Origin of the sequence: Acinetobacter sp. AL9, assembly GCF_041464035.1 — a bacterium.
GTDB lineage: Bacteria > Pseudomonadota > Gammaproteobacteria > Pseudomonadales > Moraxellaceae > Acinetobacter > Acinetobacter towneri.
The window spans coordinates 1-57,671 of sequence record NZ_JAYFSK010000007.1; the positions used below are offsets into that span (position 1 = coordinate 1).

A 57,671-nucleotide genomic window follows, 5' to 3' on the forward strand; every position below is an offset into this window, starting at 1 on the left:
TCAACAATACAAAAAATTTCTGTAAAATCGTACATGGTAGTTAGAGCCTTTGGGTTGTGTCGTAACTTTCTAAATGGCTCTAACTACCTTTTTTTCAAGGGCTTTTCTTATCCGTAATTCGGGTTAAATTAGCAGATTCAAACTTTTTACGATGAATTTTAAAAAATGGAAATCTTAAGATTCAGCTCATCTTGCTTTGTTTTAATCACCATAACGAAATGAGCAACACAAAAAGGGGAAGCAATGAAATTTACAATGAAAGCAATGTTGATGGCAGGTTTAATGGCAATGGCTTCAATCACCATGGCAAACGACAGCATTAACACCCAAGCACTACATCAAAATGTAACTGTAAAACAAGCTTTAAGCCTGAAAGATGACAGCAAAGTGCAGTTAAAAGGTTATGTGGTGAAATCTATTGGTGATGAAAAATATCAGTTCCGTGATAACACAGGCACTATTACGGTCGATATTGATGATGACTTATGGAATGGCAAAGCAGTTTCTGCCAAAACGCCTGTTACCTTAATTGGTGAAGTGGATATTGATCACAAGCCTGCAAAACGTATTGAAATAGATGTCGATCAGGTTCGTTTCTAACATTCAATGCGTGCGCATGATTTACTTCAAGCAGCATTCATCACTGAAAAACCACATACCTCACAGGAGGGATGTGGTTTTATAATTCTTAGATTCTTAATTGAAGTACATCAAAAATAACAGAGGATGGCATGCGACTACTCTTGGCTGAAGATGATGTATCACAAGCAGAAAGTATTAAAACCTGGCTGGAAATGGATGGTTATAATGTCGATTGGGTCGAGCGTGGCGATCACGCCATTTTAGCCATTCAGCAGCATCATTATGATTGTGTGTTGTTAGACCGTGGGTTGCCTAAAAATAGCGGTGATGAAATTCTGCACGCTTTACGACAGCAGCAACAGGATACTCCTGTTATTTTCATTACTGCGCGCGATAGTATTCAAGATCGGGTACAGGGACTTGATTTGGGCGCCAATGATTATTTGGTTAAACCGTTTAGCCTTGAAGAACTCTCGGCGCGGGTACGCAGTCAGTTACGCAATGCGCAAAGTCATCCGACACAGCAGCTTGAATTTGCCAACTTGGTTTTAGACACGCAAAGCAAACAAGTGAAAGTGGATGATCAACAGGTCAATTTAACGGCTAAGGAATTCCAGATTTTACATAAACTGATGCAAAACCCGCAGCATGTGGTGACTCGTGAACAGCTCGAAGAGTCTTTATATGCATGGGGCGATGAAATTGAAAGTAATGCGATTGAAGTATTTATTTATCAATTACGCAAAAAAATTGGCAGTAGCCGCATTAAAACCATCCGAGGTTTAGGCTATCGTATGCAGCAAGATAACTAATTCAGTTTGATCTCCGCATGTCTAAACAGGTCATTTCTTTACAATCCAAACTGGTTAAAAGCTCCGTTTTAAGCTCGGTCTTGGCGGGTGGACTCGCCCTGATTTTATTATTGGCGGTTGCCAGTTACCAAACCATGCAAGTCCATGACGAGATTATGGATGAAATAGCCGATATGTTGCTGCGAGCAGACTTGCGTGACCATGCAGGCAATCAGGTCGATGAGTTGAGCGAGCAATTTCATATTGCCTATCAATTGGGTTTGGATGATCTGATTCTGACCACCTCTGAAGATGAACATGACATTTCTCAGCTTCACTTGTCTCAGCTTGCCGTGGTATCTGAGCATGGTTTTTCATTTCACTGGCAAGATGGACAAATTTGGCGCAGCTATGTGGCAGAGGAAGATGGCTTGCATGTGATTGTCGCGCAGCCGCTTAAATATCGCTTCAAGGAAATTGCTGCAACCAGTTTAGGTTATGCCGCTATTTTATTGCTGTTGTGGTTGCTGCAATGGGCCATTGTGCATTTTATGATTGGTCGTCAATTTAAGCGGATTCAGCAACTCTCCCAACAAATTGCAGAAAAAAATCAACATGATTTGACGCCAATTATCCCCACACAACCTGAATTGAAAGAACTGCAACCCATGCTGCAGCAATTGAATAAATTGTTGGGGCGAGTAGAGCAGTCTTTAATTGCAGAACAGCGATTTACAGCAGATGCTTCGCATGAGTTACGCTCTCCTTTATCTGCCATTCAATTGCGTTTGCAGGTGCTAAAACGTAAATACCAACAACAACCTGAGTTGGCACAAGATTTAGAGCAAATTCAGCGTGATGTCAGTCGTGGTACACAAGTATTGGAAAATTTGCTGTTATTGGCACGTTTAGACCCGACAGATGCGGCATCGTTAAATAAAAGTGCGGTATCTATAGCAGACTTGGTGCAGGAAGTTTTACAAAGTCTGACGCCGTTTATTCAGGAAAAAGCCATTCAGATTCAGTCAGATATTCAACCGATACAAGTGCAAGGCAATCCTGAATTGCTATTTAGCTGCCTGCGCAACTTGATTGACAACGCAGTGCGTTATGCAGCACCTCAAGGACGTATTTGGATTGAAGCGAAACCGCATGAATTGATGCAGGAAATTTGCATCGCCGACAATGGTCATGCAGTGACTGATGACGTTTTGGCACGTTTGGGCGAACGCTTTTACCGTGCTTTAGGCAGTAAAACTCAAGGTTCTGGTTTAGGACTGTCGATTTGTAAGAAAATTATAGAGTTGCATGCAGGAAAAATTGAATTTTCACGTGCTGAACAAGGTGGTTTAAAAGTGCGTATTTTGTTGCCTAAAGCCCAGTTGTAAATATGATTGGTTTTAGGAAGCAAGTTAAAATTAGACAAGTCAGAACTTAAAAGCAGTATGCGCTGATTCATACTGCTGTTTCCACGTTTATTATTGTGTTGATTATTTTAATTATTTTGTGAGAATAAGACGATTGTTACGGGTTAAGCGTAAACGATATTCTTCGCCTGCATGCAAAATACGAATTTCGCGTCCTAGCGCAAACAAGTTATTTGAATGTAACATAGGTAGGGCATGCTGAGTGTCTGAATGACGTGAAAATAAATTAAATGGGGCGTTCATTTTGAGTTACTCCGTGGTGTGTAAGAATTGTTTTAAATGATAATCATTATCATATAAGCCTGTCAACGGATTATTTTTGATTTTATAAAAGTCTACAATTTGCAGTTAAACGTACATTGCAGAAAAGGAAACGGGTTCATGTCCAAGCCAAATATTCATGTGGCAATTGCGCTGTTATTTCATCAAAACAAAGTGTTAGTGGGTTGGCGCGAAGCCAAACAACATCAGGGCAATAAACACGAGTTTCCTGGTGGAAAAGTGGAAGCAGGCGAAACTCCTGTAGATGCTTGCCGCCGTGAAGTGTTTGAAGAAGTTGGTGTTGGCATACAGCATTGGCATGCTTTTGATATTATTTGCCATGAATATGATGATGTGATTGTCAATCTGCATATTTTTCAGGCTGCTGTACCCGCAGCTTTATTAAAAGATATTCAAGTGCCTTGGACATGGTTTAGCCGTCCGCAACTTTTAGAGCTGAATTTTCCACAAGCCAATCGTGCAATTGTGCAACGACTAGTGTGGCAACAGGCAATTAAAGTCAGTGAAGATTTAAAACATTTAGCAAATTTGCCTAAGCAAAAACTGCTGTATTGGCGGGTTGAACCCAATGCTGCATGCAAGGTCGAATTGTCAGAATATTGCATTGAGCAACTGGGGCAAGTGATTGTCAATTTGGAATTGTGGAAGCAATTAAATACGATTCAGCAACACGCCATTGCAGCAATTCATTTAAAACAATCGCAACTGATGCAATTACAAAAGGGCGATTTAAAAGTTGGGCAGCGTTATATTGCAGCGTGTCATGATATTGTTTCGGCACAACATGCACAGCAAATTGGTTGTGAAGCAATTTTACTCAGTCCTGTTTTAGTAACCACCACGCATCATGATGCCACACCTTTAGGATGGGAAAAATTCCAGCAGATCGCTGAATTTGTCGATATTCCTGTTTTTGCTTTGGGTGGCTTAACTCAAGATGATTTAACTACCGCAGAGCAGCATCATGCCTATGGCATTGCAGGTGTACGTTTTATTTGATTTTTTCTAGTTTGCGCAAATAAAAAAATCGCTGATGTAATCACACTCAGCGATTTTTAGTTTATTAAATTATCGTCCTTACAAATCTTTCAAAGCTTGTTGGGCTTGCGCAAGGCTTTTGGCATTATTTTGTTGCTGTGCTGCTTTTTGAATGACTAGCCATAATTGACGTTTCATAGCATCGCTTTGTGCATAGCTTAAACCACGACGTGCCAAGGCTTCTGCATTAGCGGGTTGCTTCTTTTGGTTGGCAATTAAAGCCAAATATAAATAGGTTTCAGCCGCTTGCGGGGCAAGTCGCTGCGCTTGCAAAGCTGCTGTTTCGGCCTGATTGAATTGACCTTGTTTATAAGCGGTCTGGGTTTGCTGCATCAACTTTTGAAAAGCAGGCAAACTACGACCATCCTCTAATTTTTGTTGCACGGTTTGTTGTGGCACCACCACTTGCAACGATTGACGCTTAATTTCTTCACGTTCATAAGGACGAATCACCACACCTTCTGGTGTCGTCACAGTTTTAGGTTTTTCAGGCACAGGCTGAGGAGCAGGCGGTTCAGGTAAACTCTGGCAAGCTACAATCGTTGCCATCGCACCCATAGCGAATGTGGTGAAAAAAACTTGTCTTAAACGTGATAATTTCATAAGCGTAACTGACCGATATCCTCAAGTTTAATTGATATAACTGCCACTTGAGATGACACGACCATCGGTATTGTCATCTGTTACGGGTTCAGTTTCACGGATATAATTTTCGATACTGTCACTGGTTTCAGGAGCTGTTTGCTGAGTTTCAGTATCGGGTTGGTAAACGGGTTCAACTTGATAGTGTGAAAAACCACATGCGGTTGCCTGACGCGGTACATTATTACGATTCACTGGAATATACATCGCACCTTCACAGCCTTGTGCAGATAAATGCCCAGAACTGCGGTCAATCCAATGCCATTGAATTTGTTCGGTCTGACGTAAGTTGACAGGTTTTTGACGCAATTGCTGCATCACATTACTCCAGACAGGCAAAGCACCAGACGAGCCTGTTAAGCCTGTGACTTTGTTATCATCCAAACCAAGCCATACAACGGCTAAATAATTGCCTGAATAGCCCGCAAACCATGAATCACGAGTATCATTGGTTGTACCTGATTTACCTGCCAATTTTAAATCTGTCGATAAGCTATTGTAAGCTGAACGACCTGTACCAGAACTCATCACTTGCTGTAAGCCATAATTCAAAATATAGGCGGCAGAAGGATCAATAGTTTGTTGTACGGTTAAACCATAACGATCCAGTAAACGTCCATTGGCATCGACTACGGTGCGAATCGCTTTGGTCGGATATTTAAAACCACCTGTGGCAAAGTTACCGTAAATGTCCATCACTTGCATTGGTGATAAATCTACCGCACCCAAGAAAATAGATGGATATTGCGGAACCGCATCACTTGGTACACCAAATTTAATGAGGTGATTACGGAAGGTAGATAATCCAAACTCCTGTCCCAAACGAACTGCAGATAGGTTATAAGACTGAGATAGGGCTTGTGACATAGACACAATCCCATGATCGCTGCCGCTATAATTACGTGGTGTCCAAGATTTACCATCAATTGGGATGCTGATTTGGCTGTCTTCTACAGGACTTGCCCAATTATAACGACCAGACTCAATTGCACTTAAATAAATAATTGGTTTGAGCAGTGAGCCAACTTGACGTTTGGCATCCAAGGCACGGTTAAAACCCGTAAAATCTTGCGTAGAACCTACCGCTGCCACTAACTCGCCATTTTCAGGATGAGAAATTAGCACCGCGCCTTGTAATTCTTTTAAACGCTTTGGATTGGCTTTGCTTAAACGCTCAACCGATGCTTTAAAAGCATTTTGTACGTTGGTTTGTGCAATCGGATCAAGCGTCGTGAAGATACGCAAACCCTGATTGGTCAAATCTCCTTCTTGATATTCAGTACGTAATTGACGGCGGACAATATCTAAAAAGTCAGGGAAACGGGCAGGGCCAATGGTCGGTTTTGTAATGACATTTAAGGGACGCGCAGTTTCTTTTTCATATTGTTCTTGGTTTAAATAACCCATCACCAACATATTGTTTAGTACAATGTCACGACGTTTTTTGGCAGCTTCAGGGTTGCGCCAAGGATTATATAATGATGGACCTTGTACCAAACCGACCAAAAAGGCTTGTTGTGAAATGTTTAGCTCACGCAATGGCATACCAAAATAAAACTGTGAAGCCAGACCATAACCATTAATAGAATAGTTACCATTTTGACCTAAATTCACTTCATTTAAATAGGCTTCTAAAATTTCATCTTTGCTGTAATGCAACTCAATCAGCATAGCCATGAGTGCTTCATTGGCTTTACGTTTTAAAGTGCGCTCTGGGCTTAAATAAAAGTTTTTCACCAATTGCTGCGTAAGGGTAGAACCACCCTGACGTTTGCCACCCGTGACGTTGCTGACAATGGCACGTGCAGTACCACGAATTGAAACGCCGTGGTGTTGATAGAAATTACGATCTTCGGTGGCAATAAGAGCTTCAATGAGTGGTTTAGGCACTTTATTCAGTTTAATCAGCACTCGATCTTCATTGTGCTGCGGATAGATTCCGCCAATCAACATCGGTTCTAAACGTGCAATGCCTGTATTAGAAGGCTTGGTGGCACTCACCTCACTAATTTGATTATTGGCAAAGCTGACTTTTAAAACCTGTTCAGGTTCAACACTATCGCCAAAGTCAAAACCACGGGTATGCACAAATAAAGTATTACCATCGCTGACATAACTGCCTGATTTAGCATAATTATCTGTATTTTTATAGCCAAGCAGTTTCAGTTCTTGAGTAAAGTCGGTCTGGCTGACAGGTGCATTGCTATACACTTCTAACGGGCGTGCAAAAACCTTGGCTGGAATATCCCAACGCTGTCCTTCAAATTTGTCTCTGACAATATTATCCAGACGAATCAAGTAGATACTAAATGCAATAAATCCACCAATAACGATGATGCAAAATAGTAATGCAATTATGCCTATGCCACGCTCAGACTTCATAAATCGCGATAAGATCCTGATAAATTTTGCTAATCATGCGAAGCTTTTACTGAATTTGCAATAATTAATCTGTGACTGAAGGGAAAATATCGTCATAAAATTGAGCAGAAATGTAGTTTTAAAGTTTTTTTAAATCAACTAGGTTAGTGCTATGATAGGCGTCGAATCGTAGCGGAGCGATATCGCAGGTGCAAATTTCACATAAGAACTTTCGGAACATTGGACTGATTGGCCGTCCAGACAAATATTCTGTCGTAGAAACATTATGTCTGATTCACGACCATATTTTAGGATTGGGTTTGCATCCCGTTTTTGATTCTGACACTGCTCAACTTGTACCTTATAACAACACCCAAACAGTCAGCCGTGCTTTATTAGGCGAAGTGGTCGATTTGGTGATTGTGGTGGGGGGGGATGGTTCATTGCTGCACGCAGCGCGCGCTTTGGTTAAATACAATACCCCTGTAATTGGTGTGAACCGTGGGCGTTTAGGCTTTTTAACCGATATTAAACCGACAGAAGTAATCTTTAAACTCGATCAGGTTTTGCAAGGACATTTTCAGTCAGACCGTCGTTTTTTATTGGAAATGGAAGTGCGCTCTAAAGGTGAAATCATTTATGAAGCGATTGCCTTAAATGATGTGGTGCTACATTCGGGTAAGTCGGTTCACATGATTGACTTTGAACTGAATATTGATGGGCAATATGTCTATCGTCAGCACAGTGATGGTTTAATCGTTTCGACCCCAACAGGTTCAACGGCTTATGCTTTGTCGGGTGGTGGCCCAATTGTACATCCGAGCATGGATGCAATTGCATTGGTGCCTATGCATCCACATACCTTGTCTTCACGCCCAATTGTGGTGGGTGGACACAGCGAAATTAAAATCAATATTCGTGAAAACCGTGTGTTGCCGATGGTTAGTGCTGACGGTCAACATAGTGTTTCATTAAATGTCGGAGATAGTTTGCATATCCGCAAACATCCTTATAAATTAAATTTATTACATCCACCAGGTTATGACTTCTATATGGCATGTCGTACCAAATTAGGGTGGAATCAAGATTTTGAATCAATGCAACAGCAGGATGAATGATGAATATTGAACAAATGCTTGCCGTACTCGATCCTGAAATTGTTGGACGTTTAAAAACGGCAATTGAAATTGGCAAGTGGCCAAACGGTGTTGCGCTGACCCAAGAGCAACGTCAAATTTGTATGCAAGCAGTGTATGCGTGGGAAATGAAAAACCTGCCTGAAACTGAGCGTAGTGGCTATATTGACCGTGGCACTAAAGAAGAAGGCGAGCAGTGTGATGACGATCATCACAAGCATGAAGAATTTAAACCAATTCGTTTTGTTTAATTGATGCAAAACTGCTTTCATGAAAATTGAAAGATGAAAAAGACACCTGAGATGGGTGTCTTTTTTTGTATCTTCAATGACGTTTTAGTTGTGACGATTTTGCCAAAGCTGCTGTGCGTTTTGCATCGCTACAGCATAATCATCACAAACGCCCATGGTATATAAAGCGATACCTATGGTTTCGGTAATGGCGACTTCACCATACTCATGAGTTTGCTGATCTAGCCAGACGGCTTTAAATATTGCCAAATCCAGTTCTTCTTCTATAGGGCTGCGGTTATCGGTCAGTTTAGGCAGTTCGTGTTCATATAAAGCGCCATTTTTGATGCCACAAATTAAAGTTTTGGCATCGGGGTTGCGTTCAAACTCGCCACCTTCGCCTTTAATCACTGCACTGTTTTGATAACCCAGCTGAAATGCGGCTTGTTGATGTGAACTGCGATAGGCAGGGTGAAAAATCGCCTGCATGGTGGCTTTGGCATTAAAAGGGTTGATTAAACGGGCAAGGGTATGAATGGGTGAACGTAAACCCATCACATTGCGTAAATTAATCAACTCACTCAAAATCGGTGAAATAACATCCAATGGTAAGTAAGCAAAATTACGCTGTGCCAATTGCTGTTCAACGTCTAGGTCATTTTGGCAAATTGGATAATCTAAATATTGCAGTGCTTGTTCGGTATATAAACGGTTGATGGTATGCCCACAAGCACCATGCATCACCACTTTATAGTTATGTTTTGCTAAAGTCAGCGCTGCCAATAAAAACCACGGATAATGTCTGCGTTTACCTGCATAAGATGACCAGTCTAAATCGACCTGAAGCGGTTTAAATTGCAGTTGATCACGGGTAGCTTGTACAAAACCTGCCAACTCCTCTACAGATTCTTCCTTCACACGCAGCAACATTAAAAAAGCACCCAATTGCACATCCAACACTTCATTGCGCAAAATCATAGAAAAAGCTTGATAGGCCTCGTCATAGGTCAGTGAACGTGCGCCTGTTTTGCCTTTGCCAATAATTCGAATAAATTGTGCGAATGGATGTTCTGCATCTTTATAAATATTTCTTTTATTGGGGTTTGTATTTGGCATAAGCGAGTTCACACACATCTTTAGTTAGTATACTAGTGTATAAACTTCGGCAACAGTTTGCAGCACTATTCACAGCTTCAGCTTGTACGAGCTGCCACAAGTTTCATTGCATATCTGAAATGACGACTAAAGTTTGACTGTAAAGTAAGACAATCTGTAGGGATAACACATGACAGCCTGTATAAAAATGCATAGCATGGATACTGTTGAAAACAACAATTGAAAAATAAAGGATTGGATATGCTGGCTTATGATGCTGATTTAGAATTATTTAGAGATAACTTTCGACGTTTTATGCAGGAGCATATTGCACCGCATTATGCTGCGTGGGAACGTGAGGGCATCATGCCGCGCAGTGTGTGGAATCTGTTAGGTGAAAATGGCTTTTTGTGTATTGATGTGCCTGAAGAATATGGCGGCTATGGTGTTCCAACGCATTATTCCCTAATGTTGGTCGAAGAATCGGCACGTGCAGGTTATAGCGCACTTTCTACAGGTATTTCCTGTCACTCTGAAATCGCTGCGCCGTACATTTTGCATATTGGTACAGAAGAACAAAAACAATACTGGCTGCCTAAAATGGTGTCGGGTGAAGTGGTTGGTGCAATTGGCATGACCGAGCCAGGTGCGGGTTCAGACTTACAAGCCATGCGTACCAACGCCATTTTGCAAGATGATCATTATGTACTGAATGGTTCTAAAACCTTTATTTCTAACGGTCAGCATGCAGACTTAGTGGTTTTGGCAGTAAAAACAGATCCGCAAGCACGTGCCAAAGGCGTGTCGCTCATGTTGGTCGATACTCATTTAGAAGGCTTTAAAAAAGGCACCAATTTGGAAAAAATTGGTTTGCATTCACAAGACACGTCAGAGCTATTCTTTGACAATGTCAAAGTGCCGAAAAATCAATTGTTAGGACAGGCAGGGCATGGTTTTACCTATTTAATGCAAGAATTGCCACGTGAACGTACTGCGATTGCAGCTACTGCATTGGGTGCTATTCGAGGTTCAATTGATGTGACCACACAATATGTGCAAGAGCGTCAGGCGTTTGGACAAGCCATTGGTCAGTTCCAGAATACCCGTTTTGTTTTGGCACAGGCTAAAATTGATGAATTGGCAACCGCTGCTTTTTATAATCAAAACGTCGAATTGTATATGCAGGGCAAACTGGACGTCGAAACTGCAGCCGCTTTAAAAAGCTTTGCGACAGATATGCAAATGAAAATTGCCGATCAATTGCTGCAACTGTTTGGCGGTTATGGCTATATGACGGAATACCCGATTTCTCGTTTCTTTGTCGATGCGCGAATCCAGCGAATTTACGGTGGAACCAATGAAATTATGAAAGAAATTGTCGCGCGTGGTTTATTGGGGCGTTAAAACAATGCCTAAAAGTCCAATTGAATAAAGATCAAGGATCATCTCCAGAGTCAGCCCAGTGCTGGCTCTTTTTTTATGAATTTGATCAGACTTAAAAGCAATGAGCTGATTGATAATTACACTTAAAAATAAAATTACACCGCTTAGAATTAGAGATGCAAAAAAGAAAAGCATAGTTGCCCAGTTTTAAGCGGTACGTTGTGCAAAGTTGCGGCTTAAATGTATAGATTGGTGATGCTTTGATCAACTGTATGTTTTTAAATCTGAAACACTGAAAGTTGTATTGCGCAACATTTGAAAGCTAACTATTGTTATACTATTTGCAAAATGTTTATGAAGGGCGACATAACAATGATCCAAGACGATCAGAACACAACGACTTCTCTTGATCTTGCTAAAATCCGTGAAGATATTGACTCTGTAGATCAACAGATTCAGCAGCTGATTAACCGTCGAGCACGACTTGCTGAAGCGGTGGCGAAAGCAAAATTTGCAGCAGAAGAGAACCCGTTGTTTTACCGTCCTGAACGTGAAGCGCAAGTTTTACGTAATGTTATGGAGCGCAACGAAGGGCCGTTGTCTGATGTGACCATGGCACGTTTATTCCGTGAAATTATGTCGGCATGTTTGGCACTTGAAGCGCCACAAAGTATTGCGTTTTTAGGGCCAATTGGTACTTATACGCATTCCGCAGTACTTAAACATTTTGGTCAAGACGCGATTGTGCGTCCTTTGCCTACTATTGATGAAGTCTTCCGTGAAGTGGAAGCAGGTAGTGCGCACTATGGTTTAGTGCCTGTCGAAAACTCATCTGAAGGTGTGGTGAACCATACTTTAGACTGTTTTAAATCATCGCCATTAAATGTGATTGGTGAAGTGGAATTGCGTATTCATCACCAATTCCTTGTGTCAGAAAACACTCGTAAAGACAGCATTAAACAAATTTATGCGCATCAGCAAACTTTGGCACAATGCCGTAAATGGTTAGATGTGCATTATCCGGGTGTAGAACGTGTGGCACTCAGCTCCAATGCAGAAGCAGCGCGCCGTATTCGTAATGAATGGCATTCTGCTGCAATTGCTTCTGAAATTGCGGCCAATATTTACGAACTCGAAATTTTACATAGCAATATTGAAGATAACCCAGAAAATACCACACGTTTCTTGGTGATTGGTCGTGAGAAAGTTCCACCAAGTGGCAATGATAAAACTTCATTGTTGGTGTCTGCACATGACCGCGCAGGGGCATTGCTTGAGATTCTTGCACCATTTGCGAAGCACAATATTAGCTTGACCAGTATTGAAACACGTCCTGCCTTGCCTGAAAAATGGGCCTATGTATTCTTCATTGACCTAGAAGGGCATGTCGAGCAAGACAATGTACGTGCAGCGATTGAAGAAATCCGTCCATTGGTGAAAGAAATTCGTGTCTTGGGTTCTTATCCTGCTGCCGTGTTATAACCGTATTTAATTTAGTGGTGTGCATGTTTGTCATGCGCGCCACATTCACCACCTAGTCAACTGGAAGTGTAAAATGTCGTTTGTCCCAGCCAATGAAGGCATCTCGAAGTTAAAGCCTTATCAACCAGGTAAACCAATCAGTGAACTTGAGCGTGAGTTGGGGATTACAGATATCGTCAAACTTGCTTCAAATGAAAACCCATTGGGCTGTTCAGACAAAGTCAAAGAAGCCGTTGCAGCAGAAATTGCTGAAATTGGTCGCTATCCAGATGGTGGTGGTTTTATTTTAAAAGACCAAATTCAAAAACAATTTGGCTTTGCGCATGACCGTATTACTTTGGGTAATGGTTCAAACGATTTGCTAGAAATGTTTGCTCGCGCATTCGTTTCAGATCAAGATTCAGTGTTGTACAGCCAACATGCCTTTGCAGTATATGCTTTGGTAACGCAAGCGATTAATGCTCAAGCGATTGAAGTGCCTGCCAAAGGTTTTTCACATGACTTGGATGCTATGGCGGCAGCAATTCAAGACAACACCAAGTTAATCTTTATTGCCAACCCAAATAACCCAACAGGCACATGGTTTGAAGAGGCTGAATTTGAAGCCTTTATGCAAAAAGTTCCTGCACGGGTGATTGTGGTATTAGATGAAGCCTATGTGGAATATTTTCCAGAGAACTTCAATAGCCTTAAATTCCTTGAGCAATATCCAAACTTAATCGTGAGCCGTACTTTATCTAAGTGCTATGGTTTGGCGGCGCTGCGCGTTGGTTTTGCTTTAGCTTCTGCAGAAGTGACCGATTATTTAAACCGTATTCGTCAACCATTTAACGTCAATCACTTGGCAATGGTGGCTGCGGTTGCGGCATTAAAAGACGAAGATTTTATCGAAAAATCACGTATTGCCAACAAAGCAGGCATGGCGCAATTGGAAGCAGGCTTTAAAGCATTGGGTCTGAATTATGTGCCTTCACGTGCTAACTTTATTTTGGTAGATGTAGAAGCCGATCCGGGTCAAACTTTTAATGCCTTATTGAAAGAAGGTGTAATTGTACGTCCTGTGGGTATTACGACCCATTTACGTGTTTCAATTGGCACAGAAGCAGAAAATGCCAAGTTCCTGCGTGCATTAGCCAAAGTATTGGGCAAGGAAGCGAAGGCATAAAACATGGCGCAACCATTGTTTGAAAAAGTTGCATTTATCGGACTCGGGCTAATAGGCTCGAGTTTGGCACGTGTAATGCTGGCAGAAAACTTAAGTCGGCATATTGTGGCATCGACCCGTTCTGAAAAAACGCTGCAAGATGCTTTGGAATTAGGATTAATTGAACAAGGCTTTAACAATCCTGTAGATGCGGTACAAGGCGCAGATTTAGTGGTGTTGGCGCTACCTGTGCAAGCCACAGAAAAAGTCTTGCGATTAATTCAGCCACATTTGGCAGATAATGTAATTCTGACCGATGTAGGCAGCACCAAAGGCAGTGTCGTGGCTGCAGCCAAAGCGGTTTTTGGAGAACATTTACCTGCAGGTTTTGTACCCGGGCATCCAATTGCTGGGGCAGAGCATACAGGCGTGCATGCAGGCAAGGTTGATTTATTTGCCAATCACAAAGTCATTTTGACACCATTGCCAAGCAGTGCGCCGTGGGCAGTCAATAAACTGATTCAAATGTGGGAAAGCGCCAAAGCCGAAGTAATTTGCATGGATGTGGAAAAACATGATGAGGTATTGGCGTATACCAGTCATCTTCCACATTTAATGGCCTTTAATTTGGTCGAACAATTGGCAAATCGGGAAGATAATTTAGACATTTTCCGCTATGCTGCAGGTGGCTTTCGTGACTTCTCACGTATTGCTGCCAGCGATCCACAAATGTGGCATGACATTTTCTTGGCCAATAAAACTGCATTGTTAAAAGCGGTGGATGGCTTTGAAAGTCAACTCGCGATTATTCGCCAACTGATTGAACAAGAAGACTCGCATGCTTTAATGGGCTTGCTTGGACATGCACAAGCGGCACGACAGCATTTTAATCATATGCTCGCCAAGAAACCTTTTATGGAGAACAATAACGTGACACAACAATTTACGATTTTGCCAGGTGCTAAGACTTTCCAAGGTAAATTTACCGTACCGGGTGACAAATCTGTGTCACATCGTTCAATTATGTTTGGTGCAATTGCCGAAGGCACTACGCATGTGACAGGTTTCCTTGAAGGTGAAGATGCATTGGCGACTTTGCAAGCATTTCGTGATATGGGTGTGAGCATTGAAGGCCCTAAAAATGGTGAAGTCACCATTCATGGCGTAGGCATGCAAGGTTTAAAAGCACCTGCAAGCGCAATTTATATGGGCAACTCAGGCACATCTATGCGTTTGTTGGCAGGCATGTTATCTGCACAGCAGTTTGATTCTGTTATGACAGGTGATGCGTCATTGACCAAGCGTCCAATGGAACGTATTGCTAAACCATTGCGTGAAATGGGTGCACAAATTCAAACGACGGGTGAACGTGGCACACCGCCAGTATCGATTACAGGTGCGCAAGCGCTGAAAGGTATTCACTATGATTTGCCAATGGCATCTGCACAGGTGAAATCAGGTATTTTATTGGCAGGGCTTTGGGCAGAAGGTGAAACTTCAGTGACTGAGCCTGAACCAACGCGTGACCATACCGAACGTATGTTACGTGCATTTGGTTATGAAGTGAAAACTGAAGGTAACCGTATTTCATTGCAAGGCGGCGGTAAATTGGTGGGTACAGATATTCAAGTACCTTCTGATATTTCATCTGCGGCATTCTTCATGGTGGGTGCAGCCATTACAGAAAATTCAGATGTAACCTTAGAAGCGGTGGGCATTAACCCAACCCGTACAGGTGTGATTGAAATTCTGAAACAAATGGGTGCAGACCTGAGCGTGGAAAATGAACGTATTGCAGGCGGTGAACCAATTGCAGATATTCGTATTCGTGGTTCACGTACTTTAAAAGGGATTCATGTTCCTGAAGATCAAGTGCCATTGGCGATTGATGAATTTCCTGCATTGTTCATTGCTGCAGCTTGTGCTGAAGGTCAAACTGTACTGACAGGTGCTGCAGAATTGCGCGTAAAAGAATCAGACCGTATTCAAGTGATGGCAGATGGTTTAAAAACCATGGGCATTGACTGCACACCCACTGACGATGGCATCATCATTCAGGGTAAAGGCAAAGCAGGCGACTGGTCAGCGATATTTACAGGCGGCGAGATTGAATCACATCATGACCATCGTATCGCCATGAGTTTCTCTATGGCAGGCTTGCGTACTTCTGGTGAAATTAAAATTGTAGGTACAGAAACAGTAGCAACAAGTTTCCCTACCTTTACTGAGCTTGCAGGTGTGGCAGGTCTGAATATTCAAGTGACAGAATAAGCCAAAACGATAGGGGCTGCGATGAAGAGTCGCAAAGCCTAGACTTTATGCTGAAACAGCCAAGCTTTTGCTTGGCTGTTTGCGTTTTATTGCTTATGCTAAACCCATACAAGAAAAAAGCCTTTGGGTTCGAGCATGCGCAAATTAAAATTTATGGCGAATTGTGAAAATAAACAAGAGTTACAAGATTGCACTCTGGCACAGAATTATGTGGCGAATTTACTTTCACAAAACTTATCTCATTATGGCTTTCAAACGTTGCCGCAGAGTGGTGCACAAGTCGCTGTAAGTGTAGATCAACATGCGCTGCCTTTGGCAGTAAACTGTCAAAGCCGTGGTGAAGATGGGCATCTTGTTTGTGAAATTACTTCATACCCAAATGAGGAACAAGACTGGCTAGAACGAATTACCGAGCAAAGTTTATTAAATCAATTGGCGCAAGCGGTAGAAAATACTCTGAAAGAAGACCAATCTTTTAGTGAGTTTGAATGGAAAGGTTAAACCAAGCTGCAAAGACGTTGGATGTTTAAAATTTATACTTGATTTTTAAATCAAAATTATTCATTTTTTAAATGATATGTCATCTAATTGACACATCCTAACCGTATATTGAGCAGCAAGAAAAATACAACATAACAACCTGATTTTAACCCGCTTAATTTGGGAGAGTTAAGTGAGTTTTTTATTGCCCAGAGAATAATAAAATTAAACATCGCCTAAGTTACAGAGACTTAAAAAATATTTATAAGAAAACTTTTTCCGATGCAGTTAAGCAAAAACACACATTGGAGTTTGCCTTGTGCTGCTGCTATAGTGAGCTCTGTATTTTTTATTTAGGTGGTTTATGCTCGCTTTAATTTCTCCAGCCAAGACTTTAGATTATGAAACTGCATTACCAAGCGATGAATATACTCAACCTAGATTACTTGAACATTCACAAGAGTTAATTGATGTAGCGCGTAAACTTTCTGCTACTGAACTTGCCAGTTTAATGAGTGTGAGTGAAAAAATTGCCACTTTAAATGTCGAGCGTTTTCGTGACTGGCAAGCAGAATTTGATCTTGCCAATGCGCGTCAGGCCATGTTTGCTTTTAAAGGTGATGTGTACACAGGCTTAGATGCTTATAGTTTGTCTGCTGCAGATATTGAGTTTGCTCAACAACACCTGCGTATGCTTTCTGGCTTATATGGCTTATTGCGTCCTTTAGATTTAATGATGCCGTATCGTTTGGAAATGGGCACTAAGTTGCATAATGCGCGCGGTGAAAATTTGTATCGTTTCTGGGGCGATATCATCACCAATTTAATTAACCAAGATTTAAAACATAACCAGTCGGCATTATTAGTTAATCTAGCTTCCGATGAATATTATAAGTCGGTGCAGGAAGCAAAAATTCAGGCTGAAATTATTAAACCTGTATTTTTAGATCAGAAAAATGGTAAATATAAAGTCATCAGTTTTTATGCCAAAAAAGCCCGTGGTTTGATGGCACGTTTTATCATCGAGAATAAATTAGAACGCGCAGAAGACTTAAAAGCATTCAATAGTGAAGGTTATTATTTCGATGCAGACAGTTCTTTAAAAGGCGAATTGGTCTTTAAACGTGACGAGCAAGCCGCCTAACTGTCGGTTTAATCGTTGAATCTCCCATCATGCTAACCTATGGCAGATGGGGGCGAGACTGACCAATCTCCTGTTTGTACTCTTAAAGCTGTTTAAAGGCTTCTATGGCACGTAATCGGCTAAGTTTTAAATCTACAATTGGATGCGGATAATCCAGTTTTAGATTTGGATTTTTCGCATATGGTTCATGAATATTTTTGGCATCTAAATGAGCCAGTTTAGGTAGCCATGTGCGAATATAATCACCATTGGGGTCAAACTTTTGTGATTGGCTCACTGGGTTGAAAATCCGAAAATAGGGCACCGCATCTGTACCAGTTGAGGCACACCATTGCCAGCCACCGTTATTGGCCGCCAAATCGCCATCAATTAAATGTTGCATAAACCACTGTTCACCCAAGCGCCAGTCAATCAATAAGTTTTTACACAGAAACATCGCGCAAATCATTCTGATTCGATTATGCATCCAGCCCGTTTGCAAAAGTTGTTGCATGCCTGCATCCACAATGGGGATGCCTGTTTTTCCTTGCTGCCATGCTGCTAAACCTGCAGGATCATTTCGCCACGCCACCTGTGCGGTCTGATCTTTAAAAGGGCGGTGCTTTGAAACTTTGGGATAATCAAACAAAATATGTTGATAAAACTCACGCCAAAGTAATTCATCTAACCAAGTTTGTTGTCCTGCATTTTCGAGATGAAAATGCCCTTGTGAATGCGCAAAAACCGCAGCCAGACATTGCCGAATGGAGAGAATGCCACAGTTTAAATACGCAGATAATTGGCTGGTACCAGACAACGCTGGAAAATCACGCTGTTGCTGATAATCTTGCATTTGTTCACGCGTAAAATCATTCAACAATTGCTGTGCATGTTGTTCCGTGACTGCCCATAAATTTTGTTGTGCCGTTGGAAGTGGGTCGAAACCTAAGTGTTCTAAACTTGGTACAGTAGAGAGATATTGTTCAGGAAGTTGAATCGACGTTTGAGCTTGTGGCAGAGGAAAGCAACGCGGAATACTGACACTCAACTGTTGATAGGCATACTTTTTAAATGCACTGAATACCTGATAAGGTTTCATGCTCTGATTGCGCACCGTACCCACAGGAAAAAGCGTACGGTCATGGCACAAAATCAAGTCCTGACCGTGTTGGTTCAAGGTTTGTTGAACTTCAAGATCACGTTTGAGTTCATTCACTCCTAATTCAATATTGGCATAAATATTTTGAATCGGATGTGAGTCTTTTAATGTTTGGCATAGTTGGAGCAGCATTTGTGCAATGTCAGTCCAAGATGGTGTAATTTGAACAATCAGTGGGATATTGAGTTGTGCGAGTTCTTCTTTTAGCGCATTTAATTGACGCAAATAAAAGTCAATTTTAATGGGCGCATCGTGATGCAAACGATATTGCTGAGGCGAAAGAATCACCACGCCAATACAAGCTCCTGCTTGGCTAGCATGCCAAAGCGCGGTGTGATCTGAAACTCTTAAATCTTGTCGGAACCAAACTAAATTATAGTTTTGCATGGGAAGAATGCTTGATGTGATCGCTAGAAGGTGACTTCATTATAAGCATGACTGGGTAAAATTGTCTTAAATGCGAAGGGTTTAATTGTCCAATAAAACGACAATGGCTGTGTTGATTTTTCCTGTAATAATCTTTCCGCAATAGTCTGCCTGAAAGGATCTTTCAGCCATGTGCTTATCCTAAATTTTAGAATGGCAAACAAAAAAGGCAAAGTAAAAATACTTTGCCTTTTGCTTCGATCAATACTGATCTTAGTGGTGATGACCACCCGCACCGTGTACGTGACCGTGATCTAATTCTTCTTGAGAAGCTTCACGGATTTCAATGATTTCAACTTCAAACGTTAAATCTTGACCAGCAAGTGGGAAGTTTGCATCAACAATTACGTTGTCGCCTTCAACTGCTTTTACAGTTACGATTTGAACGCCATCATCAGTTTGCGCTTGGAACTGCATGCCTGCTTGGATGTTGTCTACACCTTGGAACATTTGTGCAGGAACTTCTTGTACTAAGTCTGGGTTGTATTCGCCATAACCTTCAGCTGCAGGTACGTTTACAGTAAATTTTTCACCTACTGTTTTACCTTCTAACGCTTTTTCTAAACCAGGGATGATGTTACCTGCACCATGCAAATAGGCAAGTGGTTCACCTTGAGATTTGTCGAGAGTTTCACCCTCTGCGTTAGTCAATGTGTAGTGGAAAGAAACCACGAGGTCATTTGCAATAGCAGTCATGTTATTGATCCATTCAATTTTTTAAGGGTACATCATAAAGTGAAACGTGGAATTTGTTATAGACATTTCTGCAAATTCTTCACTTTTCCGAGTTTTTTATGACATTTTTTAATTAATAAGGGCAAAGTTTATTATTTCAATGCAAAAATATGCAAGTCTGCAAATTTTTACGGTTTTTCGCTGCAACTGATTCTGCCAGCTTTTTGTAATGTGTAGATGACAATAGAAAAGATGGGGCATGGCCCATCTTCACTATATTAAAACTGAGTGATGGTTTGGTTCTAGCCCAGAGAAGTGTGTTGATCTTCTGTAGTTTGCTGCCCAAAGAAATTAAACAAGTTTCCAAACCACATCATAATACGTTCAAAAATATTGGCTTCTGCAATTTGCACTTGTTCTTCAATTGCAAAGCTATTAATCAATTGATTATTTTGATAGACATGCACCGTTGCTAACTTCATAACTTGCTCAAGCGGGGCTGTCAGTAACTTTTCTGACAACTCAATGTTCAAGTGGGTTTGAGTCCGTTGAGCGGGCTCAATACTATGTAACAGGCCATCTGCTGTTGCCATTTGTAGACGCAAAGTGTTTTGGTCAAATGCTGCTAAATCAATCGCATCCGCACGTTCGTATAAAGATGTTGTCACAAACTTTGGCTGACTGCTTTCAATCTTAAACATGCGTAAAGTCGATTTCACCACAGGCAATTCTGCAATCATTTGTTTGGGTTTAATCGCGACTTCATTACGGGTATAGCTATAGGCTAAATTTAATAATTGATGTGCCACCTCAGCGCGTTTTTGCGCACTCTTGGTTCCCATCACCACCACCACCAAACGACGTTCAGGTGCATCACTGTCCAGTGTTGGGCGGTTTGCGGTTAGGGCAAGGTTGTAGCCTGCAGCTTTGGTGAAGCCTGTTTTTAATCCATCTACACTTGGGTCTTGTTTTAATAAAATATTGGTCGCACGGTGAAAGTGCTGATTATAGGTAAAACTGGTCTGTTTTGAATAAGCCAAATAATCGGGTGTTTCAGTCACAATCGCTTGTGCCAAACGTGCCATATCTGCCGCAGAAGAATAATGGTTTGGCATGGTCACACCAGACGGATTCTGAAAATGTGTGTCTTGCATACCCAAAGCTTGCGCTTCCTGATTCATTCGGGCAATAAACTGCGGCACACCACCTGCAACACGTTCACCTAAAGTGAGTGCAGCATCGTTAGCAGACATAATAATTAAGCCTGCCAATAATTGATCTACCGAAATCTGCTCACCTGCTTTTAGATACATTTGTGATTCATCCCACATCACTTGTTCTACCACAGGTGTTGCGGTCAAGATTTCATCTCGGTCTAATTTACCTGCCTGAATATCTTTGAGCACAATATAAGCCACCATCATTTTAGTGAGTGAAGCAGGTGCACGTTGTACGTGACTATTGTGCTCTGCAATCACTTGCCCAGATTGTGGGTCTAAAATTGCCCATGCTTCGGCTTCGACACTTTCAGCTTGAATATTCAATAATGCGGCATGCGTGATTGCGCTGTATAGCCAACAGAGCAGCGCAATCAGATAGATAACACGTTTCAAAGAAGTTCCTTATTTACACCAATCCATTGGTGTCACAATGGTTTTAAGCAGCAAAAACAATGTCAATAGACTAGGGAATGCTATGCCTTTTTTGCGCAGTTGGCTAGCCATAAATGCAGACAAATCTCGTCTTGACGCATCAAATGCTAAAAAAATGTTAAGCTTGTGGCCAAGTTCTTATTTATACATTTTGTATTGCCCATTATGTTGCATTATCAAATCGAATTTGACGATTATCGTCAGCATCTTATGCATGTCACCGTGCGTTTTTTGGCTAATCCTACTCAGGTTTTATCTCTACCCACTTGGATTCCAGGCAGCTATTTAATTCGTGAATTTTCCAAACATCTTGAGTCGGTACGTGCTTATGATGAAGCGGGGCGTATCCTTAAAATTCAGAAATTTGAAAAGAATAAATGGCGCTTATTTAATATCGATCATGAATTGATTACGGTGGAATATGATGTCTACGCTTATGATTTGTCAGTGCGTGGCGCTTATGTCGATCAGACGCGTTTATACGTCAATCCTGCCTGTGCCTGTTTGGGCTTAGATGGGCAAGAAGATAAAGCTATTGAAGTTGAAATATTTTTACCAGATGAGCTGAAGCATTTTCAGCTTGCAACAGGTTTGACTGCAAAAAGTTTGGTAAAAGGGCGTTATACCTTAAAAGCCAAAAACTATGCCGAATTGATTGATGCACCGTTTGAATTGGCAGAACAAACTCGCTTTAGTTTTACCGCAGCAGATATTCCACATGAATTTGTGGTTTCGGGTAAACATGCAATGAATGCTGCACGTATGCAGCAAGATATTGAAAAAATCTGTGCCACACAAATTGCTATGTTTGGTTCTGCGCCATTTGCAAACTATACCTTTATGACCATGGCAACAGGCAATAGCTATGGTGGCTTAGAACATCCAAACAGTACCAGTTTAATTACACCGCGTGATGATTTGCCGAAAGCCAACGAGCCTGAACAACCTTCTAAAGATTATCAGCGCTTTTTAGGTCTGTGCAGCCATGAGTATTTTCACAGTTGGTTGGTGAAATTCATTCGTCCTGAAAATTTTGTGAATTATGACCTGAATCAGGAAGGCTATACGTCACTGTTATGGATTTTTGAAGGCTTTACGTCTTATTACGATGATCTGTTATTGCTTCGTAGTGGTGTAATTGATCAGGCGTCTTATTTGGAGCTACTTAAAGCACAAATTAATCGTTATTTGCAAAACCCGGGTCGTGCGATTCAAACGGTGGCAGAATCCAGTTTTGATGCTTGGGTCAAGTTCTATCGTCAAGATGAAAACTCGAACAATGCAGGAACCAGCTACTATAACAAAGGTTGTTTGGTGGCTTTATGTTTAGATTTGGGCTTGCGCTTACGTGGTTCAAGCTTAGATGCCTTAATGCAGAAATTGTATGCCAATGCGCAACAGGGCATTCAAGTACATGAGCGCACCATCTTTGATTTATGCAAAGAATTAACTGGGGATGATTGGTCGGAGCAAATCCACCATTTAATCAACACGACTGATGAATTGCCGCTCGATCAGTTATTGCCTGAGTTCGGGATTGATTATCAGCTAAAACATGATAAGTCTTTGCCATTTGGTTTGAAATTGGCAGATAAACCTGAAGGGGTATTGGTACAAACTGCACATCGTCAGGGTTCAGCGGCAAAAGCGGGACTTTCTGCGCATGATGTGATTATTGCGATTGATGGTTTAAAAGCTACGGTAAAATCCCTTGAGCGATATGCCAAACAGGATGCAATTTATACTGTTCATGCTTTCCGCCGTGATGAGTTGATGACTTTTGAGCTAAATGCTGCGCAGATTGAATTGCCAGAAGTGGTATTAAATGTTACAGATCAGGCAAAAGTAGAGCAGTGGTTGAAAGGTTGATTTAAAGTTTAATTTAAAATTCAGCTAAAAAAAATGGATGTTTCGGCATCCATTTTTGTATTTTGAACAAGTTGAGTTTTTACTCACCAACTTATTAACGCGCCCGACGTCCACGGCTTTTGGTATTAGGACGTGTGGTACCATTGGTCTTACGACGTGGCTTTTCACCTTCTTCCATTTGCCAAATACGTGGCGTACCTGATTTTTTCTTAGGCGTACCATCTTTATTTTTCTTTTGATGGATTGGCTTGCCACCCGTACCACCAGGTTTTTTCACATAAGAACGCGAGCGATACGGTTCAGTAGCAGGCACATCTTTAAAATCAGGATACAACAACGGTTCAATTTCTTTGGTTTCACCAGGCTGTAAACCCAACTGCACCAAATCAATTGAACCAATTTTGGTACGAATTAAACGCAAAGTTGGAAAACCAACCGCAGCCGTCATACGACGCACTTGGCGGTTGCGACCTTCACAAATTGAAATTTCAATCCACGAAGTAGGTACTGAAGCACGGAAACGTACAGGAGGATCACGCTCCCACAACCATTCAGGCTCATCGACTTTATACGCTTGCGCAGGCAAAGTTATTCCATCTTTCAGTTCTACGCCTTTACGCAATTGTGCTAAGGCATCTTCAGTGACATCACCATCGACTTGAACCAAATAGGTTTTGTATTTTTTATTGGCTGGATTGGTAATAAACTGATTCAAGCCGCCATGATCAGTCAAGAACACCAAGCCTTCCGAATCCATATCTAAACGACCAGCTAAACGTAAGTCTGGATCATCAACAAAAGCCGACATGGTGAGATGTTTTTCATCTTCACGGAATTGAGAGAGAACGTCATATGGTTTATTTAAGATGACGATTTTCATAAGAAATGCTTCTTTAAATTCAATAAATTGGGAAAATTGAGAGTATTTAAAAGGAAAAACGGGCGATTTCCAATTAAATCGCAAATACAGTGCGTTTGAGATGGCTCTATTATGCGATAAGAATGGGGGAAAGTATTGCTTATTGATAAATATTTTTTTGGTGTGCTTGCCAAAATGAGCAGCAGTATCACAACGATTAAAAACTAGAAAGCTAAGCGCTAAAAAAGCCCAATGTTGGGCTAAAGAAGACAGCTTTTACAAACTTGGCATCACAGCCAATAACATACTTCCCTGATACTACTGCTCGCTTTATGCCGAATTAGTCCAAAATCAACCCGCTTGGCAGATTGAAAGTACAGAAATTGGCTAGGCACTTATAGTGAAAAGAACTTAAGATGAAATAAGTGTATATATTTTTAGGATCATGAGTTCATTAATGAAAATTTACCAAGTCGATGCTTTTAGCCATGAATTATTTAAAGGCAATCCTGCTGCCGTACTTGTTAGTAAAACATGGTTAGCCGATGATTTAATGCAAAATATCGCATTGGAAAATAATCTGTCTGAAACCGCTTTTGTCAAAATGATAGATGCGGAAAACTTTGAAATTCGCTGGTTTACACCCACAACAGAAGTCGATTTTTGTGGACATGCGACACTTGCCAGCGGCTTTGTTTTATTTAAGGATTATACCGAGACAAAGACAATTCAATTTCATGTGAAAAAATTGGGGATTTTTACAGTTCAGCAACAGCAAGATGGCAAAATTTGCATGAATTTCCCAATTCGTGCTGCCCAACAAGTTGAAGATTATCCCGATATTTTACGCCAAGCTTTGACTAAACCATTTAAAAACGTCTATATCAATGCGCAAGCCTATATTGTGGAATATGAATCGGTACAAGATGTGTTAGATGAACAGCCTAACCTTGAATTATTAAAACAATTGGGACAGTTGCGCACAGCCATTACGGCACAGTCGAGTGTTGATGTTGCGATTACTGCCTCTGCAAATACACAGTATGACTGCGTATCGCGTTATTTTGCACCAGCCATGGGCATTGCAGAAGATCCTGTTACAGGTTCAATTCATACTGCAATTGCACCGCTATGGGCAGAAAAATTACAGCAAACCGAACTTGTGGCATATCAGGCTTCTGCCCGAGGTGGCGTACTGTATTGCAAGATTTTGCCTAATGATCGCATCGAAATTTCAGGTTATGCGCAGTTATATTTGCAGGGCGAAATCATGATTTAAACATGCACAGCATTAGACCTTGTATCTTGGAGATGAAGCTGAGATGAGAGAAGTCTGCTAGATTTTTTTCTTGGTTTTAACTTACATCATTTGCAAATATTTACTGTGGGTTTAATTGCAGCTTGTTATGCTGTTTGCGCTCAAGTTGAAAATTGTCATATTTCATGGCAAATCAAAAAATAGAATGAAATCAATCGGGAAAAAGAAGTTGCTACGTTTTAAAACTCTCACTTTATCTTTATGTGTACTGGCATTTAATGGCGTGATTTTCGCGCAGCCAGTTTTAGTAAAATCTAAGCAAGAAATACAAGAATATCAACTTGATAATGGCTTAAAAGTCATTTTGGCACCCAATCAGAAAGAAAATAAAGTCTTTATGAATATGGTGTATTTAACGGGTTCATTGAATGATCCACAAGGCAAAAGTGGTTTGGCACACTTGTTGGAACATTTGGCATTTAAAGGTACAGAAAACGTACCTGCCGAGGAGTTTCAGCGCCGTTTAGATCAATATAGTTTAATGCACAATGCCAGCACCGACTATTACTCCACTAAATACACCAACATCATTCGTCCTGAAACTCGCGCCGTCAATGAGATGATTTATCTTGAAGCGGAACGCATGGATAAATTGGTCATGCAGGAAAAATATGTGCCTGCCGAAATTGCGATTGTAAAGCGTGAACGCGAAGTGCGTATGGATCAACCGTTTTCAGTCTTGTTAGATCAGGTGTGGAAATCGGCCTATGGCAATCAGTATTTCGGACGCTTACCCATTGGCGATTTAAATGAACTGCAATCCATTAAAATGCAGGAGTTAAATCAATTTTATCGCACATGGTACGCGCCGAATAATGCCATTTTAGTGATGACAGGTAAGTTTGATCAGGCAGCGGTGTTAAAACAAATTGATCAACATTTTAGTCCAATTGCAGCACGACAAATTCCCAAACAAGTACAAGTGCCACGATTAGACAGCAACAAAATTCAGCAACGAAATTTCGTGGTACAAAAGGGCAGTCAACTGGCCAAATTTAATCTGTATTTAAATGGCAATGACGAAAAGATCAAAACCGCTTTGGTGCTGTCACCTTATTTACATACGTTGCAACCGAGTGGGCATTTATATCAAGCACTGGTAGAAACAGGTAAAAGTACGATGGTGCAGTCCAGCACTTGGTTAGATCAAGATTTTAATTTGGTGCTGATGGGGGCGTTGTATGCGCCCAATCACGACGCTAAGCAAGTACAAACTGGCTTGAACCAAAGCATCGAACAGGCAAAGAATTTTAATGATGCCGAGTTACAACGTGTGAAAAACCTGATCCAAAATCAGGCAGACAGCGTGATGAATGATGCGGTGGCTTTGGGTGGTCGCTTGAGTGATTATGTTGTGGCTTATCATGGTGATTGGACACAATATTGGCGTGATTTGAATAGTATTCAACAGTTAAATGCAGATGAACTGAATCAGCGTTTAAAACAATTTTTTACTGCAGAACATCGCATAATAGGGGATATTCAACCCACTCCTGAAGAACAAAAACAGGCACTCACAGCAAAAAATAATCCAAATATTGCAAAAACTTTAGATCAGCAAGATGCACCTGTTGCACCTTTGAAAGATGTGCAAAGTTATCAGCAAGAAGTGACAGACTATGTGCAAAAATCTAAACAAGCTTTGATTAAAAATGAAAAAAAGATTCAGCGTGGCAGCTTAAAAAATGGTGCCAAATATGCATTATTTCCAACTTCAACGCGTGATGATAAAACCTATGCCACCATTTCGGTAAATTTTGGTACGGCACAATCTTTATTTAAGCAGGGCGAAATTTTAGATTTAACCGCGTATTTGTTGCTGCGTGCATCTCAAGAGCATAGCTTGCAAGACATTGCCGATCAGTCAATTGCTGCAGGCGGTTCAGCGTTTGCCCAAGCCGATGCTAATGCGATTCATATTCAAATTGTGGCAAAAAAAGAAAAGTTTAATGCATTTTTTAATTTTGTTTTAGATGTCATGCAAAACCCAAGTTTTGAGCAAAGTCAGTTTGATTTAATTCGTTCTCAAAGTTTATCCAGTTTAGAGCGACCTTATACCGAGCCTGAAACTGTGGCAGCTTTGACTATGGCGCGTTTAATTGAAATTTACCCGCAGGGCGATTTACGTTATCACTTCGAGCCTGAATTTGCGAAGCAACAACTACAAGCTGCAACCCAAGCGCAGGTGCAGCAGTTATATCGTCAATTTTTTGCTATGAATCATGCACATATTGCCATTACAGGTGAGTTTGATCCGAAACAAATCAAAAAAACTTTAGTTCAGCGTTTAGGACAATCACGCAATACGGAAGCGTATCAACGCTTAGATTCAGCCTATACGGCATATCCTGCGAAAAAGTTGCATGTATTGGCAGAACAGCGCGAATTTGGTAGTTATCAAAGTTTATTGACCTTACCTTTGGGTGTGAATCATCCTGATACACCTGCCATGATGGTGTTGAGTTATATTTTGGGCGAATCGCAATTGTCTTCACGTTTGGCGCAAGAATTACGTGAAAAAAATGCATTGGTTTATGGTTTTAGTAGTGGTTTGAGTTTAAGTGAATTTGAACAATCGGGTGCGCTCAGTATTTCTGCACAATACAGTGCAGGCAAGTCGGCTCAAGTGTCACAGGCGGTGCATAAAGTGTTGCAGGATTTGCGCCGTGATGGTGTCAGCTTGCAAGAAGTTGAAGCTGCAAAAGCCGATATTTTGAAAAAACGTGTGACTGCCTTAGAAGATGAACGCAGTATCCACCGTATGTTGGTACCGCAATTAGAACAAGGTCGTGATTTACGTTACCGTGAGCGACGTGATCAAGCGTTAGCAAAACTCAGCAAAGCCGATGTAGATGCTGTGATTCAGAAATATTTACGCTTAGAACATTTGCTTGAAGTAGCCGCCGATCAATATGGTCAAGCCAATGTTGAGGTGCTGCCGTTAAAGCCGCAGTCTAAATAAAGATTCAATTTAATTTTGAGCAGATACAAAAAACGCATCCATTTCGATGCGTTTTTTGTCTTCAAGTTTGCTATCTATGCTCAATTGGCTAAAGCTTTATAAACGATAAAACTGTTTGGCATTATGATGAAACACTTGCTGCAAAGCATTTGGATGATAGGCCGCAACAATATCACTAGTCGCATCAATTAAATTGACCAAAGACGTGCTCACTCGATCTATTGGAAAATTGGAAGCAAACATCAACCGATATATTCCAAAGCTTTGTAAGGCATGCTGAATCAGTGGTGCAGTTAAATCTATAATTTCCTGTTTTGAGGCTTCACGTTTTTGCAAGTGAAATTGATGACCTAAAACAGGCATAAATAACCCTGAAATTTTGCTGTAAACATTTGGACAGTGTGCCAACTCGGCAATATCTTCTTGCCAACGAAATAGAATATTTTCTCGTGCTGTTTTGGTCACGCCTGTATGTGTGCCAACTTGCCCGAACAGCCCTGCAGGTGTGCCTAAATGGTCAAGTACAATAGAAGTTTCTGGAAATTGTTTAGCCAGCGCCAAGACATCGCCCAATTGGGTCGAATACGTCCATGCATCAAAACTTAAATTATATTGCGCTAAAGCTTCAAAACCTTTTAGAAACTTTTTGTTCCGATATAAATGTGGTTCGTCTGCCCAAGAGAAAATCCCGTGATCTTCATGCACGGCTGCCATTTTACGAATTCCGCGAAAATGCGGAGAAGCTTTGTGATGTAATTTGAGAATTTTCTTAAAATTAGAATCGCGCGGGTCTGCAGTGGCGACAATCGCGCCCAAAGCCAAACCATTATTTTTAAAATCCAGACTTTCTATAAATTCGGTTTCACCAACTACGCCTTTGCCTTTATGGTCGTGCCAATTGGCTTCAATATGCACGACTTTTTCAGCCGTATAAAAACCTAAGTCACGGGCATAATGCTCAGGTAAATAGGGCGATGTGACGTGCTCGGTGCGTCCTAAAGTTTCAATGAGTGTTTTTGGTTTTATCAGGCGGATGGTTTTATCTAGCAAATTGGGATGCTTGCCCAAAAGCTTAACAGCAAGTCGTGCGCTGTGCGGCGTGTTGTACGGATCCCACTGATGAATATGTGCATCAATGAGTGCAAATCCTAGATTCTGCATAATCATCCTGTTTTTATGACGCTAGTATTTCACTATTCAAAGCCATCATGTTGCAAAAGGGAAGGGTTATTTATCGAAAAACTACAAATTTGAAAAATTGCCGCAATAAAAAAGCCCCGTAGGGCTTTGTTTATATGCAAAATTAATGATCTTGCGAGTGGTCGTGATCATGTTTATGGGTATGAAATTCTTCGTTGTGACGGAAGCGCAAATAGTTTTCAAACTGTTCGCAATATTCATCATAGTTATCTTCAAGCATCATTTGAAATTGCTGCAAGATATATGACATAACTTGGTCTTTGGCATCGCGCATTTCATTGCCATCTTTAAAATTATTGGCTGCCACCCAAGTATTAAAACGTGCAGTAGCAAATAACATGGCAGCACTCACCTGACCACGAATTTCGGCAGGTTTTACTGTCGAGCCTTTTTCAAAATGACAGAAGCCATTGGCCTGTTTAATAAATTCATCGGCACGTTCAAAAAAAGCCGCATTTAATGCTTCTTCTTCGGTTACATCGGTTGCTTCAATCTTTTGAACCATGAATTTTTCCTAAGCTAAAAATCTGAATGTTTCATTATAGGCAAAGCCTTGCAGAAACAAAACCTTTGCCTTAAGCTAAAAATAGCCTAAGCAAAATTGGAGTGGCTGATGCAAGATGCGATTGCGGTACAAAGTTTAAAAAGCGACATTGCTTTATTACGTCAAAATATTTGGCCACCCGTGCAACTTGCCCATGTTGAAGGCTTGCCGATTTACTATGGTACACGTGCAGAAGTAGCAGAATACTATAAGCAATGGACAGGGTTGATTGAACGCGCGCAGGATTTATTTCAACCTTTTATGCAAGATGCAGTCATTGATGCGGTGCATTTACCTAGTCATTTGAACTTGCCCTTATTTTATTTTCATGTCGATCGGATTCGAGTCAATAAAACCCGTGCTAAAGAATCGAAAACTTTTCGGGGAATTGCTAGCCTGATCGAAAAATGCGGGCAATTTGAACCGCAGGAAATTCAGCTTATGCAGCGTTGGTTAGACAGTGATGATAGTGCAGCACTGGTGGCACATCGTGAGTTTATTGATTTGCGTACTTATGTGTTTCAGCATGGGCAAAGTGACTACACGCGCACCCGTTTTTATGTGAATGGTATTGTGTTAAGTGTCGAACCACATTTTGAACTGGTCGATGCGCGCGATAAGCCACGTAAGCAGCGCAGTGACAGCTATCAAGACCCTTTAGCGGATAACCAAACATGGAAAGTGTTTGGTAAATATCGTTAAGCTTTTAGAAAGTGTGCAATATTAAGATTAAATATAAAAAAGCTCAAAATGAAATGCATCTCTGTTGAGCTTAAAGGTGATCATTGATTGATGATCAAACTTTAACTACGACCAAAAAGGCTGACTTTCAGCAAACTGCTGTAAATCCTGTTCGATCTGTATGGAAATATGACGCTCTTCAGACGCAATCCATCCCAATACAAACCATGTTTTCGGTTCCGCTTGGGTATGGCTTTCGAATAAACCTTGTGCCACCATCAAATCATTAAAATGTCCTAAAGTTTCCTGTAATGGTTTTAGAGTTTTTAAATATGTTTTGACATCATCTTCTGCAAATAAACTACTCACAAACTCCACGGTATAGCGTAAGCGTTTCACACGCTTACGTGTGCGGTGTTTAGAGTCCACATCTAAGGTTTGGAAATGACCTGCATCATCACAAATTTGTTGATGCAATTTCTGCAAGCGTTTACGTAACACTTTTTTCAATGGTTTTGATTCTGCATCTGTAACCGCTGCCGAATGCGAAAAACTCATAAGTTGTAACAGTAATAAGGTTGTGCTTGGTGAACGGAAAATTGCATCAATCGCAATATTTTTAGATGCTCCAGGGGGTAGCTCAGTAATAGGTGAGCCTACGTTTTCAAGTTGTGGAATCAGACTTTCACGCAAAGCATCTTGATCGCGGGTCGAACCTAACTGCTGAAAGAGGCTAGCCAATTGACTTTCCCAATTGTGATTTGCCAGTGCATCATATTGAGCAAAGATTTTTAAGGCGCTGCGTAAACGTCGAATTGCAACACGTGCTTGATGCACATGCCCACTGGCATAATCTTGACTGGCAATCGCAGCTGCATTGGGTAGCAAGTGTGCCAAACAATTCTGAGTAATTTGTGTCAACAACTCATGCATATTTTCGGGGTGTTGCAATTGTAAAGCACTTTGCTGCTGTACAGGAATCATGGTTTCATTGTTATACAGCATATTGCCACGCTGCGATTTACTGCGTGTGTCGAGCCATAAATGATATTTTTTAATCCACGGCTGAATATAGGCAATTAAGTCTGCAATTTCACCTTGTTTCAGTTCAAACTCAACTTCGTAAATTTCAACCGAATTTTTGCTTTGGCGGATTTCACCTAAATCAAAAGCAACTTCAATTTGGCTGTTTTTATAATGTGCCAATTGGCTGTAGCGTAAAACATCGGTTTCAAACTGCAGGGTTAAATCTACCTCTGAACCGTCTAAGGCTTTTTTTAAAATCTTTCGTGCTTGTTTATGATTTTCATAACATGCCAAATCACACAATTCAGGCGCATCATGTCCTAATTCATGTTCAAGCTCAAAGCGTTCATAATGTTGTGGACTAGGCGCTTTTAAAGTTTGTTTCCAAATATCGCCCTCTAAACGCTGACGCAGGGCAATGCGTTGCTTGGCTAAGTGCTGTTCAGGACTATCATAATATTTAGCCCATAAGCGTTGTTGTTGAACCAGTTTGTTCTTTTTAAATGCTTTTTCAAATGCCGCACGATAGTTGTGTGGAATTTGAAATTTTAATTCTATTTCACACATCGGGAATGCCCTCGATGAAACAAGATAAGTTCTCTTTACTATAGTGTAAATCTATAAATGAACAAGGGGAGAATTGTGAACAAAAGCTTGAAAAATAAAATAATTTGTATTCAGTTTTTAACACAAAGCAGCCGAATGAATATTCACAAGGCTGCCGTTGTATTGCAGTATTTTTAGCGTGTGCTTTGAGGATGTTAAGGATACTTATTTTAAGAATTTACGGCTCACCATAAATTGTTCTGTCGCTTCCAATAAACGCTGTGCATACACTTCCTGTTTTGCAGTGAGCCAACCTAAAACAAACCAGTCGCTCGCTTCCAATTCAGTTTGTTGAATGTATGCTGCAGAAGATGCCAACACTTGATATTCCTGTGCTGCAAGCTGTGCATCATTCAAAGCTTTACTATATTTCTGCAAATTTTTGACATCATAAATATGCGTCAAAATGGGGAAGCTAAATTTTAGTTCCTGAATACGCAAAGCCAGTTGATCTAAACTTTCAAAATCGTGAATATCACTGTGCTGTAATTGTTCATGCAACTGCTTATATTGCTGTTGCAACGTGTTTTGTGCGGCAGTTTTTAAGTCTAAACCTGAGTGATCGCTCGCGGCTAAACTAAACATCAATAATTCTAAATAGTGATGCACATTTTGCGTTGAACGGACTAAATTGACCAATTTTTCTTGGGCGTACAAGGTATCTTTTTTTAGGTTCTCTGCAGTCGTCGGGTTCTGTAAAAATGCGCCGAGTGTGGCTTGCATGTGTTCCAAATGCTGCAGGTGATCAAAATGTTGTTTAAATGCTGCAATTTGCATTGCCCATTTATCGCCTAAATGCTTCGACCAATCTTTAAATAAGGATAGTGTTAGTTGTAAATGTTGCAAAGCGAACTGCGCCTGATCAATATGACTTTGTTCGGCAACTTGTGCAGAAATTGCGGCAATATTAGGCAATAAATGCTGTAATTGTTGTGCAATTAACAGGCGTAAATTTTGGTCTGCATGGTCTTTTTTACTGAATTGAAATTCTTTGCTCTGAGCCGCAGGGCTGACTTTTTGCTGCACAGAAAGCAAATGTCCAATTTCTGCTTTATTGCGCACATCCAGCCATAAATGAAATTTTTTCACCCATTCAAAACTAAAAGCCAGCAATTGCTGAATTGAACCTTGTTTCAGTTCAAACTCAACTTCATGTACTTCAACTTCAGCATCTGCACAACGAATGTGACCAACATCTAAACTGATTTCAATGTCAGTATCTTCAACGGTCATTAGTCGTGAGGTACGTTGAATATCGGTTTCAAATTGTAGTTGCAACTGATCCCAATTTTGTCCCAAAGCTTGATTTAGCAATTGTTGTGCTTCGGGAATACTTTGATAAATTTGCAGATCAAGTTGTGGTGGAGTATCAGGATTTTCAGTTGGCGCAAGTGGATGGTTATGTTCAAAACTATGAAAATGACTTTGACCTGCCGCTTTTAAAGTTTGTACCCATTGCTCACCTTCTAAACGCAGTCTTAACGCCATGCCATGATGCGCCAAGCTGTGCGTAGATGTATCAAAATAGCGTGCTTTTAATGGAATTTGAGTCGATTTTTTCGGGTCTAAAGTTTTGAGTAGTGCAGTACGACGTGCGACTGGAATTTGAAATTTTAATTCAACTTCGACCATGAAAAATATCCTGAACGTAAAGCATGTTGCGCCAAAGCAGCGGCAAACAAATTGGTATTATAAATTTGTGAAAATTGCAGAACGAAGGTTTTGCAAAAGTGCGTTTGATTGTAACTAAAATATGCCAAGAAGTAAGGCTTGACCTTGGCTTTTTTAGGGTCTGTTGGCATTTCCTAAATGGCTTGCGCTGTAGGCTAAAACTGAGCAGATCAGGCATGAAACGTAGGGTATAGCGAGACTATTGCCAAGTTTCATAACGCAATCTGAGAAAGTTTTAGCCACAGCCTTTCAGGACAAGCAGATTTTTTGCTGCTATTGCGTTATGAGTCAGTTATTTAGAACGACTAAATTTCCTGTCTCATGCCTTATATCAGCTGAAAAATATGCTTTGTCGCAAACATAGACGAAGTGTCAACAGACCCTTGAGTTTGGTTTTTTTTTGGCTTAGTTTAAAGTGTCGTTGAGCGTAGCAAAAATAATTCAAACCTATAAACATCAGGATGATGAACATGAACGCAGCATTAAACCCCGAATTTGAGCCGACACCAGATCCCAAGTTTGAATTGCCAATTCAGGATTATTCAACATTTTATCGCTTTTATTTAACTGAACACCGCAACATTATGAGCCGTCGATTGCACGTTGTTGGCAGTAGTATCGGTTTATATTGTGTGAGTAAAGCCATACGCTATAAAAAAGCCAAATATGTACTCTATGGTTTGCTGGCAGGCTATGCTTGTGCATGGGTCGGGCACTTTGTTTTTGAAAAAAATAAACCTGCCAGTTTTAAACAGCCTGTGTATAGTTTTATTTCAGACTGGCGGATGTTTGCCGATGTTTTGCGTGGTCATTTAAGTTTGCAAGATCGTGCTAAAGATAAAATTCCAAGTTGAATTGAGCGCTTAGTTATACCGTTTAGGCAAAAACTAAACGATATGTGATTATTTTCATAAAAAATGTACAAATAAAATTAATTTTTTGTTGAAATGATAGAGTGAATATTCTAATAATGTGTCATCAAATTTATTGATAAAAGTTTGTGACTTTCCAAGCCTAGAGTGACCTTTCTCTAGGCTTTTTTTATGTGAAAAATTATATTCAGAATGGTGTTAAATCAGAAATCATTCATCTTTAAGCAAGGATATAGAGCAAGCAGGTTACTGAGAGAGAAGTATGAAAAAATATAGACACATGATCATTTGTCGCATCCCCACATGCGCTCTGGCACAAATGATCATGTGTCTAAATGGGCGACCTAAATATGTCGTTATTCGCTGTAGTCACCCGTATGGATTTTAAAATCCATATCTTATTGAACTGGTTGCAGTTCTTGTTTTGCGCAGTTCAATTAAAGCTAAATCTAGCTTTTAGCGCTATCACTAGAATTTGGTATTTTTAAGTTTTTGACTCAATAAAACCCAAACAAAATAGAAGCTTATAGAGCCTATATAAAAAAACTTGTTGAGCCTGAGGTTCTGACACATGCCGCCTGAATGTGTAATAATACAGACCTTGTATTATTTGTGGCTGAGATTATGCGCGGTTTATATTTGATTACCAATGATGATCCTATCGAACTGCTTTTGGCAAAATTAGAAGGGGCGATGGCAACTTATGAAGTCGCGGTGTTGCAATATCGCCGTAAAAATGTGCCTCAAGCTCAGCAGGCATACGAAATTGAATATATGAAATCGATGTGTGATCAATACAAAGTGCCATTTGTGATTAATGATGATCTTGAAACTGCAGTGAAATATGGTGTTGGCGTACATTTGGGTCAAGAAGATGGCTCTATTGTTGAAGCGGTTGCACGTTTACCACAAGATGTATTGATTGGTCGCAGTTGTAATAACTCGATTGAATTGGCAGAGCAAGCCATTGCCGATGGTGCAAACTACGTTGCTTTTGGTGCAGTCTATGCAACTGAAACTAAACCTGAGGCAAGTACACTTACATTAGACACGCTCACACTGGCGAAGCAACAACTCAATGTGCCAATTTGCGCGATTGGTGGTTTAACTGTTGAAAACAGTCAGCCTGTCATTGAAGCAGGTGCAGATTTATGTGCAGTGATTAGTGATATATTAAGACGTCCGATGCATACTGTTGCACAGCGTGTTTATGATTGGTCTGCACTTTTCAAAGCAGACACTTAAAGCAGACAGCTAATTTTTTATTTTATTTTTTGAGTTGAGTGCCTCCATGAGCTTATCTCCAAAGCAAGAACAATTGTTTAAACAAGCCAATAAGCATATTCCAGGTGGTGTCAATTCACCTGTACGCGCATTTAACGGGGTAGGCGGAACCCCTGTATTTATTGAAAAAGCCAAAGGTGCTTATTTGTACGATGTCGATGGCAAACGCTATGTCGACTATGTAGGTTCTTGGGGACCAATGATTTTAGGTCATGCCCATCCTGCTATTATTCAGGCGGTGCAAGCTGCAGCTGAAGATGGTTTGAGTTTTGGTGCGCCAACGGTGCATGAAACGACTTTGGCCGATATTATTTGCGAAATTATGCCTTCAATTGAGTTGGTTCGCATGACCAACTCAGGTACAGAAGCCACCATGACCGCAATTCGTTTGGCGCGTGGTTATACAGGTCGTGACAAAATCGTCAAATTTGAAGGTTGCTATCATGGACACTCAGATTCGCTGTTGGTCAAAGCAGGCTCTGGACTTTTAACCAGTGGTGAAGGTGAAGCGACTTCTGCGGGTGTTCCTGCCGATTTTGCTAAACATACGCTGACTTTACCGTATAACGATATCGCCACCTTAAAAGAATGTTTTACAAAGTTTGGTGCTGAAATTGCAGGGGTGATTGTTGAGCCAGTTGCGGGCAACATGAACTTGGTTAAACCAATTGATGGTTTCCTGCAAGCAATTCGTGATGTCTGCGATGAACGCGGCTCAGTCTTTATTATTGATGAAGTAATGACAGGTTTCCGTGTTGGCTTAGGCGGTGCTCAGGCGCATTATAATGTTAAACCAGACTTGACCACACTCGGTAAAATTATTGGTGCTGGCTTACCAGTAGGTGCATTTGGTGGTAAACGCGAAATCATGGAATGTATTGCGCCATTAGGTAAGGTGTATCAAGCAGGTACTTTGTCTGGTAACCCGTTGGCGATGCGTGCGGGCATTGAAATGTTTAAACATTTACGTGCCGAAGGTTTTTATGAAAATTTAACTGCGCAACTGGAAAAATTGTTGACAGGCTTGCAAGCTGCGGCAGATGAAGCAGGTATCCCGTTCAAGACGCAACAAGTCGGTGCTATGTTTGGTTTGTATTTTACTGACCAAGATGACATCACCAGTTTTGATTCTATGCTGAATTGCGATGTCGATGCTTTCCGTAAATTCTTCCACGGAATGTTGCAACGTGGTGTGAACTTGGCGCCATCTGCTTTTGAAGCAGGCTTTATTTCATCTGCGCATAGTGATGAAGATATTGCCTACACCATTCAAGCTGCAAAAGAAACATTTGCGGAAATGAAGGCGTAATTTGACCTCTGCTTAACACTGTCCTAAAAGGCATAGATATCTCCAAAATATCTATGCTTTAGGTTAAATTGAAGACATGCTCTTCAATTTAATATCAAAGGCTTAGATCAGCGTCTTGTTAAACACTAAAATAGCCTGGTCAAACTAAATATGAATCCTATTACTTCATTTGCTCCCGCCATCAAAGATATAGCTTCAGAACGGCTTTGTTGTGCAACTATCTTGCACTATGATTTCATTGTATTTTTCTATCCAAATTTTAAAAACCTTTAAAACAGTATCTTAAAAAATATTTATGCAACAAAGCCTCCTGCATGCTATAAAACCCACATTTCTAAAAGCAGGCTGATTTAAAATTCAGCAGATTGTCTGATTCAGGAATGTAAATCGGAAAATTCATCGGGAATTGATGTATTTTGCATTGTAATTCTGTGTCAGGCTTTTTATTATTGCCGCCTTGTTTTCACGATCGGCCCGGAATTGAAATTGAGTAATTTTCTAAGCGAACACCTGATTCATCGTGACGATGAGTTTATGGTGATACATAAACCCGCTGGCATACTCACCGTTCCAGGTAAAACAGCAGATTTGCAAGATTGTGTGATGAGTCGTCTAGTTAAAATTGAGCCGCGCACTTTGCTGATTCATCGCTTAGATCGTGATACTTCGGGTATTTTGGTATTTGCACTCACGAAATGGGCGCAAAAACAAATTTCGCGTCAGTTTCAAGAACGCCAAACCGATAAAACCTATCAGGCATTGGTGGCAGGGCAACTGCAAGGTGAAGGCACTGTAGATGTGCCTGTGGTCTATGATCCTGCACATCCTCCATTACACATTGCCGATGCAACCCATAACAAACCTGCGTTAACGCATTGGCGTGCATTGGAGCAATTTGAATTGCAGGGGCAAATTGTGACTCGTGTGCAACTGACGCCGATTACAGGTCGTTCGCATCAACTGCGAGTACACATGCAATATTTAGGTCATCCAATTATTGGTGATACTTTGTATGCCACGCCCGAACAGCAACAACTCATGCCTCGTTTGTGTTTACATGCAGCAGAATTAAGTTTTCTGCATCCACAAACTGAGCAACGTGTACAGTTTACTTGCCCAGTCCCATTTTAAGCGAAAAAGATTACGCAAAGCCTGTGCTTTAGGCTCTCTTTTTAGTGCGCTTTATGTCAAAATATATTGCTATACGCCCTGAATTTTTGCTCAAATACTCAGCTGGTTTTGCGCAAAAATTTATACGCCCTAACTTCTAAATAAAGGTGGAAAAATTGCAGCAGTTTGCTATTGGTCAACGTTGGTTATCAGACACAGAAACGGAATTAGGACTTGGTGTTCTGATTGATGTAGATGAGCGATCGGTCAGCATTTTATTCCCTAAAAGTGATGAAACCCGTGTCTATGCACGCAATAACGCACCTTTATCGCGTATCATTTTTAATGTAAATGATGAAGTTCAAGACCAAGAAGGCAATGTGTGGACGGTTGAATCGGTCGAAGACCGCCATGGCGTATTGCGTTATAACGTGGTGCGTCGTTTGCAAGATGGCAGTGAAGAAAAGAAATCACTGAATGAAACCCGTATTGGTGCAAGTATCCAACTTTCAAAACCCTTAGACCGCTTGCTTGCCAGCCAAATTGACTATAAAGAATGGTACGACTTGCGTATTGAAGCCTTGTTGATGCAAGCCAATATGCAAAGTAGCCCACTGCGCGGCTTGGTGGGTTCGCGTGTAGGTTTGATTCCACATCAACTTTATATTGCACATGAAGTCGGTAAGCGTTTTGCGCCACGTGTCTTATTGGCAGATGAAGTTGGTTTAGGTAAAACCATTGAAGCAGGTTTGATCATCCATCAGCAACTCAAAACAGGACGTGCGGAACGTATCCTGATTTTGGTACCTGATTCGCTGCAATATCAGTGGATGATTGAAATGCGTCGCCGTTTCAATCTGCAATTCTCTTTGTTTGATTTAACCCGTACGGCATCTATTAAAGAACATGACCCTGACTTGAATCCATTCTTGACCGAACAATGCATCATTGCTTCAGTCGATTTAATGATTGACCACGATGACTTACGCGAACAAGCCCTAGAAGCAGGTTTTGATTTGCTGGTGGTCGATGAAGCGCATCACTTAATGTGGAGCGAAGAAGAAGGTGGTAATGACCGTTATGATCTGGTCGAAGAATTAGCCGAACAAACCGCAGGGGTGTTATTGCTTACAGCAACGCCTGAGCAACTGGGTGTAGAAAGCCATTTTGCGCGTTTACGTTTACTCGATCCGCAGCGTTTTAGTTCACTAGACCGTTTCTTGGATGAAGAAGCGCAATATCAACATACGGCAAAAATTGCCGAAGTCTTAATGTCAGATGCCGCATTGGAAGAAAGCCATTTGGTTGCACTGGAAGGCTTGTTGGGACATCGCATTGAAGATAACCCAGAGCAGCGTTTCCGTGCCATCCACGAATTATTAGACCGTCATGGTACAGGGCGTATTTTGTTCCGTAATACCCGTGAAGCAATTCAAGGTTTCCCAGGTCGTGATTGTCAGCCTGCGCCGTTACCTGCACCAGAAAACTGGTCTAAAGATGGTAAGCTGCGTGAACAAATGTGGCCAGAAGAAGCGCAGCTTGATGGCGGTTGGATGGAAACTGACCCGCGCGTAATGTGGTTAATGGAGCGTTTACGTAGCGATTTAAAACACAAAAAAGTGCTTTTAATTGCGCGTAGCGGCCCTGTGGTAGAAGCCCTTGAAAATGCGCTGCGCCTACATGCAGGTATTCGTACTGCAATGTTCCATGAAGGCATGAGCTTGTTGGAACGTGACCAAGCGGCAGCATATTTCGCAGAAGATTCTTATGGCGCACAAATTTTATTGTGTTCAGAAATTGGTTCTGAAGGACGTAATTTCCAGTTTGCTTCAGACCTGATTTTGTTTGACTTGCCTGCTAATCCTGACGTGTTAGAACAACGTATTGGTCGTTTAGACCGTATTGGTCAAGAAAACCGTATTCAAATTCATGTGCCGTATTTGGTGGGTACTGCGCAAGAACGTATGTTCCGTTGGTATAACGAAGCACTCAATATTTTCAGCAATATTTCACCCACTGCACAAACCTTGCAGGAAAACTTTATTGTCGATTTAAAACACTGCTTACTTGCAGATTTAGGACAACAGTTTGAAGATTTACTGGAAGCAGTCAGTGTGCAGCGTGAAGCTTTGGAAGCAGAACTTCAAGCGGGTCGAGATCGTTTGTTGGAATACAACTCTTGCCGTCCTGTGGTGGCGCAGGAAATTGTACAAGCTTTAGAAGATTACGACGACAATACCACGTTGCCTATGTTTATGAAGCGCTTTATGGCATCGACCAATATTGACTTCGATGAACAAAGCAATGGCACGGTGATTATTAAACCAACTGATCAAATGCAAGTGCAAGGTTTGACCTTAGACGAAGAAGGCATGACCGCGACGTTCTATCGGGATCAGGCGCAAATTCGTGAAGATGCACAGTATTTGACCTTAGAGCATCCATTCACAGAAAGCGTGATGGAAATGATCAATACACAAGGTTTTGGTAGCACCAACGTTGCGGTATTAAAATCTGCCGCTTTGCCACAAGGTTCTGTGTTGCTCGAAGTCTGGTTCAAAGTGGATGTCATTGCACCTAAAGCCCTGAATTTGCCATCAAGCTTGCCACAGCAACTCATTCGTGTCTTATTGAGCGAAAAAGGGCAGGATTTATCGCAAAAAATTGCCCCTGAAATTTTAAAACCTTATTTACATCATTTAGATGGCAACAGTTGTCGTCAAGTGGTGAAAGCACGCCGTGACGCGATTGAAGCGCGTTATACACAGGCTTTGGAGTTGGCTAAAGCTGCATTGCCTGAATTTAAGCAACAAGCTAAAGATGTATATAGCAAAAAATGGCAATATGAAATTGACCGTTTAAGCTATTTGAAGCAATTTAACCCAAGTATTCGTGAAGATGAAATTACACGTTTACAGAAATTGCAAAAAGAAGGTGTTGCATTATTAGATGGTTTGTCGGTCACGCCTGAAGCAATTCAGGTGATGGTGGTGGTAAAGCCATAAAGAGTGCATTCAATACAGGTGTCTAGACGGTGTATTTGTATTGAGTCGGTTTTAATCAATCACTTTTTGAAATATTTGGCATCTTCTAAATTGCACGTTTTAAGTTGGGCATTGCGCCTCATTTTTACGGAGCAGTTTAGCGGGTGCTTTTTTAATATCGCAATAAAAATGTTGTGCGAGATTTTTCACATCACAGACTTAAACAAAGTAGCAATCAGTGCTTATGTGTCATTAAAATGACTCATAATTCATCTTTTTCAGCATTCTGGTCATTTGCAAAACTTAGTGGTATGCGTAGTTTAAGGGCTGTTGATCTTTTATCTATGATTGATGTGCCAAGTGTTGAATCTGTAAGCGCGTACGCATAGATCAAGTCACAGACCCGATATTCTTCTTTTAAGCGTATTTTAAATGACTAAAGCTGCAATTCATTTTACCCATGCCAATGGTATTCCTTCTGCCAGTTATCAAAAGTTTTTTCAATGTTTTGAAGCAGATTATCATTTAAAGGCAATTCCACTGATTGGTATGCAAGCAGAATTTCCTGTGACCTATAAGTGGACCTATTTGATTCATCAAGTGATTCAGGACATTGAGCAGCAGTTTCCAAAGCAACAAGTGATTGGTTTAGGGCATTCTTTTGGTTCATTATTAACCCTGATGTGTGCCTATCAGCGTCCAGATTTATTTTCTCAATTGATTATTATGGATCCACCTTTTGTGATTGGATCGAAGTCGGCATTATTTGAAATTTTACAAAAATTTAAACTGAAATATGTAGATCAACTCACACCTGCCGCCGTGACCATGAAGCGTCGAGATCATTGGGCTAGCCATGCAGAAGCCTATCAAGCTTTGCGGCATAACCGTTTATTTAAAAAATTTGATGCACAATGTTTTGAAGATTATTTTGCCAGCGGCATACAAGTCGATGCACAAAGAGGTGGTGTGACTTTAACAATTCCAAAACGGGTAGAAGCTGAAATTTTTAGAACCGTACCTGCATGGTGGTGGCGCACACCACGCAAAGCCCCAGATGTACCTGTGCATTTAATTACAGCAAGGCATAGCCCATTTTATTTGCAAGGTTTACCGCAAGGCATGCAAAAAACTTATGGAATTGAGTTTAGTGTGGTCGAGGGAGGACACATGTTTCCTTTGGAAAATCCTGAAACCACGGCAACACATGTGCAGCAATTAATTCAAAAACAACACGCTTAACAGCGAAGTCTAACAATTAAATGCTCAAACGGGCGTGACCTGATTCAGGAAAATCGCCCGATTTATCCTGTGTTATGTTAACGAATTTTGGCATCATCCAAATGACGCGCACCTTCTAAAATCATACGAATCATAATCATGGTTTGTTCGGCGGTTTCTTTGCGCTCTGCAGTTGGCATATCAATGACTTTGGCACCCATATTAAACACCAGTTGCGTAATGGCTTTGGCTGCAATGTCGGGATGCGCCAATTTGCTATTATTCAAACGTTCCAAACGAATTAAATCATCCTGCAATTCTTGCTGGAAATAATTCAATTGGCGCTCAACAGCTAGCTTATAAGAGGTTGAACCCGTATAACCTTCACGTAATAGCAGACTTAAATTGCCTTCATCGGTATCTAATTGTTCAATAAATACTTCAACCGAGCTGCGAATAATACTGTTTTGTTTAGATGCTTTTAAGCGTGCTTCATGCAGAATTTGACGCAACACCACACCTGCACGATCAATCAGTTCAATCGCGAGTTCATCAATATCTTTAAAATGACGATAAAAACTGTTTGGTGCGATGCCTGCTTCACGTGCAACTTCACGTAAACTTAAAGATGCGATACTTTTTTGTGGGCCAATTAAATTTAATGCTGCCTGAAATAATTCTTGTTTGGTAATGGTGGCTTTACGCCCAACCGTACGCACGACAAGAGGCTCATGAACCGTTTCAGATTCTGGAAAAGTCACATCATGGTTTGTTTTCATGGCAGGCTGAGTCATATTTTCAATAATTTATAAGCTTAGAGGCATTATAGCGGTTGCGCCAGTACTTGTGAAATGATTAGAAACAATACACATGTATATACAAATATATATACATGTGTATAATAATTAAAATTTCATCGGGTGGTGCTGAATCATGCAGCTAACTGAAAAAAGAAAATCTCCCTTAACCAGTATTGCAACTGCAGTACTAGATCCTTATGCAGCAAATTTCTGGTTGCAAAAAATTAATCCATTATGGTCGGTGAATCAGTCACTCGGCAAAATTGTAAAAAAAGATACCGCTGCACAAGGTGTAGTGAGCTTTACTTTGCAATTCAATAAAAAATTCCAAATTGGCGCAGCAGGGCAGCATCATCCTGTTTATGTGACAATTCAAGGCGTACGCTATGAGCGAACCTATAGTTTGACTCAGCTTGATGCACAACACGTTTTATTGACGGTAAAAAAAGTTGATCAGGGCAAAGTCAGCACATGGCTGGTTGAGCAAGCCAAAGTTGGTGATACTTTGGAATTTGGTGCGCCTTATGGTGATATGCAACTGCCTGCACAAGCCCAGCCTTTAATTCTATTGGCAGCGGGTAGTGGTATCACACCAATGTATAGTTTGCTACAAGACATGGCGAAATCAGGTCGTCTTGGTAGCACTCCAGTAACTTTAATGTATTGGGTAAAAACCTTTGCAGACGCAGCATTTAAAGCACAGTTTGAAGCATGGGCACAGCAATATCCAAACTTTAAATTTCAAGTGTTTTATACCCAAGAGCCGAGTGTGGCGCACAGCCGTTTAAATGCAGAACATTTACAAGACTTGGCACAAATCGAGCAAAGTGCAGTGTTTGCATGTGGCCCATCGGGTTTTACCACGCAAGCTGAACAATTATTTGCACAAGCTGCTTTGCTGAAAACAGAAGCTTTTAGCATGACCCCTGTGTTAAGTGACGATGTTGGTTTGGTACAAGTTACACTGACCCAATCGAAAAAGATTGTCACCATTCCAAAAGGCAAGTCCATTTTAGAAAGTCTGGAACAGCAAAATATTAAGCCTAAATACGGCTGTCGTATGGGAATTTGCCATAAATGTGTATGTAACAAAGCTGAAGGTTCAACGAAAAACTTGGTCGATGGTGTTCAAAACAGCGAACCGAATAACCAATTGAAAATATGCGTCAATTCAGCACAAACCGATTTAATTATTGATTTATAAGCGAGTTCCGATTATGAATATGCCAGTAAAAATAGAATATTTCCGCAATCCTAAAAACCGTGAACTCACTCAATTTGAATTAGATGAGCTTGCACGTGAATTAGACGCCATCAAACAAGAAGTTTTGGATGATATTGGTGAAAAAGATGCCAAATACATCCGCCGTGTTTATTCAACCATTCGTTATAGCTCAATGGCAGGTCGTGCCTTATTGTTCGCAGGATGGTTCCCGCCAGCATGGGTTTTGGGTACAGGCTTGTTAGGCTTTGCCAAAATTATGGAAAACATGGAGTTAGGTCATAATGTCATGCACGGTCAGTATGACTGGATGAATGATCCTAAATTCAATGGTGCAAGTTATGAATGGGATACGGTAGGTACTTCAGACAACTGGCGTCAAACCCATAACTTTAAACACCATACTTATACCAATATTAAAGGTATGGATGATGATATTGGTTATGGTTTGGTGCGTTTGTTCCCAGAACAACGTTGGAGATCAGGCTACTTATTGCAACCTTTATACAGCATTCCTTTCTGCTTACTGTTTCAATGGGGTGTTGCCATTCAGAATTTAGAAATTGGTAAAATTTTGAATGGCCGTAAAAGCAAAGCCCAAGCCAAAAAAGAATGGCAACCTATGCAGAAGAAAATTGGAAAACAATTGTTTAAAGATTATGTGTTCTTTCCATTGATTGCAGGCCCTTCGGCTTTACCAGTGTTTACAGGGAACTTGGTTGCGAATGGTATTCGTAATATTTGGACATTCAGCATTATTTTCTGCGGTCACTTTACGAAGGATGTAGAAGTATTTCCAAAGTCTGTGATGCAAAACGAAAGCCGTGGTCACTGGTATATGCGTCAAATTCGTGGTTCATCGAATCTTACAGGTTCTGAAGCATTCCACATTTTGACAGGACATTTAAGCCATCAAATTGAACACCATTTATATCCAGATATTCCTGCACGTCGCTATCGTAAAATGGCGCCAAAAGTACAAGCTGTGTGTGAAAAGTATGGCTTGAACTACAACAATGCGAGCTTAGTTAAACAGTACGGCAGTGTGCTTAAACGTATTGTGAAATATGCTTTTCCATTTAAGAAATAAGTGACTTACAAATGAGTTGTTTAGTACGAATAGATTAAGTGATTGATCTTGGTTTAAAACTATACTTCTATTTTGAATTAGAGGTGATGCTGTAAAGTGTCACCTTTTTTATTGCTTTAGGTGTTGTAGTCGTTATTTTTATGCAGAATCATCAGCTATTTTATTAAGAGAAAACTCTATTTTTATTTTCTATTCTGGGTATAAAAAAGTAATCACCATAGGCGGCATCCGCTACATGTAACTTAAAAAACCCACAATTCAAATTGTGGGTTTTTTATTTCACTCATCAAAATCAAGCCAGTTTTTTATAAGCCATAATTTCAGGTAAGGTTTGATCTACACCGACCATATATGGATGGGTTGCTAAACTCAGCATGGCATCATCTTCATCACTATTACCATACGCATAAATAGCAGCATAATTTTCTAAATCATATTGTTCTAAAATCCGTATTTTCTTTTGTTCCTGACTGCAATCAGGTGTTGAATATCGCCCTGTAAATTGCTGCTTTTCAATTGCTGTTTCAGTACAAATCAAAGCGACATTTAACTGCTGACAAATATACTGTAAATAAATATCTACACTTGCAGAAACCACCACCACATCATCACCATTGAATTGATGTTGTTTTAATTGCTGTAACAGTTGTGGGTTTAGATCATGCATTAAATCTGCTGCATAGCGTTGTGCAAGTGCTAATATTTCAGTTGTACTTGCATCTTTAAACATGGCATTAAACAATTTAGGGCGCATGGCATGTGCAGGATAGACTTTTAAATAAAAGGCCTGAATCCACGGTAAGGTTTTTAAACCTTGTTTGATAATGTGTCGTTTAGATAACGCATAGAAAATGAACCCCGTAAAACTGTCTTTGCTGCACAGGGTTCCATCAAAATCAAATAAGGCTAAATTTTTATATTTTTGGCTTTTTGCATGCATGTTTTATAACGTCCATTGACTCGCGTAGCAAACCAATTGGTGTTGTAATCTCGACTCAGTTTAGGCCCTGAAATGACCACTTGCGGCATCATGGCATAAAATGGCTCTTTGCCCGTTTGTGCTTTATAAAGTTTTGTAACCGCTAAATAGGTTGCAGTGTCTTCAAATTTCTTTTCTTTTTCTTTTTTTAAGTCTGCACGAATTTGTCGTGGTGTAACCAAAATATTATGTTTGGCAAAAACAGCAATTAATTCACGTTCTGATTCACTCTTTGCATTACGCACACCGCCATCTTTAGCGTAAAGAAGTAAATCACCATCTAAATCGAGTTCAGCTTCGGTTAAATCATTCAGCATACTTTGGAATGCAGCATTGCGGCTCGAATACATGCCCGAGTTATAGTCAGCAAAACGGTATAGCGGTTGATCATAGTCGGCAGGGTACATCATTAAACGATGAATCCCATAATATAAGCCACCATACTGGGTATATAGATCACTGCGTAACTCTGCGATGTTACCACTTTGACGTTTATGCTCTTTGGCATAGCTAATATGCACTTGCATAGAACCTAAAGTGGTAATTGGATTAAGTTTTTCGCCAATATTTTGTCCAAACAGTTTGGCAGCACCTGTTAGTGCAGATACGTGATAATGTTTGGCCATATAGTCAAAAATTTCACGATACAATTCATCTAATTCACGTTCGGTTTTCACACGACGCATTTGGCTTAAATAGTTATCTTCAGGGCTAGGATGGTTTTTTAGTACATCCTGAAAATAGCCTGCAACCGTACCGCCAATCGCTTCGCCCAGTTTATCTTTAAATTTTTCATCCAAACGATCTTGTACTTCTTTAACAGCTTTTTCACCCAAACCATAAACTTGTGGGTCGGCTACAAAGTTCGATTCCTGATCCACCACGGCAATGATGGTGCACATATTTTCTTTGGTTTGTGGGATGCCCAATTGCTCTGAAATATCGTAAATATCTTTTGCCCAAGCACTACGCTCACTGACCCTATTCGGAATGAGTTTGCGGATTTGTTCTGCTTCAAGGGTTGGCTCATTGTCCTTAGACCACCATGCGCTATCTCCACAGGCAGCCAAGCTTAATGATAAAGCAAGCACGCTGAAGAGTTTCATCAAAGAAGTGAATACAGTGTCTTTCATAGTATAGGGAAAACTCGTTCCAAATGGATGAGCCCAAAGGGCAGATGCAGTATACTATGCCAATCGTTAAAGTTAAGAATATATATGTATATTGGTCCCTATCAACTGTCAAATAATTTGATCGTTGCCCCGATGGCAGGTGTCACTGATAGACCCTTTCGCTCACTGTGCAAGTACTTTGGTGCAGGGCATGCGGTCAGTGAAATGATGACCTCTGACAAAACTTTGCGCATGAGTAAAAAGAGTTTGTATCGTGCCAACTTTGATGGGGAACTTGCACCAATTTCTGCACAAATTGCAGGTTCAGACCCGCATGATTTGGCCGAAGCCGCACGTTATCAAGTCGCCAATGGTGCACAAATTGTTGATATCAATATGGGATGTCCTGCCAAAAAAGTCTGCAATAAGTTGGCTGGTTCGGCTTTATTGCAAGATGAAGATTTGGTGGCACGCATTTTAGATACTGTGGTTGCCGCGGTGAATGTGCCTGTGACACTGAAAACTCGCTTAGGTTTTTTGAATGGGCAGGAAAATATTTTACGGGTTGCCAAACGCGCAGAACAAGCAGGCATTGCTGCATTGGCATTGCATGGGCGTACCCGTGAAGATATGTATTTAAACCGTGCACGCTATTCACTGATTAAAGAAGTGAAAAGCATGCTCAATATTCCTGTGATTGCCAATGGTGATATTGATAGTCCTGAAAAAGCCAAATATGTCTTGGACTATACAGGCGCAGATGCGATTATGATTGGACGTGCTGCGCAAGGACGTCCGTGGATTTTTCGGGAAATCGCACATTATTTAGCAACAGGTGAGCTGTTAGCAGCACCGAGCATTGCAGAAGTTCAAAAAGTATTACTTGGACATTTAGCTGAGCTGTATGAATTTTATGGTGAATATTCAGGTTGTCGTATTTCACGTAAACATATTGCTTGGTACACTAAAGGTTTACGTTCAAGTAATGAATTCCGTCAAAGTATGTATCAAGTAGAAAGTACGGCAGAGCAATATAAAGTGGTGGAAGATTACTTTAATCAGCTACTTGCGCATGGTGAAATCATGAGTGATGTGCAGGTTGAAGCGGTGAACTTATTAGATACAAAATAAAAACCCAACCGTGATACACAGTTGAGTTTTTCGTACGTAAACTTAGCGTGCGTGAATCATTTCCAAAACCAACTGATTAATTAAATCTGCGGCCTCTAATTCACGAATCTGACTGACATTACTGCCTGCCCAAAAAGGGGCATAACCTTGCTCGCCTTGTGTGACGGCTGCTGAATGCAACTGTTTTGCAAGATCATACGTATATGGATAGGTGGGCACAGTTAAACGATTTGGTGTATCTACCTGTGTATGCCAATGATTAATTAAACCACGGGCAGAGCGTCCAGAGATGCTGTCGGTAATTTGAGTAATGTTTTGCTGAAATAAAGCTTGTCGATAAGCTGGATTGGCATTGGAACTTTTACATTGCACAAAGGCTGTACCCAGCTGTACCGCAGAAGCGCCCAATTTCAGCATTAACTGTGCTTGCTGACCATTCATAATGCCACCTGCGGCAACCACTGGCAGGGTACAATGTTCACGAATCAGTTGTACTAAATCGCTGGTTTTAATTGCACTATCAAAAGTTTGGTTAAAGATACCCCGATGTCCACCTGCCTCAATGCCTTGGGCGATAATGACATCAATTCCCGCTGCTTCAATGGCTTGAGCTTCGGCTAAGTTGGTTGCTGAAACCATAGTAATGATTCCTGCATCTTTTAAAGCCTGAATTTGATGCGCATGCGGAATCCCGAAGTGAAAACTGACGGCTTGTGGTTTAGTTTCTAGTACAAGATCTAAATATCCATCATGGTCTTTAAAACTTGGATAAATACAATTTAGTTGACTCGGTGCAGTTGCGCCATAGCGTTCAAAGATTGGCTGAAAATGTGCAATCCACGCTTGTGCAGCGACTTCATCTAGTGGACTTGATTCATGGCAAAAGAAATTGACCTGAAATGGAAAATCAGTCAGTTCTTGAGTGCGTAAAATTTGCTCACGTGCAGCATCTACCGTGTTTGCACCTAAACCGAGTGAGCCAAAACCACCTTGATTAGAAACCTCGGCTGCAAGTTCGGGAGTAGAAACGCCAGCCATTGGAGCAAGAAAAATAGGATGCTTTATATTCAGTTGTTCTAATAAGGTCATATTATTTACTCCATGTTTTTATCTACTTTGCCCAACTCTAGGTAGATTGGCAAATCATATCCGTCATTTCTTTATGAAATGTTAAGATGAGCGATATCATTAAATTTGCAGATGCTTTCAGGCATAATAAGCCTGATGTATGAATTGATGAGTAAATTAATGAAGCCTTTCGTTTATGGTGGTTTGCTTGTGGTGTGTGGATTAAGTGCGTGTAGCAATCCACAGCAAACTCAAGTAAAAATTGATCCAAAGCAATATCAGGTTCAGGATGCGACTGCATTACAACAGCGTATAGATGCTTTAAATGTCAAATTGGCGCAAGACTTCAAACAATTAAAACAAGTCGAAAATATCGCATTTGCGCATCAATTCCCTTTAGATGTAAATAACTTACAAACTTTAAATCAGCATTTAGTCGCCAGTACTGCTTTAAAGCCGACTAAAATTGCTTATTGCGATATGATGAATGGTTATTTTGCTGAGTTATATCGCTTAGGACATAACAATCTAGATTTTCTTAAAGATGTAAAATTACCGCGTGCAGAGCAGGAAAATTTGGCTGAAAATTTTGCCAATGCAGAATCTTATTATGATTTTATTTTGAATCGTTACACCAGTTACCGCCAAGTACAACAGACCATGGGCTATGGTTGTAATTTAAAAGCAGCGTTATAGTTGCGGCAGGATTTAGGTTTACTAGGGTCTGTTGATATTTCATAAATGGCTTGCGCTGTAGGCTAAAACTGAGCAGATTAGGCATGAAACGCAGGGAATAACGGGTTTATTTTCAAGTTTTATAACGCAATCTGTGAAAGTTTAGCCACATGAGCAAAAACAAAGCACTGCTTTGTTTGCTGCGCAAGGGTACAAGCATATTTTTTGCTGCTATTACGTTATGTGCCAGTCATTTAGAATGAGTAAATTTCCTGTCCCATGCCTTATATCAGCTAAAAAACCTTGCGAGATATATCTCTCATGTCGCAAACATAGACGAATTGTCAACAGACCCTAATTAAATCGTGCTGAATAAAAAACTCCTGAGAACTTGCTCAGGAGTTTTTGTTTTATACAATCAAATTATTGTTGTGCTTTTTCTTTCACATTTGCAGCACCTTGTTCAACCGCACCTGCAGTCGCAGCAGTTGCATCTTTAGCAGCTTGTACAGTCGCATCAGCTGCGTTTTCTGTTGCTGTTGCAACATTGTGTGCAGCATTTTCAGTTGCTTGCGCTGCGTTATCTACCGCAGTTGCTGTAGCAGTAGCAGCTTCATGTGTTGCATCTTTGGCATCATGTGCAGCTTGAGCCGCAGCGTTTTCTAAGTGTTCACCCGTAGTTGCCCCTGTTTCTGGTGCTTTTTCTTTTGCACAACCTACAAGTGCTACAGTGGCAGCAAGACCTAAAGCAATAAGAAGTTTATTCATTATCATGTTTCCTTTTTTTTCATCCACTTAAGATGGGATAATGCGAATATAACCAAAAAACAATCAATTTGAAGCTTAAAATTGTTCAAATAATGTAATGCGTTTAGATATTTTTTTGTTGTGTAGATTAGAACGATAAATTAGAGAAAAATATGCCGATGTGATTCATTTTTTCTGATAAGGTGAAATCTTAAGAATGGTTACAGTTTTTTATTGTACAGTAATGCCATTCTGTAAGATTGGGATTGTAAAATGCTTAAAAAAGGGATTTATCAACATTATAAAGGGCAATTGTATCAAGTGCTGCATGTGGCTACACACAGTGAAACCCAAGAGAAATTGGTGGTTTATCAATGCTTATATGGCGATTATTCTATTTGGGCCAGACCGCTTGATATGTTCACGGAGAGTATTACTTTGGATGATGACCGTGAACAGGAACGCTTTAAATTGATTCAAGAAGTGTATTAATATTTGAAGTTATTTACCTATTTAAAACGATCCAATCTATTTTTAGATTGGATCGTTATGTGGATGCTCAAAGTTTAATAAAATCAATTATTGAATGGAAATACGGTTAAAGCTTAAATCGTATGCTAAATATTTACTCACAAAAGCTGCTTTATCACTGCGTCTTAATAAGTTGTCATAAATAAATTGTGGTACAGGATGGAATAAATCCCCAGAGCCATTTTCGTAAAATATTTTTAAATAACGTGAAGATGCACTGTATGTCCAGGATGTCACGGCAAGTGTTTTACCCATAAGCAACTCCTTTATTTTTTATATTATTTTTCACAGAATAAATCTGCTTATTTTGAACATAAGTGAAGTGCTTGCTAAAAAGTATTACAGAATTGTAACTTTTGAATATAAGTTTTTTGCGCAACCTAAACGTGCCAAAAACGACAAAACTATTATGAAGCGAAATAAAACACCACATTTAGGATGTGGTGTTTATGCTTTGCACATGAATAGTCATTCATTTAAATAAAATGATTGAAAGACTAGATTTTATAGATGACGACATTGATCTTCTTTGTCACCAGAAACACGGTTTGTGCCGCCAGTCGGTTTTACGCGGTTATCTTCACATTCTAAATTGCCATTCACGCGGTTATTTTTTACAACGATTGAGCCTGAATTATCTTTAAGTTGAATATTGCCATTTACACGGTTTGACGTGAGTTGGATGTTACGCCCATCTTCGAGTTGGATATTGCCATCAATGCGGTTGGCATGTGCATTAACCTGACTAAAGTTTCCTTTAGATTCTAAATTGCCATCAATCGTACTATTTTTAATTGCCGTATGTGAGTTGGAATGCAACATTAGGTTGCCCTTAATAGTCACATGATCAAGAACACATTGTTTATGCACTTTGACATTATCATCAATAGTTCGATTTTTAATGCTGCCATTACAGTTGAAATCAGCTAAAGCTGGCACTGAAAATGCTATTAATGTTGAAAGTAAAAATAATTTTTTCATAGAACAGCCCTCAAAAATAAATCTCATAACTGTTACCGGTACAGATTCGATTGTAGTGTTGTAATGTTTTTACATTTTCTATTCTAGAGATGAAATATGAATAAATAAGGTAGAAAAGGGTGATGTTCTGATTAAAAAAAACCACGCAAAATATGCGTGGTTTTTTTGAGTGGTTTAATCTAAAACTTAGATTTTACCTACTAGGTCGATAGATGGGGCTAAAGTTGCATCACCTTCTTTCCATTTAGCTGGGCATACTTCACCTGGGTGAGCGTGAACGTATTGAGCTGCTTTAACTTTACGAAGAAGTTCTTGAGCATCACGGCCAATACCGCCAGCATTGATTTCGATGATTTGGATTTTACCTTCTGGATCAATTACGAAAGTACCACGGTCAGCAAGACCAGCAGATTCGATTAATACTTCGAAGTTTTTAGAAAGCGTCCAAGTTGGGTCGCCAACCATTACGTATTGGATTTTTTTGATTTCTTCTGAAGAATCGTGCCAAGCTTTGTGCGTGAAGTGAGTGTCAGTAGAAACTGCATAGATTTCAACGCCTAATTTTTGGAATTCTGCGTAGTTGTCTGCAAGGTCACCAAGCTCAGTTGGGCAAACGAAAGTGAAGTCAGCAGGGTAGAAGAATACTACAGACCATTTGCCTTTAAGATCAGCTTCAGTTACTTCAATGAATTGACCGTTGTGGTATGCATTTGCTTTAAATGGTTTAACTTCAGTATTAATTAAGCTCATCATTGTCTCCATGATTAAGGTTTGTATTTCGTTGGCAATAGAGTATCTAATTTTGTTTTATTGCTGAAATGGTATTTTTACATTACTAGCATCGGAAAAACAAATGAGTATGTAAAAAGCGTACACTTTCATCACAGCATTATTGAGTCTTTATTAGGCCTCAAAATGATGATGATTGCATGACAACCTATTTTTCAGGTTCAAATACAACCCATTTCAAGCAATTGGTGAACATACATCTATATGGGGATGCTATTTTGAAATTCAAGGGGGGATTTAAAACTTTTTAAATACGCATTCTAAATCACTGTTCTTTCGCTTAAAGGCATTACAGCGTAAAATACGCGTTTGTGTTTTGGTTAGGAAGCGTATTCTGTGCAGAGTCATTTAAATGTAGACCACCTCGTTTTGGCGCGTGATCGTCATCGTTTAAATCGACTACGAAAAGGCAAAGATGCCAATCCAAAGCAATATCAGGAATTATTTGAAAAATCTAATTTAAAAGTGTTGGAGCGTGCACAGCGTATTCCCAACATTAAGTTGAATCAAGATTTACCTGTGACTCAATCTGCCGAACAGTTGATTACTGCAATTCAGCAACATCAGGTCATTATTGTGGCGGGTGAAACAGGTTCAGGGAAAACTACACAGTTACCACAAATTGCAATGTTGGCAGGTCGTGGTTTAACGGGGTTAATTGGTCATACTCAGCCACGACGTCTTGCTGCGCGTAGTGTATCGCAGCGTATTGCCGAAGAAGTTGGCGAAAAGTTAGGTGAGTCCATCAGCTTTAAAGTTCGTTTTAATGAACAGGGTTCGCAAGATTCAATTGTCCGTTTAATGACCGATGGTATTTTGTTAGCAGAGCTTGCCAATGATCGTTATTTAAATAAATACGACACCATTATTATAGATGAAGCGCATGAGCGTTCTTTAAATATTGACTTCATTATGGGCTATTTAAAGCAACTTTTGCCACGTCGCCCTGATTTAAAAGTCATCATCACTTCTGCAACTTTAGATGTGCAGCGTTTTAGTAACTATTTTAACGGCGCACCTATTTTTGAGGTCGAAGGTCGAAGCTATCCTGTCGAAGTACGTTATCGTCCAATTTCTGAATTAAGCATTGGTGGTAGTGATGATGATGAGTTTGATGACTTTGAAGAAAACTTGCCACGCGCAGTGGTGCAAGCGGTAGAAGAATGCTTTGCCGATGCACAGGAAAAAGGTCATCCTGAACATGCCGATATTCTAATTTTTGCCAGTACTGAACAGGAAATTCGGGAGCTGCAAGAAACCTTGCATAAGCATGGACCGCGTCATACTGAAATTTTACCGTTGTATGCGCGTTTGGCTTTGGCGGAACAACAAAAAATTTTTAATCCTTCAGGTGGTGGTCGTCGCATTATTATTGCCACCAACGTCGCTGAAACCGCACTCACTGTACCCAATATCCGCTATGTGATTGATAGCGGTTTTGCACGTATTTCACGTTATAACTATCGCTCACGGGTGCAGCGTTTACCGATTGAAGCAGTATCTCAGGCAGCAGCGAATCAGCGTAAAGGACGTTGTGGTCGTATTGCACCAGGCGTTTGTATTCGCCTGTATTCAGAAGAAGATTTTTTAAGTCGCCCAGAGTTTACTGAACCTGAAATTAAACGCACCAACTTGGCATCGGTCATTTTACAAATGCAAAGTTTAGGCTTGGGTACGCTCGAAGATTTTGATTTTATTGAGCCGCCAGATCATCGTTTAGTCAATGATGGGCGTAAACTGTTGATTGAACTCGGTGCGATGATTGAGAAGGGTAAAGCCCCTCTTTTAGACGGAATGAGTAGCTCTGCGACGCAAAAGGGAGACAATCATCCGAATAATTCCACTAAATCCACCGCTAATAAAGGTGAGCTTCAAGGCAGCAGCTTAACCAAAATTGGTCAGCAAATGGCAAAAATGCCGATTGATCCACGATTGGCACGTATGATTTTAGGCGGTGCACATTTTGGGGTGTTAAATGAAGTCCTGATTATTGTAGCGGCATTGGCGGTACAAGACCCGCGTGAACGTCCTGCAGACAAACAAATGCAAGCCGATCAAAAACATGCTTTGTTCCGTGAAGCAGATTCTGACTTTTTATTCTATTTAAAATTGTGGGAAACTTTACACGAAAACCGTGATGGCATGAGTGAAAACAAACGTCGTACTTTTGCCCGTCAGCATTTTTTAAGTTGGTTGCGTTTACGTGAATGGAAGAAAACTCATGAACAATTGGTGGATTTGGCGCGTGGCTTAAAACTGTCGTTTAATGAGAAAAAAGCCAGTTATGAAAATCTGCATCGGGCGTTATTAACAGGGTTGCTTTCTTTTATTGCCAATAAAACCGATGAGCGCAATGTATTTATGGCGGTACGCCAACAAAAAGCACGAATTTTCCCTGCATCGACTTTGCATAAAACCAATACACCGTGGGTCATGGCATTTGAGATGGTGGAAACTTCGCAAGTGTATCTACGTACTTTGGCAAAAATTGAACCCGAATGGATTTTATTGGCCGCACGTGATTTGCTGAAGCATCACTATTTTGAACCACATTGGTCTAAAAAAGCAGGCGTGGTGAATGCCTATGATCAGATTTCGCTGTTTGGTCTAATTATCGAGCCGAAACGTCCTGTCAATTACGAAAAGGTCGATCAGGAAGCCGCCCATGAAATATTCTTACGTGATGCTTTAACCACAGGCAACTTGGGCATTACCCCACCATTTTTAAAACACAACCTGCTTAAACTGGAAGAAGTGGAACGGGTTGAAGATAAATTACGTCGTCGTGATTTAGTGGTTGATGAAGAAACTATTTATCAATTTTATGCCGCCAAAGTACCTGCAGAAGTTGCAAGCCGTCGTTCCTTTGAAGATTGGCGTGCCACAGTAGAGCCGCAAAATCCACGTTATTTATTTGTGGAAGATGATGCACTTTGGCTGAATGATCGTCCGACCACGCAGCAATTTCCTGACTATTTGCGTAATGGTGAGCTGCGCTTGGCGGCCAGTTACCGTTTTGACCCCAGCCATGATGAAGATGGCGCAACCGTTAAAATTCCAGTGCAAGCGTTGGCACAGGTCGATGAAAATATCTGGTCGTGGGGTGTTCTGGGTTGGCGTGAAAATTTAATTGAAGCCTTGCTCAAGACTTTGCCTAAAGATAAGCGTCGTCATTTGGTGCCTATTCCAGACACAGCTCGAAAGTTGCTACAACGTGTTGATGCGGTAAATTTACGCGAGCACATTTTTAGCTTTTTGGCATTCCAGTTACGCGCAGAGCACATCACCGAAAAAGACTTTAGCTTTGAGCGAGTAGATGCGTATTTATTGCCGTTCATTAAAGTGTTAGATGAAAAAGGGCGGGTGATTGAGCAAGGGCGTGATTTATCTGAATTAAAAGCGCGTTGCCGTACCGAAACTCACAGTCCAGTAAAACAGTTACACGGCGAATTCCAAACCTTCCCTGAACGATTTGTATTTGAAGCCTCGCAAAAAGTCACGGGCGTAGTGGTTAAGCAATATCAGGCGTTGGTACCAAGTAAAGCTTTTGCAGAACTTTCACAAAAAGATGAATCGGGTGTGGTGATTCAAACCTTTAATGATCAGCGCGAGGCGATTCATCAGCATCGTGAAGGGGTGATTCGTTTGCTG

At 40.6% G+C, this 57,671-nt stretch carries 48 protein-coding genes (1 of these 48 running past the window's edge); 28 read left to right on the forward strand and 20 right to left on the reverse strand.

Annotation, left to right across the window (positions count from 1 at the left end; genetic code table 11):
* The first annotated feature begins 243 nt into the window (after positions 1-243).
* The 3 genes from ACEO2X_RS02690 to ACEO2X_RS02700 all read left to right on the forward strand — a co-directional run bounded on the left by ACEO2X_RS02690 (position 244) and on the right by ACEO2X_RS02700 (position 2,761).
* Positions 244-600, forward strand: a complete 357-nt coding sequence (locus ACEO2X_RS02690) for a NirD/YgiW/YdeI family stress tolerance protein (RefSeq protein WP_096901845.1) — start codon at positions 244-246, stop codon at positions 598-600.
* 131 nt (positions 601-731) lie between these two features.
* Positions 732-1,394 carry a response regulator transcription factor gene (locus ACEO2X_RS02695; RefSeq protein ID WP_096901847.1) on the forward strand — a complete coding sequence of 221 codons (663 nt, stop codon included), beginning with the start codon at positions 732-734 and terminating at the stop codon, positions 1,392-1,394.
* Positions 1,395-1,411: 17 nt separating this feature from the next.
* Positions 1,412-2,761 (forward strand): HAMP domain-containing sensor histidine kinase, encoded by a 1,350-nt coding sequence (locus ACEO2X_RS02700; RefSeq protein WP_178318930.1) that lies wholly within the window; start codon positions 1,412-1,414, stop codon positions 2,759-2,761.
* A 111-nt stretch (positions 2,762-2,872) separates the two neighbouring features.
* Here ACEO2X_RS02700 and hemP read toward each other — a convergent pair whose 3' ends face one another.
* Positions 2,873-3,043 (reverse strand): hemin uptake protein HemP, encoded by a 171-nt coding sequence (gene hemP / locus ACEO2X_RS02705; RefSeq protein ID WP_004972965.1) that lies wholly within the window; start codon positions 3,041-3,043, stop codon positions 2,873-2,875.
* Between the two features lie 138 nt (positions 3,044-3,181).
* On the opposite strand from hemP, the gene ACEO2X_RS02710 reads away from it, so the two are divergent.
* Positions 3,182-4,081 (forward strand): NUDIX domain-containing protein, encoded by a 900-nt coding sequence (locus ACEO2X_RS02710; RefSeq protein WP_096901851.1) that lies wholly within the window; start codon positions 3,182-3,184, stop codon positions 4,079-4,081.
* A gap of 78 nt (positions 4,082-4,159) precedes the next feature.
* On the opposite strand, the gene ACEO2X_RS02715 is transcribed toward ACEO2X_RS02710, so the two are convergent.
* Both ACEO2X_RS02715 and mrcB read right to left on the reverse strand, forming a co-directional pair.
* Positions 4,160-4,678, reverse strand: a complete 519-nt coding sequence (locus ACEO2X_RS02715; protein WP_096901888.1) for a hypothetical protein — start codon at positions 4,676-4,678, stop codon at positions 4,160-4,162.
* A gap of 72 nt (positions 4,679-4,750) precedes the next feature.
* Positions 4,751-7,144 carry a penicillin-binding protein 1B gene (gene mrcB, locus ACEO2X_RS02720; RefSeq protein ID WP_096901853.1) on the reverse strand — a complete coding sequence of 798 codons (2,394 nt, stop codon included), beginning with the start codon at positions 7,142-7,144 and terminating at the stop codon, positions 4,751-4,753.
* A gap of 179 nt (positions 7,145-7,323) precedes the next feature.
* On the opposite strand from mrcB, the gene ACEO2X_RS02725 reads away from it, so the two are divergent.
* Positions 7,324-8,241: an NAD(+) kinase gene (locus tag ACEO2X_RS02725; RefSeq protein WP_207973958.1), complete on the forward strand. Its 918-nt coding sequence runs from the start codon at positions 7,324-7,326 to the stop codon at positions 8,239-8,241.
* The gene (locus ACEO2X_RS02730; protein WP_004972971.1) at positions 8,241-8,510 is read left to right on the forward strand and encodes a YeaC family protein; all 270 of its coding nucleotides are present in this window, start codon (positions 8,241-8,243) and stop codon (positions 8,508-8,510) included. The genes ACEO2X_RS02725 and ACEO2X_RS02730 overlap by 1 nt, the downstream gene beginning before the upstream one ends.
* Before the next feature lie 84 nt (positions 8,511-8,594).
* Here ACEO2X_RS02730 and ACEO2X_RS02735 read toward each other — a convergent pair whose 3' ends face one another.
* The gene (locus ACEO2X_RS02735; protein ID WP_180051481.1) at positions 8,595-9,605 is read right to left on the reverse strand and encodes a glycosyl transferase family protein; all 1,011 of its coding nucleotides are present in this window, start codon (positions 9,603-9,605) and stop codon (positions 8,595-8,597) included.
* 240 nt (positions 9,606-9,845) lie between these two features.
* Here ACEO2X_RS02735 and ACEO2X_RS02740 point away from each other — a divergent pair, with 240 nt between their 5' ends.
* The 6 genes from ACEO2X_RS02740 to yaaA all read left to right on the forward strand — a co-directional run bounded on the left by ACEO2X_RS02740 (position 9,846) and on the right by yaaA (position 17,488).
* Positions 9,846-10,988, forward strand: coding sequence for an acyl-CoA dehydrogenase family protein (locus ACEO2X_RS02740; RefSeq protein WP_180051554.1), 1,143 nt, complete (start codon positions 9,846-9,848; stop codon positions 10,986-10,988).
* Positions 10,989-11,339: 351 nt separating this feature from the next.
* Positions 11,340-12,449 carry a prephenate dehydratase gene (pheA, locus tag ACEO2X_RS02745; protein ID WP_131261775.1) on the forward strand — a complete coding sequence of 370 codons (1,110 nt, stop codon included), beginning with the start codon at positions 11,340-11,342 and terminating at the stop codon, positions 12,447-12,449.
* 73 nt (positions 12,450-12,522) lie between these two features.
* The gene (gene hisC / locus ACEO2X_RS02750; RefSeq protein ID WP_004972978.1) at positions 12,523-13,614 is read left to right on the forward strand and encodes a histidinol-phosphate transaminase; all 1,092 of its coding nucleotides are present in this window, start codon (positions 12,523-12,525) and stop codon (positions 13,612-13,614) included.
* A 3-nt stretch (positions 13,615-13,617) separates the two neighbouring features.
* Positions 13,618-15,864 carry a bifunctional prephenate dehydrogenase/3-phosphoshikimate 1-carboxyvinyltransferase gene (locus tag ACEO2X_RS02755; RefSeq protein WP_136144523.1) on the forward strand — a complete coding sequence of 749 codons (2,247 nt, stop codon included), beginning with the start codon at positions 13,618-13,620 and terminating at the stop codon, positions 15,862-15,864.
* A 135-nt stretch (positions 15,865-15,999) separates the two neighbouring features.
* Complete coding sequence (locus ACEO2X_RS02760) at positions 16,000-16,365, forward strand: hypothetical protein (protein WP_004972981.1); 366 nt, start codon at positions 16,000-16,002, stop codon at positions 16,363-16,365.
* A gap of 343 nt (positions 16,366-16,708) precedes the next feature.
* Positions 16,709-17,488, forward strand: a complete 780-nt coding sequence (gene yaaA / locus ACEO2X_RS02765; protein ID WP_004972986.1) for a peroxide stress protein YaaA — start codon at positions 16,709-16,711, stop codon at positions 17,486-17,488.
* Positions 17,489-17,570: 82 nt separating this feature from the next.
* Here yaaA and ACEO2X_RS02770 read toward each other — a convergent pair whose 3' ends face one another.
* The 3 genes from ACEO2X_RS02770 to ACEO2X_RS02780 form a co-directional block, all read right to left on the reverse strand.
* Positions 17,571-19,013 carry a deoxyribodipyrimidine photo-lyase gene (locus ACEO2X_RS02770; RefSeq protein ID WP_371971033.1) on the reverse strand — a complete coding sequence of 481 codons (1,443 nt, stop codon included), beginning with the start codon at positions 19,011-19,013 and terminating at the stop codon, positions 17,571-17,573.
* Between the two features lie 252 nt (positions 19,014-19,265).
* The gene (slyD, locus tag ACEO2X_RS02775; protein ID WP_096901865.1) at positions 19,266-19,748 is read right to left on the reverse strand and encodes a peptidylprolyl isomerase; all 483 of its coding nucleotides are present in this window, start codon (positions 19,746-19,748) and stop codon (positions 19,266-19,268) included.
* Between the two features lie 281 nt (positions 19,749-20,029).
* Positions 20,030-21,340, reverse strand: coding sequence for a D-alanyl-D-alanine carboxypeptidase family protein (locus tag ACEO2X_RS02780; protein ID WP_371971034.1), 1,311 nt, complete (start codon positions 21,338-21,340; stop codon positions 20,030-20,032).
* Between the two features lie 204 nt (positions 21,341-21,544).
* Here ACEO2X_RS02780 and ACEO2X_RS02785 point away from each other — a divergent pair, with 204 nt between their 5' ends.
* Complete coding sequence (locus ACEO2X_RS02785) at positions 21,545-23,248, forward strand: M61 family metallopeptidase (RefSeq protein WP_371971035.1); 1,704 nt, start codon at positions 21,545-21,547, stop codon at positions 23,246-23,248.
* A 94-nt stretch (positions 23,249-23,342) separates the two neighbouring features.
* On the opposite strand, the gene ACEO2X_RS02790 is transcribed toward ACEO2X_RS02785, so the two are convergent.
* A complete protein-coding gene (locus ACEO2X_RS02790) occupies positions 23,343-24,128 on the reverse strand; it encodes an rRNA large subunit pseudouridine synthase E (RefSeq protein ID WP_371971036.1) in 786 nt (261 codons plus the stop codon).
* Positions 24,129-24,564: 436 nt separating this feature from the next.
* On the opposite strand from ACEO2X_RS02790, the gene ACEO2X_RS02795 reads away from it, so the two are divergent.
* Together ACEO2X_RS02795 and ACEO2X_RS02800 are read left to right on the forward strand one after the other, a co-directional pair.
* Positions 24,565-25,386, forward strand: a complete 822-nt coding sequence (locus tag ACEO2X_RS02795) for a PhzF family phenazine biosynthesis protein (protein WP_096901874.1) — start codon at positions 24,565-24,567, stop codon at positions 25,384-25,386.
* 184 nt (positions 25,387-25,570) lie between these two features.
* Positions 25,571-28,387, forward strand: coding sequence for a M16 family metallopeptidase (locus ACEO2X_RS02800; RefSeq protein WP_371971037.1), 2,817 nt, complete (start codon positions 25,571-25,573; stop codon positions 28,385-28,387).
* A gap of 96 nt (positions 28,388-28,483) precedes the next feature.
* On the opposite strand, the gene ACEO2X_RS02805 is transcribed toward ACEO2X_RS02800, so the two are convergent.
* Positions 28,484-29,548 carry an amidohydrolase gene (locus ACEO2X_RS02805; RefSeq protein WP_371971038.1) on the reverse strand — a complete coding sequence of 355 codons (1,065 nt, stop codon included), beginning with the start codon at positions 29,546-29,548 and terminating at the stop codon, positions 28,484-28,486.
* Positions 29,549-29,690: 142 nt separating this feature from the next.
* Positions 29,691-30,092, reverse strand: coding sequence for a DUF3144 domain-containing protein (locus tag ACEO2X_RS02810; protein ID WP_371971039.1), 402 nt, complete (start codon positions 30,090-30,092; stop codon positions 29,691-29,693).
* Between the two features lie 108 nt (positions 30,093-30,200).
* On the opposite strand from ACEO2X_RS02810, the gene ACEO2X_RS02815 reads away from it, so the two are divergent.
* The gene (locus tag ACEO2X_RS02815) at positions 30,201-30,833 is read left to right on the forward strand and encodes a hypothetical protein (protein WP_253106800.1); all 633 of its coding nucleotides are present in this window, start codon (positions 30,201-30,203) and stop codon (positions 30,831-30,833) included.
* Between the two features lie 105 nt (positions 30,834-30,938).
* Here ACEO2X_RS02815 and ACEO2X_RS02820 read toward each other — a convergent pair whose 3' ends face one another.
* Both ACEO2X_RS02820 and ACEO2X_RS02825 read right to left on the reverse strand, forming a co-directional pair.
* Positions 30,939-32,405, reverse strand: coding sequence for a CHAD domain-containing protein (locus ACEO2X_RS02820; RefSeq protein WP_180168677.1), 1,467 nt, complete (start codon positions 32,403-32,405; stop codon positions 30,939-30,941).
* Positions 32,406-32,609: 204 nt separating this feature from the next.
* The gene (locus tag ACEO2X_RS02825) at positions 32,610-34,076 is read right to left on the reverse strand and encodes a CYTH domain-containing protein (protein WP_096901882.1); all 1,467 of its coding nucleotides are present in this window, start codon (positions 34,074-34,076) and stop codon (positions 32,610-32,612) included.
* A 503-nt stretch (positions 34,077-34,579) separates the two neighbouring features.
* Here ACEO2X_RS02825 and ACEO2X_RS02830 point away from each other — a divergent pair.
* The 6 genes from ACEO2X_RS02830 (at position 34,580) to ACEO2X_RS02855 (ending at position 42,916) form a co-directional block, all read left to right on the forward strand.
* Positions 34,580-34,969, forward strand: a complete 390-nt coding sequence (locus ACEO2X_RS02830) for an Mpo1-like protein (RefSeq protein ID WP_371971053.1) — start codon at positions 34,580-34,582, stop codon at positions 34,967-34,969.
* A 642-nt stretch (positions 34,970-35,611) separates the two neighbouring features.
* Entirely contained in the window at positions 35,612-36,232 is a 621-nt protein-coding gene (gene thiE / locus ACEO2X_RS02835) for a thiamine phosphate synthase (RefSeq protein WP_096900945.1), read from the forward strand.
* 46 nt (positions 36,233-36,278) lie between these two features.
* Entirely contained in the window at positions 36,279-37,580 is a 1,302-nt protein-coding gene (hemL, locus tag ACEO2X_RS02840; RefSeq protein ID WP_371971040.1) for a glutamate-1-semialdehyde 2,1-aminomutase, read from the forward strand.
* Positions 37,581-38,066: 486 nt separating this feature from the next.
* Positions 38,067-38,711, forward strand: coding sequence for an RluA family pseudouridine synthase (locus ACEO2X_RS02845; protein ID WP_004973024.1), 645 nt, complete (start codon positions 38,067-38,069; stop codon positions 38,709-38,711).
* 146 nt (positions 38,712-38,857) lie between these two features.
* Entirely contained in the window at positions 38,858-41,695 is a 2,838-nt protein-coding gene (rapA, locus tag ACEO2X_RS02850) for an RNA polymerase-associated protein RapA (protein WP_026438370.1), read from the forward strand.
* 411 nt (positions 41,696-42,106) lie between these two features.
* Entirely contained in the window at positions 42,107-42,916 is an 810-nt protein-coding gene (locus ACEO2X_RS02855) for an alpha/beta fold hydrolase (protein WP_104852176.1), read from the forward strand.
* Between the two features lie 77 nt (positions 42,917-42,993).
* Here ACEO2X_RS02855 and fabR read toward each other — a convergent pair whose 3' ends face one another.
* Positions 42,994-43,674 carry an HTH-type transcriptional repressor FabR gene (gene fabR / locus ACEO2X_RS02860; RefSeq protein ID WP_353675638.1) on the reverse strand — a complete coding sequence of 227 codons (681 nt, stop codon included), beginning with the start codon at positions 43,672-43,674 and terminating at the stop codon, positions 42,994-42,996.
* 154 nt (positions 43,675-43,828) lie between these two features.
* Between fabR and ACEO2X_RS02865 the strand changes: the two genes are divergently transcribed.
* Together ACEO2X_RS02865 and ACEO2X_RS02870 are read left to right on the forward strand one after the other, a co-directional pair.
* Positions 43,829-44,899 (forward strand): ferredoxin reductase, encoded by a 1,071-nt coding sequence (locus tag ACEO2X_RS02865; RefSeq protein ID WP_371971041.1) that lies wholly within the window; start codon positions 43,829-43,831, stop codon positions 44,897-44,899.
* 13 nt (positions 44,900-44,912) lie between these two features.
* Positions 44,913-46,007, forward strand: coding sequence for an acyl-CoA desaturase (locus tag ACEO2X_RS02870; protein ID WP_096900933.1), 1,095 nt, complete (start codon positions 44,913-44,915; stop codon positions 46,005-46,007).
* 292 nt (positions 46,008-46,299) lie between these two features.
* Here the strand turns inward: ACEO2X_RS02870 and ACEO2X_RS02875 are convergent, their stop codons facing one another.
* Together ACEO2X_RS02875 and ACEO2X_RS02880 are read right to left on the reverse strand one after the other, a co-directional pair.
* The gene (locus ACEO2X_RS02875; protein WP_371971042.1) at positions 46,300-46,947 is read right to left on the reverse strand and encodes an HAD-IB family hydrolase; all 648 of its coding nucleotides are present in this window, start codon (positions 46,945-46,947) and stop codon (positions 46,300-46,302) included.
* On the reverse strand, positions 46,914-48,119 hold the full coding sequence (locus tag ACEO2X_RS02880; RefSeq protein WP_371971043.1) for a DUF1615 family protein: 1,206 nt from the start codon (positions 48,117-48,119) through the stop codon (positions 46,914-46,916). Before ACEO2X_RS02880 ends, ACEO2X_RS02875 begins: the two co-directional genes overlap by 34 nt.
* Positions 48,120-48,203: 84 nt before the next feature.
* On the opposite strand from ACEO2X_RS02880, the gene dusB reads away from it, so the two are divergent.
* Positions 48,204-49,229: a tRNA dihydrouridine synthase DusB gene (gene dusB / locus ACEO2X_RS02885; protein WP_004973043.1), complete on the forward strand. Its 1,026-nt coding sequence runs from the start codon at positions 48,204-48,206 to the stop codon at positions 49,227-49,229.
* A gap of 42 nt (positions 49,230-49,271) precedes the next feature.
* On the opposite strand, the gene ACEO2X_RS02890 is transcribed toward dusB, so the two are convergent.
* On the reverse strand, positions 49,272-50,318 hold the full coding sequence (locus tag ACEO2X_RS02890) for a nitronate monooxygenase family protein (protein WP_004973046.1): 1,047 nt from the start codon (positions 50,316-50,318) through the stop codon (positions 49,272-49,274).
* A gap of 159 nt (positions 50,319-50,477) precedes the next feature.
* Here ACEO2X_RS02890 and ACEO2X_RS02895 point away from each other — a divergent pair, with 159 nt between their 5' ends.
* Positions 50,478-50,993, forward strand: coding sequence for a hypothetical protein (locus tag ACEO2X_RS02895; protein WP_371971044.1), 516 nt, complete (start codon positions 50,478-50,480; stop codon positions 50,991-50,993).
* Positions 50,994-51,395: 402 nt separating this feature from the next.
* On the opposite strand, the gene ACEO2X_RS02900 is transcribed toward ACEO2X_RS02895, so the two are convergent.
* A complete protein-coding gene (locus ACEO2X_RS02900) occupies positions 51,396-51,740 on the reverse strand; it encodes a hypothetical protein (protein ID WP_004973048.1) in 345 nt (114 codons plus the stop codon).
* A 252-nt stretch (positions 51,741-51,992) separates the two neighbouring features.
* On the opposite strand from ACEO2X_RS02900, the gene ACEO2X_RS02905 reads away from it, so the two are divergent.
* Positions 51,993-52,211, forward strand: a complete 219-nt coding sequence (locus ACEO2X_RS02905; RefSeq protein WP_004973051.1) for a DUF1653 domain-containing protein — start codon at positions 51,993-51,995, stop codon at positions 52,209-52,211.
* Between the two features lie 87 nt (positions 52,212-52,298).
* Here the strand turns inward: ACEO2X_RS02905 and ACEO2X_RS02910 are convergent, their stop codons facing one another.
* The 3 genes from ACEO2X_RS02910 to ahpC all read right to left on the reverse strand — a co-directional run bounded on the left by ACEO2X_RS02910 (position 52,299) and on the right by ahpC (position 53,981).
* Positions 52,299-52,505: a hypothetical protein gene (locus tag ACEO2X_RS02910; protein ID WP_004973053.1), complete on the reverse strand. Its 207-nt coding sequence runs from the start codon at positions 52,503-52,505 to the stop codon at positions 52,299-52,301.
* Between the two features lie 249 nt (positions 52,506-52,754).
* Positions 52,755-53,072 (reverse strand): hypothetical protein, encoded by a 318-nt coding sequence (locus ACEO2X_RS02915; RefSeq protein WP_225530638.1) that lies wholly within the window; start codon positions 53,070-53,072, stop codon positions 52,755-52,757.
* 345 nt (positions 53,073-53,417) lie between these two features.
* On the reverse strand, positions 53,418-53,981 hold the full coding sequence (ahpC, locus tag ACEO2X_RS02920) for an alkyl hydroperoxide reductase subunit C (RefSeq protein ID WP_004973058.1): 564 nt from the start codon (positions 53,979-53,981) through the stop codon (positions 53,418-53,420).
* Positions 53,982-54,356: 375 nt separating this feature from the next.
* Here ahpC and ACEO2X_RS02925 point away from each other — a divergent pair, with 375 nt between their 5' ends.
* Positions 54,357-57,671, forward strand: partial view of a DUF3418 domain-containing protein gene (locus ACEO2X_RS02925; RefSeq protein WP_096900927.1) — the 5' portion only. 645 nt of this gene lie beyond the right edge of the window; the window shows 3,315 of its 3,960 coding nt (coding positions 1-3,315); its start codon is at positions 54,357-54,359; its stop codon lies off the right edge, out of view.

Coding starts and splice junctions, on each gene's coding strand:
- pheA (WP_131261775.1), top strand. CDS start 11,340: ATGATCCAAGACGATCAGAACACAACGACTTCTCTTGATCTTGCTAAA.
- ACEO2X_RS02730 (WP_004972971.1), top strand. CDS start 8,241: ATGAATATTGAACAAATGCTTGCCGTACTCGATCCTGAAATTGTTGGA.
- ACEO2X_RS02900 (WP_004973048.1), bottom strand. CDS start 51,740: ATGAATAAACTTCTTATTGCTTTAGGTCTTGCTGCCACTGTAGCACTT.
- ACEO2X_RS02865 (WP_371971041.1), top strand. CDS start 43,829: ATGCAGCTAACTGAAAAAAGAAAATCTCCCTTAACCAGTATTGCAACT.
- ACEO2X_RS02890 (WP_004973046.1), bottom strand. CDS start 50,318: ATGACCTTATTAGAACAACTGAATATAAAGCATCCTATTTTTCTTGCT.
- thiE (WP_096900945.1), top strand. CDS start 35,612: ATGCGCGGTTTATATTTGATTACCAATGATGATCCTATCGAACTGCTT.
- ACEO2X_RS02875 (WP_371971042.1), bottom strand. CDS start 46,947: ATGCATGCAAAAAGCCAAAAATATAAAAATTTAGCCTTATTTGATTTT.
- ACEO2X_RS02700 (WP_178318930.1), top strand. CDS start 1,412: ATGTCTAAACAGGTCATTTCTTTACAATCCAAACTGGTTAAAAGCTCC.
- ACEO2X_RS02695 (WP_096901847.1), top strand. CDS start 732: ATGCGACTACTCTTGGCTGAAGATGATGTATCACAAGCAGAAAGTATT.
- ACEO2X_RS02755 (WP_136144523.1), top strand. CDS start 13,618: ATGGCGCAACCATTGTTTGAAAAAGTTGCATTTATCGGACTCGGGCTA.
- ACEO2X_RS02740 (WP_180051554.1), top strand. CDS start 9,846: ATGCTGGCTTATGATGCTGATTTAGAATTATTTAGAGATAACTTTCGA.
- ACEO2X_RS02735 (WP_180051481.1), bottom strand. CDS start 9,605: ATGCCAAATACAAACCCCAATAAAAGAAATATTTATAAAGATGCAGAA.
- ACEO2X_RS02795 (WP_096901874.1), top strand. CDS start 24,565: ATGAAAATTTACCAAGTCGATGCTTTTAGCCATGAATTATTTAAAGGC.
- ACEO2X_RS02760 (WP_004972981.1), top strand. CDS start 16,000: ATGCGCAAATTAAAATTTATGGCGAATTGTGAAAATAAACAAGAGTTA.
- ACEO2X_RS02810 (WP_371971039.1), bottom strand. CDS start 30,092: ATGGTTCAAAAGATTGAAGCAACCGATGTAACCGAAGAAGAAGCATTA.
- ACEO2X_RS02825 (WP_096901882.1), bottom strand. CDS start 34,076: ATGGTCGAAGTTGAATTAAAATTTCAAATTCCAGTCGCACGTCGTACT.
- ACEO2X_RS02870 (WP_096900933.1), top strand. CDS start 44,913: ATGAATATGCCAGTAAAAATAGAATATTTCCGCAATCCTAAAAACCGT.
- yaaA (WP_004972986.1), top strand. CDS start 16,709: ATGCTCGCTTTAATTTCTCCAGCCAAGACTTTAGATTATGAAACTGCA.
- ACEO2X_RS02770 (WP_371971033.1), bottom strand. CDS start 19,013: ATGCAAAACTATAATTTAGTTTGGTTCCGACAAGATTTAAGAGTTTCA.
- ACEO2X_RS02830 (WP_371971053.1), top strand. CDS start 34,580: ATGAACATGAACGCAGCATTAAACCCCGAATTTGAGCCGACACCAGAT.
- ACEO2X_RS02715 (WP_096901888.1), bottom strand. CDS start 4,678: ATGGGTGCGATGGCAACGATTGTAGCTTGCCAGAGTTTACCTGAACCG.
- ACEO2X_RS02785 (WP_371971035.1), top strand. CDS start 21,545: ATGTTGCATTATCAAATCGAATTTGACGATTATCGTCAGCATCTTATG.
- ACEO2X_RS02880 (WP_371971043.1), bottom strand. CDS start 48,119: ATGAAAGACACTGTATTCACTTCTTTGATGAAACTCTTCAGCGTGCTT.
- fabR (WP_353675638.1), bottom strand. CDS start 43,674: ATGAAAACAAACCATGATGTGACTTTTCCAGAATCTGAAACGGTTCAT.
- ACEO2X_RS02910 (WP_004973053.1), bottom strand. CDS start 52,505: ATGGGTAAAACACTTGCCGTGACATCCTGGACATACAGTGCATCTTCA.
- ACEO2X_RS02805 (WP_371971038.1), bottom strand. CDS start 29,548: ATGCAGAATCTAGGATTTGCACTCATTGATGCACATATTCATCAGTGG.
- mrcB (WP_096901853.1), bottom strand. CDS start 7,144: ATGAAGTCTGAGCGTGGCATAGGCATAATTGCATTACTATTTTGCATC.
- ACEO2X_RS02690 (WP_096901845.1), top strand. CDS start 244: ATGAAATTTACAATGAAAGCAATGTTGATGGCAGGTTTAATGGCAATG.
- ahpC (WP_004973058.1), bottom strand. CDS start 53,981: ATGAGCTTAATTAATACTGAAGTTAAACCATTTAAAGCAAATGCATAC.
- ACEO2X_RS02895 (WP_371971044.1), top strand. CDS start 50,478: ATGAAGCCTTTCGTTTATGGTGGTTTGCTTGTGGTGTGTGGATTAAGT.
- ACEO2X_RS02800 (WP_371971037.1), top strand. CDS start 25,571: ATGAAATCAATCGGGAAAAAGAAGTTGCTACGTTTTAAAACTCTCACT.
- ACEO2X_RS02815 (WP_253106800.1), top strand. CDS start 30,201: ATGCAAGATGCGATTGCGGTACAAAGTTTAAAAAGCGACATTGCTTTA.
- ACEO2X_RS02710 (WP_096901851.1), top strand. CDS start 3,182: ATGTCCAAGCCAAATATTCATGTGGCAATTGCGCTGTTATTTCATCAA.
- ACEO2X_RS02905 (WP_004973051.1), top strand. CDS start 51,993: ATGCTTAAAAAAGGGATTTATCAACATTATAAAGGGCAATTGTATCAA.
- hemP (WP_004972965.1), bottom strand. CDS start 3,043: ATGAACGCCCCATTTAATTTATTTTCACGTCATTCAGACACTCAGCAT.
- ACEO2X_RS02790 (WP_371971036.1), bottom strand. CDS start 24,128: ATGAAAATCGTCATCTTAAATAAACCATATGACGTTCTCTCTCAATTC.
- hisC (WP_004972978.1), top strand. CDS start 12,523: ATGTCGTTTGTCCCAGCCAATGAAGGCATCTCGAAGTTAAAGCCTTAT.
- ACEO2X_RS02820 (WP_180168677.1), bottom strand. CDS start 32,405: ATGTGTGAAATAGAATTAAAATTTCAAATTCCACACAACTATCGTGCG.
- ACEO2X_RS02855 (WP_104852176.1), top strand. CDS start 42,107: ATGACTAAAGCTGCAATTCATTTTACCCATGCCAATGGTATTCCTTCT.
- dusB (WP_004973043.1), top strand. CDS start 48,204: ATGTATATTGGTCCCTATCAACTGTCAAATAATTTGATCGTTGCCCCG.
- slyD (WP_096901865.1), bottom strand. CDS start 19,748: ATGACTGCTATTGCAAATGACCTCGTGGTTTCTTTCCACTACACATTG.
- ACEO2X_RS02915 (WP_225530638.1), bottom strand. CDS start 53,072: ATGTTGCATTCCAACTCACATACGGCAATTAAAAATAGTACGATTGAT.
- hemL (WP_371971040.1), top strand. CDS start 36,279: ATGAGCTTATCTCCAAAGCAAGAACAATTGTTTAAACAAGCCAATAAG.